Origin of the sequence: Flavobacterium foetidum, from assembly GCF_004634245.1 — a bacterium.
Taxonomy (GTDB): domain Bacteria; phylum Bacteroidota; class Bacteroidia; order Flavobacteriales; family Flavobacteriaceae; genus Flavobacterium; species Flavobacterium foetidum.
This window is the reverse complement of the sequence record NZ_SJTF01000014.1, coordinates 115,344-162,519: the sequence shown is the minus strand read 5'-3', so window position 1 is coordinate 162,519 and position 47,176 is coordinate 115,344. Positions and strand designations below refer to the sequence as shown.

At 32.7% G+C, this 47,176-nt stretch carries 48 protein-coding genes (1 of these 48 running past the window's edge); 27 read left to right on the top strand and 21 right to left on the bottom strand.

The window, feature by feature from the left end:
- Positions 1-521: 521 nt before the first annotated feature.
- From E0W73_RS17535 to rnr, 3 genes are read right to left on the bottom strand one after another with little or no spacing between them, the layout of a single operon-like run.
- Positions 522-1,199 carry a LysE family translocator gene (locus E0W73_RS17535; RefSeq protein WP_135223342.1) on the bottom strand — a complete coding sequence of 226 codons (678 nt, stop codon included), beginning with the start codon at positions 1,197-1,199 and terminating at the stop codon, positions 522-524.
- A gap of 13 nt (positions 1,200-1,212) precedes the next feature.
- Positions 1,213-1,881, bottom strand: coding sequence for a head GIN domain-containing protein (locus E0W73_RS17530; RefSeq protein ID WP_135223341.1), 669 nt, complete (start codon positions 1,879-1,881; stop codon positions 1,213-1,215).
- A gap of 24 nt (positions 1,882-1,905) precedes the next feature.
- Positions 1,906-4,089 (bottom strand): ribonuclease R, encoded by a 2,184-nt coding sequence (gene rnr / locus E0W73_RS17525; RefSeq protein WP_135223340.1) that lies wholly within the window; start codon positions 4,087-4,089, stop codon positions 1,906-1,908.
- Between the two features lie 108 nt (positions 4,090-4,197).
- Between rnr and E0W73_RS17520 the strand changes: the two genes are divergently transcribed.
- Both E0W73_RS17520 and rpiB read left to right on the top strand, forming a co-directional pair.
- On the top strand, positions 4,198-4,431 hold the full coding sequence (locus E0W73_RS17520) for a DUF2007 domain-containing protein (protein ID WP_135223339.1): 234 nt from the start codon (positions 4,198-4,200) through the stop codon (positions 4,429-4,431).
- 791 nt (positions 4,432-5,222) lie between these two features.
- On the top strand, positions 5,223-5,654 hold the full coding sequence (rpiB, locus tag E0W73_RS17515) for a ribose 5-phosphate isomerase B (RefSeq protein WP_135223338.1): 432 nt from the start codon (positions 5,223-5,225) through the stop codon (positions 5,652-5,654).
- A gap of 142 nt (positions 5,655-5,796) precedes the next feature.
- Here the strand turns inward: rpiB and E0W73_RS17510 are convergent, their stop codons facing one another.
- Complete coding sequence (locus tag E0W73_RS17510) at positions 5,797-6,066, bottom strand: DUF1294 domain-containing protein (protein WP_135223337.1); 270 nt, start codon at positions 6,064-6,066, stop codon at positions 5,797-5,799.
- A 115-nt stretch (positions 6,067-6,181) separates the two neighbouring features.
- On the opposite strand from E0W73_RS17510, the gene E0W73_RS17505 reads away from it, so the two are divergent.
- Entirely contained in the window at positions 6,182-8,305 is a 2,124-nt protein-coding gene (locus E0W73_RS17505) for a Tex family protein (RefSeq protein WP_135223336.1), read from the top strand.
- Between the two features lie 107 nt (positions 8,306-8,412).
- On the opposite strand, the gene E0W73_RS17500 is transcribed toward E0W73_RS17505, so the two are convergent.
- The 3 genes from E0W73_RS17500 to E0W73_RS17490 all read right to left on the bottom strand — a co-directional run bounded on the left by E0W73_RS17500 (position 8,413) and on the right by E0W73_RS17490 (position 12,874).
- Positions 8,413-10,971 carry a T9SS type A sorting domain-containing protein gene (locus E0W73_RS17500; protein WP_135223335.1) on the bottom strand — a complete coding sequence of 853 codons (2,559 nt, stop codon included), beginning with the start codon at positions 10,969-10,971 and terminating at the stop codon, positions 8,413-8,415.
- Between the two features lie 115 nt (positions 10,972-11,086).
- Positions 11,087-12,484: a glycosyl hydrolase family 8 gene (locus E0W73_RS17495; protein WP_135223334.1), complete on the bottom strand. Its 1,398-nt coding sequence runs from the start codon at positions 12,482-12,484 to the stop codon at positions 11,087-11,089.
- Between the two features lie 213 nt (positions 12,485-12,697).
- Positions 12,698-12,874, bottom strand: coding sequence for a Sec-independent protein translocase subunit TatA/TatB (locus E0W73_RS17490; protein ID WP_135223333.1), 177 nt, complete (start codon positions 12,872-12,874; stop codon positions 12,698-12,700).
- Between the two features lie 209 nt (positions 12,875-13,083).
- On the opposite strand from E0W73_RS17490, the gene E0W73_RS17485 reads away from it, so the two are divergent.
- From E0W73_RS17485 to E0W73_RS17460, 6 genes are all read left to right on the top strand, one after another.
- A complete protein-coding gene (locus E0W73_RS17485) occupies positions 13,084-13,593 on the top strand; it encodes a peptidase (RefSeq protein WP_135223332.1) in 510 nt (169 codons plus the stop codon).
- Positions 13,594-13,604: 11 nt separating this feature from the next.
- Positions 13,605-15,089 (top strand): GH3 auxin-responsive promoter family protein, encoded by a 1,485-nt coding sequence (locus E0W73_RS17480; RefSeq protein ID WP_135223331.1) that lies wholly within the window; start codon positions 13,605-13,607, stop codon positions 15,087-15,089.
- 75 nt (positions 15,090-15,164) lie between these two features.
- Positions 15,165-15,773 (top strand): transposase, encoded by a 609-nt coding sequence (locus E0W73_RS17475; RefSeq protein WP_135223330.1) that lies wholly within the window; start codon positions 15,165-15,167, stop codon positions 15,771-15,773.
- Positions 15,774-15,849: 76 nt separating this feature from the next.
- Positions 15,850-17,538, top strand: a complete 1,689-nt coding sequence (locus E0W73_RS17470; RefSeq protein ID WP_135223329.1) for a DUF6909 family protein — start codon at positions 15,850-15,852, stop codon at positions 17,536-17,538.
- Positions 17,539-18,519, top strand: a complete 981-nt coding sequence (locus E0W73_RS17465) for a hypothetical protein (protein WP_135223328.1) — start codon at positions 17,539-17,541, stop codon at positions 18,517-18,519.
- Between the two features lie 42 nt (positions 18,520-18,561).
- Entirely contained in the window at positions 18,562-19,740 is a 1,179-nt protein-coding gene (locus E0W73_RS17460) for a hypothetical protein (protein WP_135223327.1), read from the top strand.
- On the opposite strand, the gene E0W73_RS17455 is transcribed toward E0W73_RS17460, so the two are convergent.
- The 4 genes from E0W73_RS17455 to E0W73_RS17440 are packed head-to-tail and all read right to left on the bottom strand — an operon-like array spanning position 19,672 to position 23,324.
- A complete protein-coding gene (locus E0W73_RS17455; protein WP_135223326.1) occupies positions 19,672-20,904 on the bottom strand; it encodes an O-antigen ligase family protein in 1,233 nt (410 codons plus the stop codon). The genes E0W73_RS17460 and E0W73_RS17455 overlap by 69 nt on opposite strands.
- Positions 20,901-21,803, bottom strand: coding sequence for a hypothetical protein (locus tag E0W73_RS17450; protein ID WP_135223325.1), 903 nt, complete (start codon positions 21,801-21,803; stop codon positions 20,901-20,903). Before E0W73_RS17450 ends, E0W73_RS17455 begins: the two co-directional genes overlap by 4 nt.
- Positions 21,796-23,034, bottom strand: a complete 1,239-nt coding sequence (locus E0W73_RS17445) for an oligosaccharide flippase family protein (RefSeq protein ID WP_162847723.1) — start codon at positions 23,032-23,034, stop codon at positions 21,796-21,798. Before E0W73_RS17445 ends, E0W73_RS17450 begins: the two co-directional genes overlap by 8 nt.
- A 41-nt stretch (positions 23,035-23,075) precedes the next feature.
- Positions 23,076-23,324, bottom strand: a complete 249-nt coding sequence (locus E0W73_RS17440; protein ID WP_135223323.1) for a hypothetical protein — start codon at positions 23,322-23,324, stop codon at positions 23,076-23,078.
- 115 nt (positions 23,325-23,439) lie between these two features.
- Between E0W73_RS17440 and E0W73_RS17435 the strand changes: the two genes are divergently transcribed.
- The 4 genes from E0W73_RS17435 to E0W73_RS17420 all read left to right on the top strand — a co-directional run bounded on the left by E0W73_RS17435 (position 23,440) and on the right by E0W73_RS17420 (position 27,572).
- Entirely contained in the window at positions 23,440-24,540 is a 1,101-nt protein-coding gene (locus tag E0W73_RS17435) for a glycosyltransferase family 4 protein (protein ID WP_135223322.1), read from the top strand.
- Positions 24,541-24,606: 66 nt separating this feature from the next.
- Complete coding sequence (locus E0W73_RS17430; protein WP_135223321.1) at positions 24,607-25,731, top strand: glycosyltransferase; 1,125 nt, start codon at positions 24,607-24,609, stop codon at positions 25,729-25,731.
- 62 nt (positions 25,732-25,793) lie between these two features.
- Positions 25,794-26,777 (top strand): UDP-glucuronic acid decarboxylase family protein, encoded by a 984-nt coding sequence (locus E0W73_RS17425; protein ID WP_135223320.1) that lies wholly within the window; start codon positions 25,794-25,796, stop codon positions 26,775-26,777.
- A gap of 27 nt (positions 26,778-26,804) precedes the next feature.
- Complete coding sequence (locus E0W73_RS17420) at positions 26,805-27,572, top strand: glycosyltransferase family 2 protein (RefSeq protein WP_135223319.1); 768 nt, start codon at positions 26,805-26,807, stop codon at positions 27,570-27,572.
- A 65-nt stretch (positions 27,573-27,637) separates the two neighbouring features.
- Here E0W73_RS17420 and E0W73_RS17415 read toward each other — a convergent pair whose 3' ends face one another.
- The 5 genes from E0W73_RS17415 to E0W73_RS17395 are packed head-to-tail and all read right to left on the bottom strand — an operon-like array spanning position 27,638 to position 30,455.
- Entirely contained in the window at positions 27,638-28,165 is a 528-nt protein-coding gene (locus tag E0W73_RS17415; protein ID WP_135223318.1) for an ORF6N domain-containing protein, read from the bottom strand.
- A 41-nt stretch (positions 28,166-28,206) separates the two neighbouring features.
- A complete protein-coding gene (locus E0W73_RS17410) occupies positions 28,207-29,517 on the bottom strand; it encodes a phenylacetate--CoA ligase family protein (protein ID WP_135223317.1) in 1,311 nt (436 codons plus the stop codon).
- The gene (locus E0W73_RS17405) at positions 29,517-29,819 is read right to left on the bottom strand and encodes a HigA family addiction module antitoxin (protein ID WP_135223316.1); all 303 of its coding nucleotides are present in this window, start codon (positions 29,817-29,819) and stop codon (positions 29,517-29,519) included. The genes E0W73_RS17410 and E0W73_RS17405 overlap by 1 nt, the downstream gene beginning before the upstream one ends.
- A gap of 3 nt (positions 29,820-29,822) precedes the next feature.
- Positions 29,823-30,224 carry a putative toxin-antitoxin system toxin component, PIN family gene (locus E0W73_RS17400; RefSeq protein WP_135223315.1) on the bottom strand — a complete coding sequence of 134 codons (402 nt, stop codon included), beginning with the start codon at positions 30,222-30,224 and terminating at the stop codon, positions 29,823-29,825.
- 6 nt (positions 30,225-30,230) lie between these two features.
- Entirely contained in the window at positions 30,231-30,455 is a 225-nt protein-coding gene (locus E0W73_RS17395) for a hypothetical protein (RefSeq protein ID WP_135223314.1), read from the bottom strand.
- 123 nt (positions 30,456-30,578) lie between these two features.
- Here E0W73_RS17395 and purD point away from each other — a divergent pair, with 123 nt between their 5' ends.
- A complete protein-coding gene (gene purD / locus E0W73_RS17390) occupies positions 30,579-31,853 on the top strand; it encodes a phosphoribosylamine--glycine ligase (protein WP_135223313.1) in 1,275 nt (424 codons plus the stop codon).
- A 44-nt stretch (positions 31,854-31,897) separates the two neighbouring features.
- On the opposite strand, the gene E0W73_RS17385 is transcribed toward purD, so the two are convergent.
- Positions 31,898-32,128 (bottom strand): DUF6341 family protein, encoded by a 231-nt coding sequence (locus E0W73_RS17385; protein ID WP_025571310.1) that lies wholly within the window; start codon positions 32,126-32,128, stop codon positions 31,898-31,900.
- 142 nt (positions 32,129-32,270) lie between these two features.
- On the opposite strand from E0W73_RS17385, the gene E0W73_RS17380 reads away from it, so the two are divergent.
- Positions 32,271-33,200 carry a DUF6427 family protein gene (locus E0W73_RS17380; protein WP_135223312.1) on the top strand — a complete coding sequence of 310 codons (930 nt, stop codon included), beginning with the start codon at positions 32,271-32,273 and terminating at the stop codon, positions 33,198-33,200.
- Here the strand turns inward: E0W73_RS17380 and upp are convergent.
- Positions 33,195-33,848, bottom strand: coding sequence for a uracil phosphoribosyltransferase (gene upp / locus E0W73_RS17375; protein WP_135223311.1), 654 nt, complete (start codon positions 33,846-33,848; stop codon positions 33,195-33,197). The genes E0W73_RS17380 and upp overlap by 6 nt on opposite strands.
- Before the next feature lie 110 nt (positions 33,849-33,958).
- On the opposite strand from upp, the gene E0W73_RS17370 reads away from it, so the two are divergent.
- Positions 33,959-34,564 (top strand): DUF4254 domain-containing protein, encoded by a 606-nt coding sequence (locus E0W73_RS17370; RefSeq protein ID WP_135223310.1) that lies wholly within the window; start codon positions 33,959-33,961, stop codon positions 34,562-34,564.
- A 43-nt stretch (positions 34,565-34,607) separates the two neighbouring features.
- Entirely contained in the window at positions 34,608-35,618 is a 1,011-nt protein-coding gene (locus tag E0W73_RS17365; protein ID WP_135223309.1) for a glycosyltransferase family 9 protein, read from the top strand.
- Between the two features lie 211 nt (positions 35,619-35,829).
- On the opposite strand, the gene E0W73_RS17360 is transcribed toward E0W73_RS17365, so the two are convergent.
- From E0W73_RS17360 to E0W73_RS17350, 3 genes are all read right to left on the bottom strand, one after another.
- Positions 35,830-36,174 carry a hypothetical protein gene (locus E0W73_RS17360; RefSeq protein WP_244248502.1) on the bottom strand — a complete coding sequence of 115 codons (345 nt, stop codon included), beginning with the start codon at positions 36,172-36,174 and terminating at the stop codon, positions 35,830-35,832.
- 229 nt (positions 36,175-36,403) lie between these two features.
- Complete coding sequence (locus E0W73_RS17355) at positions 36,404-36,712, bottom strand: hypothetical protein (protein WP_135223307.1); 309 nt, start codon at positions 36,710-36,712, stop codon at positions 36,404-36,406.
- A 142-nt stretch (positions 36,713-36,854) separates the two neighbouring features.
- The gene (locus E0W73_RS17350) at positions 36,855-37,907 is read right to left on the bottom strand and encodes a ferredoxin--NADP reductase (protein WP_135223306.1); all 1,053 of its coding nucleotides are present in this window, start codon (positions 37,905-37,907) and stop codon (positions 36,855-36,857) included.
- Between the two features lie 125 nt (positions 37,908-38,032).
- On the opposite strand from E0W73_RS17350, the gene E0W73_RS17345 reads away from it, so the two are divergent.
- From E0W73_RS17345 to atpA, 10 genes are all read left to right on the top strand, one after another.
- The gene (locus E0W73_RS17345; protein ID WP_135223305.1) at positions 38,033-39,502 is read left to right on the top strand and encodes a DUF5687 family protein; all 1,470 of its coding nucleotides are present in this window, start codon (positions 38,033-38,035) and stop codon (positions 39,500-39,502) included.
- A gap of 93 nt (positions 39,503-39,595) precedes the next feature.
- Positions 39,596-40,291, top strand: a complete 696-nt coding sequence (locus E0W73_RS17340) for an ABC transporter ATP-binding protein (RefSeq protein WP_135223304.1) — start codon at positions 39,596-39,598, stop codon at positions 40,289-40,291.
- An 89-nt stretch (positions 40,292-40,380) separates the two neighbouring features.
- A complete protein-coding gene (gene porW / locus E0W73_RS17335) occupies positions 40,381-42,999 on the top strand; it encodes a type IX secretion system periplasmic lipoprotein PorW/SprE (RefSeq protein ID WP_135223303.1) in 2,619 nt (872 codons plus the stop codon).
- 6 nt (positions 43,000-43,005) lie between these two features.
- The gene (locus E0W73_RS17330; RefSeq protein WP_135223302.1) at positions 43,006-43,404 is read left to right on the top strand and encodes a bactofilin family protein; all 399 of its coding nucleotides are present in this window, start codon (positions 43,006-43,008) and stop codon (positions 43,402-43,404) included.
- Positions 43,385-43,612, top strand: coding sequence for an AtpZ/AtpI family protein (locus E0W73_RS17325; RefSeq protein WP_135223301.1), 228 nt, complete (start codon positions 43,385-43,387; stop codon positions 43,610-43,612). The genes E0W73_RS17330 and E0W73_RS17325 overlap by 20 nt, the downstream gene beginning before the upstream one ends.
- Before the next feature lie 559 nt (positions 43,613-44,171).
- Positions 44,172-45,323, top strand: coding sequence for a F0F1 ATP synthase subunit A (gene atpB, locus E0W73_RS17315; RefSeq protein WP_135223299.1), 1,152 nt, complete (start codon positions 44,172-44,174; stop codon positions 45,321-45,323).
- A 101-nt stretch (positions 45,324-45,424) separates the two neighbouring features.
- Complete coding sequence (gene atpE, locus E0W73_RS17310) at positions 45,425-45,616, top strand: ATP synthase F0 subunit C (RefSeq protein ID WP_135223298.1); 192 nt, start codon at positions 45,425-45,427, stop codon at positions 45,614-45,616.
- Between the two features lie 125 nt (positions 45,617-45,741).
- A complete protein-coding gene (locus tag E0W73_RS17305) occupies positions 45,742-46,242 on the top strand; it encodes a F0F1 ATP synthase subunit B (protein WP_135223297.1) in 501 nt (166 codons plus the stop codon).
- A gap of 4 nt (positions 46,243-46,246) precedes the next feature.
- Complete coding sequence (atpH, locus tag E0W73_RS17300; protein ID WP_135223296.1) at positions 46,247-46,780, top strand: ATP synthase F1 subunit delta; 534 nt, start codon at positions 46,247-46,249, stop codon at positions 46,778-46,780.
- Between the two features lie 37 nt (positions 46,781-46,817).
- Positions 46,818-47,176, top strand: partial view of a F0F1 ATP synthase subunit alpha gene (gene atpA, locus E0W73_RS17295; RefSeq protein ID WP_135223295.1) — the start only. Its footprint extends 1,219 nt past the window's final position; the window shows 359 of its 1,578 coding nt (coding positions 1-359); its start codon is at positions 46,818-46,820; its stop codon lies off the right edge, out of view.

Below are 47,176 nucleotides of genomic sequence, written 5' to 3'. Positions count from 1 at the left end.
ATTTTTAGTAAAAATTAATTAAAAATATATCGGTTCGAATCCAGACGATGCCTCTAAACCTCTAAAGCAATTTAGAGGTTTTTTTATGTTTAATTTTTAGTAAAAATTAATTAAAAATATATCGGTTCGAATCCAGACGATGCCTCTAAACCTCTAAAGCAATTTAGAGTTTTTTTAATGTTTAATTTTTAGTAAAAATTAATTAAAAATATATCGGTTCGAATCCAGACGATGTCTCTAAACCTCTAAAGCAATTTAGAGGTTTTTTATGCTTTTTTTGAACCATATAAGTCATATAAGAAAATATAACTTCGCGTTTAAAAATTGCACTCAATCTTGTCATTTCTCGTTCGAAAAAATCAAACATGGGATTCGACAAAGATTAGCGACATACTGTACGGAGTTTCTAGTGATTTCTCCTTGCGTCGAAATGACAACTAAACTGAAAATTTTCACCTACCAACACAAAAAAACCTCTGAAATTCAGAGGTTTGATCTTATATATTTGAGTTATCAACAACTTATTTTTCTATCTTCTCAAAAGCATTCCTAACCAATTCTTTTTCCTTTGGAAACCAGCCTTGTGTGATCAAAACTACGCCAAAAACCATCAGAACGATACTAATTCCCTTTTTGATTTTTAGGATATTAACAGGAGTCATTCGTGATTTTAACTGTTTGGCTAATAATATTTTAATGCAATCAATTAACAAATAAGTTATGATTACAGAAGTAAAAAATGTAAACATTCTTGAATTCTGCATTTCTAATTTAGGTCCGACAGAAATAATAACTGCTAGCCAGAAACCAAGAACTCCAATGTTGATGACATTGAGTAAAAAGCCTTTTATAAATAAGCTTCCGTAGTTTCTCTTAATGATATCACGATCAATTTCTTCATCATTTATTTTTTCTTCTTTTCTTAATCGCACAAAAGAAATAATTCCGTAAGCCAGCATGATTATACCTCCAAAAATAAATAATGCAGGTTTGTCTTTTAAGCTCTGAATAAGTCTGTAACTTCCTAAGTATGCGATTGCTATAAAGAAAACATCACCTAGAACTACTCCAAAATCAAAGACTATTGCAGCTCTGAATCCTTTCGTAATACTGGTCTCTAATAATATGAAAAATACCGGACCCACCATAAAACTTAAGAAAAGTCCCCATGGCAGTCCAGCCAGAATATCGTTTATCATTTAAAATTATTATTTATTTCACCTGTTCAATCTTACCGCCAAAAACCTTTTTCTCATTAATTTGTTTCGGTTTTCCGTAAATGTAAATAGAGCCTCCTGCGTTGACTTTTGCATCTACAAGGGTCGAAGCATTCACATCTGCTTTTCCGCCCGCAGAAACGCTTACTTTAGTCTGAGAAGTGGATAATTTACTTGCTAGAAGATATCCTCCTGCTCCTAAACCTGCATCTACATTGTCAGCTTTTCCAGTCAATGTAATTTCTCCTCCCGAAACAGAGCTCACGTTGAGTTTATCAACGTCCAAATCTACGTTAATTTTTCCGCCTTCTTGTGCACTAACTTTAAAAGAAGTCGCTTTTATAGTTTCTTTACTAGTAACTTCAGCGCCTTCATTAACATCTATCAGCTCAATATGTTTGTAATAAACAGTGATATCCAAATCGTTACCAGATAAAAGTTTAGGAAAAGGCATTCTTAATTTTAATAAACCTTTTTTATTAACAACTTCTACTTCGGCTTCTCTTGCTCCTTTTATTACAATCTTATTTTCAGAAGACTGAACCAGTTTTACACTTAGTTTATCGAATACCTTAACAGAATCAAAATCTCCTAAATCTTTTGTAACCTGTCCAATAGACAATTGTGCCAGCAACAAGGCTGCAACTATAATTAATTTTTTCATGTTTTTCTTTTTTAAATTTAACAATTATTCAGCTCTTCGTAAAAAATGAAAATCTAATTGCTTTTTAACTAAATCGGCATTTTTTACTTTAACGTAAATTTCATCTCCTAATTGTAAAATACTTCCTGATGTCGCACCAACCAAGGCATACTGCTTTTCATCGAAAGTATAATAATCTTCTTTTATTTCTCTGATTCTCACCATTCCTTCACATTTGTTAGAAACGATTTCGACATAAATTCCCCATTCGGTAACACCAGAAATAACGCCGAGAAACTCTTCATCTTGATGATCTTGCATGTATTTAACCTGCATGTACTTGATGCTGTCTCGCTCAGCATTTGTAGCTAAGTTTTCCATACTCGAACAATGCAGACATTTGGTTTCGTAAGCCTCTTCGTCTACAGAAGCGCCTCCATCGAGATAATATTGCAGCAAACGGTGGACCATAACGTCTGGATATCTACGAATTGGCGAAGTAAAATGGCTGTAATAATCAAAAGCCAAACCGTAATGTCCAATATTATCGGTTGAGTATTTGGCTTTACTCATACTTCTAATGGCCAAAGTATCAATAAGATTCTGCTCTTTTTTACCATTTACTTCTTCCATGAGTGAGTTCAATGATTTAGCGATATCACCTTTGCTTCTAAAATCTAATTTGTAGCCAAACTTAGAAATTACAGTCTGCATGGCGATTAATTTATCTTCATTCGGCTCATCATGAATACGATACACAAAGGTTTTCTTTTGTTTTCCGATGTACTCAGCCACCTTTCTGTTGGCTAAAAGCATAAATTCTTCGATAAGATGATTGGCATCTTTTGAAACTTTAAAATACACTCCTTCGGGTTCACCTTCGGTGTTGAGATTAAATTTAACTTCGACTTTATCAAAAGAAATAGCGCCTTGCTGCATTCTTTTCTTTCTCAGAATCTTAGCCAGTTCATCTAGTTTTAAAGTAGCTTCAACAATTTCATCTGCAACAACATACGATGATCCGGTAATAGAAATAGCATCCGGAATCGTATTATTTCCTTTTGTTTCAATGATATGCTGCGCTTCTTCGTAAGCAAAACGCTGATCAGAATAGATTACAGTTCTTCCAAACCACTGATTCATAACCTGAGCTGTCGGAGAAACTTCAAATACAGCAGAGAATGTATATTTCTCCTCGTTCGGACGAAGCGAACAAGCAAAATTCGACAACACTTCAGGAAGCATCGGCACTACTCTATCTACCAAATAAACCGAAGTCCCTCTTTGATATGCTTCATCGTCCAGAATAGTTCCTTCTTCAAGATAATACGAAACATCCGCAATATGAATTCCGATTTCGAAGTTGCCGTTTTCTAACTTTTTGAAAGACAAAGCATCATCAAAATCTTTTGCATCTTTTGGATCTATCGTAAACGTAAGTGTATCGCGCATATCACGACGTTTTGCAATCTCAGATTCCTGAATCGTAGTATCCAGCTTTTGGGCATACACCTCTACTTCTACCGGAAAATCTGCAGGCAAGCCATATTCGGCTAAGATAGCATGAATCTCTGTGTTGTGCTCTCCAGGTTTTCCGAGTACTCGAATTACAGATCCAAACGGGCTGTCGGCTCTTTTTGGCCAGTCTTCGATAGCAACCAATACGACATCTCCATTTTCTGCTTCTCCGATTTTATCTTTCGGAATAAAAATATCTGTGTACATTTTCGGATTGGCAGTAGAAACAAAAGCAAAATTTGCCTGAATATCTATTACTCCAACAAACTCTGTTTTATCTCTTTCTAGAACTTCAATTACTTCTCCTTCAGGTCTTTTTCCTTTTCTTCGGTTATAAACGTAAACTTTTACTTTATCCTTATCCAAGGCACGATTCAGATTATTGGTCGGAATAAAAACGTCTTCTTCAAATTCATCACAAATAAAATATGCCGTTTTTCTGCTCGTCATATCTATCGTTCCTTCGTAATAATCCTGGCTAACAGCTTTAATTAAGTATTTGCCAGGCTCTGTCTCAATGATTTTTTTCTGAGAAGCCAAGATTTTCAAATCTTTTATAATCTGGTTTCTGCTTTTTGTATCATCAAGTTCTAACTTAGCTGCTATCTGTTTGTAATTAAATGTTTTATTAGCACTTTGCGATAAAATTTTTAGTATTTTTCCTGAAAAATCTTTATCATTTTTTATCGGCTTTCTAATTTTCTTACCCATATATCTTTTCTTATAAAGTTTAAAATTACAAATAAGATATCAGATAATAGATTGCGAGAAATAGATTTATTCAAAATATTACTTCTTATCTTTACTAAAAGACCAAAAATGGAAAGCTTTAAAACAATCGCTATATTCAATTATCCACACGAAACTGTCGTTCTGCGCCACTTACTAGAACAGGAAGAAATTCCGCATTTTTTCGAAAACGAAATCACGCTTTCGGTTGTTCCACTCTACACAACAGCACTCGGCGGAATCAAACTCAAGGTTCATCCCAACGATTTCGAACAAGTTCAGGAAATTCTGGACAATCTCAACAGTCCGCTCAAAATAGTCTGAAGCAAAATCAAATCCAGAATAAATTCAAACTCAAAAATTTTTTTTTCAATTTCAACTTTTTTAGTTTTCAACATATATTAAATACAACAAAAAAGAATTTTTAAAATTTAAAAAAATTTGATGGTTATTATAGTGTGTTAATATGTCGAATAATTTTTTTTTTTGAGTCATTGAAATCTCGTTTTACTTATTTATTCTGAGTTATTAACATAGTTATTTTTGGTTAAATAATTAATTTATAAGACTTTTTGTATTTTAATTAACAACGGTTGACAACCAAATTTGAATTGATTTTGTAGATAAGTTGATATGTTGATTTCTGTTGAAAATGCTATTTTCGATATTGATAACTTTTCCAAAAATTCCCGAAACTTTTCTTGCATTTTTCATTTCGGTTTTGGATTAAGTATTTTTCGGAAATAACCAAAAAAAACTTCTAATTTTCTTTTCGAACTTATTAACATTTTCTGTTAATTTAAAGTTAACTGAATATCAAGCAATTACAAACTCGTGTTAACACCGCAAAATTTTAAGAAATATTTTGTTTTTTATGTATTGATTTTGAGATACTTATGAAGTTATTAAAAATGTTGATAACTGTGTAAGATTTTGAATGTAAGATAGTTGTGATTCTTATTTTTCTGGCACTAATTTCCCGAATGCAAGCAAATCTGTATTGGAATGTTTATATAGTATTTAAAAAGAAAAAAATTAGTGAAAATTAGCGCAATTCGTAGCAACCATTTATTAATTGATTAATTTTGCACAGCACAACTTAATAGTAAAGAAAAATGAAAATTTCGATAGGAAACGACCACGCTGGTCCTGAATATAAAAAAGCAATTGTTGAAATGCTTAAGGCAAAAGGTTATGAAGTAACGAATTATGGTACCGATACAGATGCTTCTGTTGATTATCCTGATTTTGGGCATCCGGTTGCCACTGATGTATCTGAAGGAAAAGCTGATTTTGGAATCGTAATCTGCGGAAGCGGTAACGGAATTGCAATGACTGTTAATAAACACCCTAAAGTGAGAGCTGGCTTGTGCTGGACAAAAGAAATCGCTTATTTAACGCGTTTACACAACGATGCTAATATCGTGAGTATTCCGGCGCGCTTCACTTCTATTCCGCAAGCTGTAGAAATTGTTGAAACATTCTTAAATACTGCTTTTGAAGGCGGAAGACACCAAAATAGAGTGAATAAAATTGCTTGTTCGTAAAAAGTCAAAAAAATCGGGTGCTTCGCACCAATAGCATAAAAACACACCGGGCGGATTTTTATATTTGTCCGGTTTTTATTTTTAAGTAATTAAAAATCAATTATTTAATTTCCAAAAATAGAGTTATTAACAATGTTGATATCTAGATATTGTTAGTCCATTTCAAATAGATCAATACTCCTTGAACTAAAATAATATAAAGGAACTTCATAATAAATGTAGTTTTACTCGTTTTATGTCTAAAGAAAAACATACCTGTCAATAACCCAATAGTACCACCAATAAAAGCGAGAATAAATAATACACTTTCGGGAATTCTTCTGTTGTGCCTACGGGCTTGAAATTTATCGTAACCCACAAGAAGAAATGTTAGGCTATTTACAAATAAAAAATAGAGTAATAAAACTTTCATGGGCTAGGAATTAAAAACAAAGATATTATTTTAGCAAAATTATTGATTTATGCACTTCAATTTTTAACAAGTAAAATATATCATTTTAAATTTAAGAATTTATTTCATTAAACGTATGACTAATATTCAATTCATTGCCAAATCTGTTCAGGCACCTGCTGTAAGCATTCAAAACACAGTTAAATTATTAGAAGAAGACTGTACAATTCCGTTTATTTCGCGATATCGAAAAGATGCTACAGGAAATTTGGATGAAACTGTAATTGAGCAGATTGCAAAATTGCAGAAAGAATACGATACGCTTATAAAACGTAAAGAAGCCGTTCTAAAATCTATTGAAGAGCAAAAGGCACTTACGCCAGAATTGAAGAAAAAAATCGAAGACAGTTTTGATTTGCAAGAGATTGAAGATTTTTACCTTCCATACAAAAAGAAGAAAAAAACAAAAGCCGATGTGGCGCGCGAATTTGGTTTAGAACCATTAGCAAAATTAATTATATCGGAAAGTGATGCTGATATCGATTTTATCTCGACGCAGTACATTAATGAAAATGTTATCAACGAAGAAGCCGCAATCCAAGGCGCAAGAGATATTGTAGCCGAATGGATTAACGAAAATATTTATGTTCGTAAACAACTTCGTAGATTGTTTCAGCGTAAAGCGACTATTGCTACAAAAGTTGTTAAAAAGAAAGCGGAAGAAGAAGGAGCGCAGAAATTCAATCAGTATTTTGATTGGGAAGAACCATTGACAAAAGCGCCGGCACACCGTTTATTAGCGATGCTTCGTGCAGAAAATGAAGGTTTTATCAAAATGAAAATCGATGTTGATATCGACGACGCTTACGATGTAATTGACGAAATTATCATTAAAAAACAAAACAATACTACAGCTCATTTGCAATTAGCAATTGAAGACAGTTATAAACGTTTGTTGAATCCAGCAATTGGAAATGAAACCTTGCAGGAAGCAAAAGCAAAAGCAGATGCTAATTCCATTCAGGTTTTTGCTAACAATTTAGGACAATTATTATTGGCTCCGCCGTTGGGAGAAAAACGAATTTTAGCAATCGATCCAGGATTCAGAAGTGGTTGTAAAGTAGTTTGTCTGGACGAAAAAGGCGATTTATTATACAACGAAACCATTTATCCGCACGCACCTCAAAATGAGGAAACAATGGCAATCAAGAAAATCCGTTCGATGGTAAATGCGTATCAAATTGATGCTATTTCTATCGGAAACGGAACGGCTTCAAGAGAAACAGAATTTTTCATTAAAAAAATTGCTTTCGATAAACCAATTCAAGTTTTTGTAGTTTCAGAAGCTGGAGCTTCGGTTTATTCAGCTTCGAAAATTGCGCGTGAAGAGTTTCCAAATTACGATGTAACGGTGCGTGGTTCGGTTTCTATTGGGCGACGACTTTCAGATCCTTTGGCCGAACTGGTTAAAATTGACCCGAAAGCTATTGGAGTAGGTCAGTATCAGCACGATGTGGATCAAACTAAGCTAAAAGAAGAGTTAGATAATACGGTAATTCGTTGCGTAAACTCAGTTGGAATAAATATCAACACAGCGAGTAAACATTTGCTGAGTTATGTGAGTGGAATAGGAGAGAAGCTGGCCGAAAACATTGTACAATACCGTTCTGAAAACGGACCTTTTGAAGATAGAAAACAGCTGAAAAAAGTGCCTCGTTTGGGCGATAAAGCCTATCAGCAAGGAGCAGCATTTATTAGAATTACTAATGCTAAGAATCCGCTGGATAATTCGGCGGTGCATCCGGAAGCTTATCCGGTTGTGGAAAAGATGGCGAAAGATTTGAATATTTCTTTGAATGAATTAATTGCAAATAAAGAAAAAACAGCGCTTATTAAGCCCGAAAAGTATGTTACACCTGAAATTGGTTTATTGACACTAAAAGATATCATAAAAGAGCTAGAAAAGCCTGGATTGGACCCAAGAAAGTCAGCTAAGGTTTTTGAGTTTGATGCGAATGTAAAATCAATCAAAGATTTGAAAACCGGAATGATATTACCTGGAATTGTGAATAACATCACCAACTTTGGCTGTTTTGTTGACATCGGAATCAAAGAAAGCGGATTAGTTCATATTTCTCAGTTAAAATCGGGCTATGTAAGCGATGTAAACGAAGTCGTTAAATTGCATCAGCATGTGGATGTGAAAGTGACTGAAGTTGATGAGGATCGAAAGAGAATTCAGCTTACTATGATTTTGTAGAAATTCCAATTTTTAAAATTCCAAATTCCAAGATTATTGGAATCATTAAATAAAAAATGCCCAAATTACAATTGTAGTTTGGGCATTTTTATGATATAATTCTAAAATTATATTTTTATAAATTTTTGAGAAGTTTCTCCGCTTTCTGCTTTTATTTTAATTAAATATAAGCCTGATGTAAAAGAACTTACGTCTATTGAAGTATTTACATTTTCTTTAGTGTAGATCAATCTTCCTAACAAGTCATAAATTTTTATGGAATAATTTGAATCTTGTAATGAGTTGATGTTTAATGTATTTTTTACAGGATTAGGCCATACAGAAAATGATTTGTTTTCTTTAATGAAATCTTCGTTTGATAAGACCACTTCAGTTCCTTTTATTCGGATTAGAAAAGCAGCAGCAATATCGGTTTTAAAACTAGAAAACGCCCCTCCTAAAACAATTTTTCCATCTTTTTGTAAGGCGATAGAATTTAATCCCACTTTATCATTTTCTGAGATATAATTATAAACAAGACTGAAACTACTTCCAGTAAATGTGGTGTCAATACTTCCATCAGGATTTAATCGCGCTATTCTATTAGCTGCGTAGTTATTATAAAGTGAAAACTGACCAGCAACTATTATTTTTCCATCTGTTTGTAGAGCTATAGAATTAACATAATAGCTAAAACCAGTATTACTTTTAAAAGTAGTGTCTATACTTCCATCAGAATTTAATCTTAAAATATAATTGTTGGTTTTGCCTTGATAGAATTCAAATCTTCCACCGATAATTATTTTGCCATCAGACTGAACTACAATTGACAATACATCTCCTAATGAATATTGACTGCCAAATCCTGTTCCGATATTAAAGGTATTATCTTTACTCCCATCAGCATTTAAACGGATTAAATAGTTTTGACTAGTTCCTTGGTAGTTTTTAAATTTTCCTCCGACGATTATTTTTCCGTCTGTCTGTAAGCATAGAGATAAAATTTCAGCATCAAAGCCAGTTCCTATATTAAATGAAACATCTTTAGTTCCATCTGAGTTTAAACGAATCAAACGATTTTGACTGACATTTTGATAAAAATTAAAAAGTCCTCCAACGAGAATTTTCCCATCAGGCTGAATTGCAGTACAGTTTACTGTACTATTGAATCCGGTTGTTCCTGTACTAAATGAGCTGTCCTTGCTTCCATCTGCATTTAAACGAATTAGGGCATAATTATTTTCATTTTTATATTTGGTAAAAGCACCTCCTACAATTACTTTTCCGTCTGTTTGTTGATTTATGGTATTTACAAACCCATTAAATCCATTCTCGATATTGAAAGAAGAATCTTTACTTCCATCAGAATTATAGCGAATTATATAATTTTGAGAAGCTTCATTATGTGTGGTAAACTTTCCGCCAGCTAAAATTTTATTATCAGATTGTATAGCAATTGTATTAACAAGATTACTTAATCCGTTGCCTTTACTAAATGAGGAATCTCTACTTCCATCAACATTTAAGCTTATAAGATAATCGTTTCTAACTCCTTGAAAAGTGTTAAAGTCACCACCCATAATAAGTTTTCCGTTACTTTGCAAAGTTATCGTATAGACTGAGTAACCATTTGCAATTCCAAAACCATCCTCAGTTTTAAAAGAATCGTCAACACTTCCATCGATATTTAGACGAATTACGTGATTCTCGTTTGGTTTGTTGTAATTAACAAAGTTTCCTCCAGCCACTATTTTTCCATCTGGTTGAAGACAAAGAGCTTCAACATTATAGTTTAGCGCAAATTTCAAATTAAAAGGGTTATCTGTACTTCCATCAGAATTTAAAGAGATTAAGCCTGTTTCTGTTTGCGTTCCGGATCGATAAAACCATCCTCCAGCAATTATTTTTCCATTGGGCAAAATAAGTAATTTTCGAACTGCGCTGTTAAATAATGTATAAGTATTGAGAGAGGAATCTCTTGTTCCATCAGCATTTAATCGAATTAAATTGTAGTTATAGGTATCTTGAAATTTAGAAAAACTACCTCCAGCTACTATTTTACCATCACTTTGCATTGCTAAGCAATAGACAATATCATTAAACCCGGTACCGATATCAAATGTTGTATCTTTCGTTCCATCAGGATTTAATCGAATCAAATAGTTTTGGGTATTGCCCTGATAGGACTTAAAACCACCTCCAACAAGTATTTTACCATCAGGTTGTATCAATATAGTATGCACTGTTCCACCACGATCGTAATTCTTAGCTTTAACAAAACCAGTACCGATATTAAATGTATTATCTTTACTTCCATCTGGATTTAGACGAATAAGATAATTTTGATCATTATCTTGAAATTTAGTAAAATTTCCGCCCACAAGAATTTTTCCATCAGTTTGAACAGCTATTGTATAAACACTTGAATTTAGTCCTTTTCCTGGGTTAAAGGATTTATCTCTACTACCATCAGGATTAAGGCGTATCAAATAATTAGCAGTTAATCCTTGATAAGCAATTAAATGACCACCTACAAGAATTTTCCCATCAGATTGTACTGCTGAGGTAAGTACAGGGTTATTGAAGCCAGGGACAGCGCCAAAATTAGTTTCAATGTCTGCAGGATTTTGAGCAAATAGTAAAAAGGTTTTTAAAAAGAAAAGTAAAAAGAGTAAAGTTTTTTTCATAGAATAATTTTTAATCAAATATATAATAATTTTCTTCCAAGATGTTTTTTAAGAAAACAGAATAAAAAAACTCCCAAATTAAGATCCTATAATTTGGGAGTTTCTATGTTTAAGATTATTTCAAAATTACTTTTTTGGTAATGCTTTTAAATTCGTCGTTGGATATTTTTACAAAATAAACGCCTGATGCTTGATTGGCCAGATTTATTTCTGTTGTTTCGGAATTTGTTTTTTGTTGATGAATAACACTTCCGGAAGGAGAAATTACTGAAATAGTTGATTGCTGAGGCGCACTAATTGTGATTCGATCAGCGCTCGGATTTGGGAAAAGCGTAACTGTAGATTTTTCAATATCAAAATTATCATTAGACAAAGTGGCATTTAATGGCAAATAGAAATTACCTGTTAACAAAAAAGTATACAAGGTTTTTAGGGTGTGGTTAAAATAGCTGTTTGGTTCGTTTAGATTTTTAAGATCAGCATAAGAAGCATCAAGATGTGCTTGATTTTCGCCTCCCATCGCAGCACAGGCAAACGCACCCACAAATGTAGCATTGTGCCATTGGCCGGTTGCAGAACCATTTTGACTGTAACCGTCTTTAATATTGGCAGAACCGCCCAGATTTACACGTACAAAGTCAGATGATTTTTTTGAATATGTTTTTGCTTCGGCTGTACCGTACCAAAGATAATCTACAGCGATTCTCCAAGGTGTTCTGGCAGCATCATACTGATAATTTCTACCACCATTTGCATATTGTCCAGCTTGAGAAGAATACGCTCCAGAAGCTTCGCACCAGTCAGAAACCAAACCCCCGGCAGCATTGTTTACTGTTAAATTGTTGTTGATAACGGTGTAAGCTTTTGCCGCAACCTGATTCCAAAATACGCTGTCGTTGGTATAAGCGCCAAAAGCTCTGTAATACGCTGGCGAAAAGTAAGAAGGATTCGTAATTGAGCTTCCGCCGAATTGATCTCCGGGTTTTAAAACATAGGTATTTGCTTCAACCTCATGATTTTTAATCGCTGCAATCAGTGTTTTAGCATCATTTTTATAATTAATAGTTCCGGCGCTAGCCCACTGGTAATCGGCAACAATGAGCGCTAGAGCGGCATCAAGTTCGGCGTCGGTTGCACCATTTTGGCCAGCAGTTCCAGAACAACCGTTTATTTTCCAGTTCATTACACCATTGCCGTTTACATTGTCTTTATAATAAAGCCAGAGACCATCAAAAAGCGTTTTGTCGCCTTTATAAGCAGAAAGCAACATTCCGTAAGCAATTCCTTCAGAGACAGTTTGGGCAGAATTATCAAATTTTACTCTGAATCGTCCGTTAGAGCAGGTTTCGACAAAATTCATTTTCCAAGTATCGTAACTTGTTTGGGCATCTTGACTGTTTCTGGCCGATGCCATAAGGCCGTTTCCGTAGATTTTATTGGCAGGAAACGGTTGTGTCTGCGCTGGACTTTCTGCAACACACAGAAAAGCCATAGCGAAAAGCAGGTTTTTCATATTTTTTAAAATTTAGGGTGCCTAAAAGTAAGATTATTTTCCTTAAATAAAAATCCGAATTGCAATTTACATTTCGGAATTGAAGAATAATTTTTAAGATTGCAATCTTATATGAATAAATTTCACTGCTTTAAATCAATATTTTGCATAAAAAAAATCCCGAATTACAAGACAATTAATCTGTAATCCGGGATTTTGATAAGTTGAAGGCTACTATTTTGTTTCTTCTTCTTGTTTTTTAGCAGCAGGTTGATCGTCTTTAGCAGCATTCTTAAATTCTTTAATACCGCTTCCTAAACCTTTCATAAGTTCTGGAATTTTTTTACCTCCAAAAAGTAAAATTACAATAGCTACTATAACAAGGATTTCTGTAAGACCTAATCTTCCCATGGTTGTATATTTTGTGCCGAAGCAAATTGTTTTTCTGTATTATTTTGCAAAGGTATATAGAAATAAACGAACTAAATGTATTTTTGGTTCAAAATATTTGTTTTTTACAGCGTTAAATATTTTATAAAATTAAAAAATTTCGTATATTCATAAAATTCTCACGCCTGCTTCGATCCGATTAATTATTATATTTGCTCGTATACTATGTTATGAAGAAGAAGAAAAAAAAGGGCACTTTCAGAAAAAAATTATTTACAAAAAACCGACTGGTAATTTTGAATGAAAACACATTTGAAGAGATTTTTTCGTTCAAACTCAATTTAATGAATGTCTTTGTGACCTTTACTCTCGGAGGAATTTTTCTGATTTCTGTTACCACTTTTATAATTGCTTTTACTCCTTTGCGTGAATTTATTCCGGGATATTCTTCGACCGAATTAAAAAGAAATGCGACAAAATTAGCCATAAAATCAGATTCGCTGGAAACAGCTTTGAGACAAAACGAAGCTTACATAAAAGGAATCCAGAAAGTTTTGAAGGGTGAACTGGATTATGCAAAATTTAATAAAGATTCTATTCTAGCAGAAAATACAGAAGTGCCCGCAGGTCTTGACATGAAAACGAGCGATGCCGAAATTAAGCTTCGTGACGAAGTAGCCAAAACCGAGAAGGAAATAAACGAAAATTCCAAAAACAAAAAGAAGACCGACCAAAAATAATACCATAAAGAATGTCAATTAAATCTGTAGCGGCCAAAATATTTGCCGGCAATATATATCGTCAGACTCAAAACTGGGCAAAAAAACCGGTAGAGACGCAGCAAAAAGTTTTTAATAATTTGATTAAAAATGCAAAGCAGACAGAGTTTGGCAAAAATCATCATTTTGAGAACATACAAAGAATTGAAGATTTTCAAAAACAGGTTCCCGTTCGAGATTACGAAGACCTGAAACCTTATATAGAAAAAGTCGTAAAAGGAGAGCAGGATATACTCTGGAAAGGAAAGCCAATTTATTTTGCAAAAACATCGGGCACGACTTCGGGAGCAAAATACATTCCGCTGACCAAAGACTCTATGCCCGCACACATAGAAGCTGCGAGAAATGCGATTCTACATTATATTCATGAAACAGGTAACAGCAAATTTGTTGACGGAAAAATGATTTTCCTACAAGGAAGTCCTATTCTAACTGAAAAGTACGGAATTAAATTCGGCAGACTGTCTGGAATTGTAGCACATTTTGTTCCGAAATATCTACAAAGAAACAGAATGCCTTCATGGGAAACGAATTGTATTGACGACTGGGAAACCAAAGTAGACGCTATTGTAGACGAAACCATTGTAGAAGATATGTCTGTTATTTCTGGAATTCCGTCTTGGGTGCAGATGTATTTTGAACGTTTGGAACAAAAAAGCGGCGGAAAAAAGATTGGAGAAATATTCAAGAACTTTAATCTGTTTATTTATGGAGGTGTAAATTACGAACCTTATCGCGCTAAATTTGAAAATATGATCGGAAGAAAAGTAGACAGTATTGAGCTGTTTCCTGCTTCTGAAGGTTTTTTTGCTTATCAGGATTCACAGAAAGAAAAGGGAATGCTTTTGCTTTTGAATTCTGGAATTTTCTACGAGTTCATCAAAGCAGATGAGTTTTTTACAGAAAACCCAAAAGCGCTTACCATTGGAGAAGTGGAGATTGGCGTAAACTATGTTCTGATTATTTCGACAAATGCTGGGCTATGGCGTTATAATATCGGCGATACGATTCAGTTTACTTCTTTATCTCCGTATCGCGTCATCGTTTCGGGCCGCATTAAACATTACATTTCTGCATTTGGCGAACATGTAATTGCCAACGAGGTCGAAAATGCTATGAAAGAAGCTACAGCAGGAACCAATATCGTAATCAATGAGTTTACAGTTGCACCACAAATTACGCCTTCTAGCGGACTTCCGTATCACGAATGGTTTGTAGAATTCGAAAACGAACCAGAAAATACCGAAGCTTTCGCGGAAGCGTTGGACAATTCGATGAGAAAACAAAATATTTACTATGATGATTTAATTACCGGAAATGTTTTAAGAAAAGTGGTTGTCACGAAAGTATCTAAAAACGGTTTTCAGGAATATATGAAATCACAGGGAAAATTGGGCGGACAGAATAAGATTCCGAGATTGTCGAATGATAGAAAGATTGCGGATAGTTTGAAGTAGCACATTCAGACAATATTTTCTAAATTAATAAGTTATTTACTACATTAAATAAAAAAAGAAGTAAATAAAAAATTAATGAATCAAGGAAAATTTCAAAATAAATACCGTGTTTCTTCAATAAGAGCTCAATGGTGGGATTATGGTTGGAACGGAGCCTATTTTATAACAATTTGTACACAAGACAGAAAACATTATTTTGGAGAAATTCAAAATAATAAAATGGTTTTGTCGGAGGTTGGTATTATTGCTGATATATTGTGGTATCAAATTCCGTCACACCATAAAAACGTTGAATTGGGTGATTTTGTGGTCATGCCAAATCATATTCACGGAATTTTGATTATCGATAAACAATTGGATAACGCAAATGACGTGGGCATGGATTTCGTACAGACAGGGCATGCCCTGTCTCAACAATCGACGGAAATATCATCGGAATCGAATCCAGGTTCACAACGTTTTCAAAACATTGGAAAAAATACCATTTCGTCAATTGTTGGATCCTATAAATCTGCGGTAACCAAACATGCCAACAGATTAGGGTATCCACATCAATGGCAGAAATTATTTTATGATAATATCATTAGAAACAATAATGATTATCAAAGAATTTCTGATTACATTGTTTCAAATCCTGAAAATTGGTCAAAGGATAAATTTAAGACAGAAGATAAATCAAAATGATTTTTTAAAAAATAACATCGTAGATACAAGGCATGCCTTGTATTTGCTTACATTTGAGTTTATAAAATAAAATAGAATGAAAGAAACCAAACATATATCAAGATCAAGAGCACAGGAATCGTCTGCGGCTATCGAAAAAATGTACATTACAATGCGTCATTTATTCAACCGTGGATTTTATAAACCAATGGGAGTTTCTGGTGACAGCCTGCGTGAATCATTATTAGCATTAAGACCAGAAATTTATGGAAATATTGCCGAAGAAAAGGTAGAACTAAACGGACTTTTGTACGTTATAGAACGTCTTCCGATCGGAATCGAGCAATGCCGTTTTATTAATCTGACTTCTGACGAGGGTTATTCTAAATCTCATTTTCAGCCGATTGTTCCTCCCAAAAGAAGAAGAAACTGCTATAGGATCGATGAAGAGCAGATGAACGTAGAAATCACTCGCGGCCGTTCTGACATTTACGATATCCTGACACATTTGACTTTTATTTTTATAGAATCGCATAAAATAAAAAACAGGGTTTTATTAGACGACGGTGGAGAAGTTTCTAGAGACTGGCAGAAATTGGAACAAGCAATCATGCAACCAAAAAAACTTTCGCAGATTGAGAAAGAAAAGGCCATTTCGCATGTTGCTAATATTTTGGCACGAACTTTTGAAGAAGTTTTGGACATCTATGATGCTTTTGGATCTGAAAATGCTCCCGATCGTTTCCTGCACGTTATTTACTGGCTCGGAAAATTAGCGATAGAAGAAGTTATCGAAAATAATAAACGCACAATTACCTTTAGTCCGGTCTTGAGAGAGAGATTAGGACATCATATTCATGGTGAAATCTGGGCAACCAACATCAAGGAAGTTTTAAAGGAAAATAATCTTTTAAAGAGACCAATTCACGTTATTAGTGCGAATATGCACAGTGTGATGAATTCGATTTTTGCAACGCCGTTGTTAAAAACAAAATTCAAAGACAAATCAGATTTCTTTATTTATGAAGAATTAAGCAAATCTAGCGCCAAAGAAACCAGAAGTATAGTAGAAGAACTGGCTATGAAAAACGGAATGATTTCGTTGCCAGATTGTTCGGGAACTAATATTGATGTTCAGATTTTTGATACAGCCAAAATTAACTGGTCAAAAACGGCATTTCCGTATGCCAATATCGATGAAGAAAAACCTGTGATCATTGTTATGGATTATGCTTTTGGAGAACAAGCATACGAAACCATCGACGAGCTTTTGAAACCTTATAAAAAAGAAACTTTGCTCAATGTAAAATCAGTTTCGATTATGGGGAAGGCCGGAATCCTAGAAGGTGGAAAAGGAGACATCATGATTCCGTCGGCACATATAAACGAAGGAACTGCGGATAATTATTTCTTCGAAAACGAATTAACAGGTGCCATGTTTGAAGGAAATGATATTGCTGTTTTTGAAGGCGCTATGGTAACAGTGTTAGGGACTTCGCTGCAAAACAGAGATTTACTGAAATTTTTCCACGAATCGACTTGGGGCGTAATTGGTCTAGAAATGGAAGGATCTTATTACCAAAAAGCAATCCAGTCGGCATCTAAAATTAGAAAAAGCGTACCGCATGATATCAAAGTTCGTTATGCCTATTATGCCTCTGATAATCCTCTTGAAACCGGAAGCACACTAGCTTCGGGCGGATTAGGAACCACCGGTGTAAAACCGACTTATTTGATTACGATTAAAATTCTGGAGCAGATTTTCAATATAAAAGCAGCTGTATAAATGAATGCAAAAACGCCTCAAAATATAGAAGACCAAGAAGTTGATTTGACTTTGATTTCAAAAAAGATTGGTGACTTTTTTGGGAGAATTAATGCGTCTATCTTTAATGGTATCCAGTTTTTTATTAAAAATTGGATTGTTGTTACAGCATTGATTGTTGTTGGTTTTGGACTTGGTATGTTTTTAGATAAAACGCAAAAAACATACGATAATCAAATTATTGTAACGCCAAATTTTGGAAGTGTCGATTATTTGTATTCTAAAATTGATTTTATTCAGTCAAAGATTATAACTGGTGATCAATCTTTTTTCAAAAAAATTGGACTATCTGAAAATACTGAAATTTCAAATATTACAATAGAACCAATAGTTGATGTTTTTAAATTTGTTAACAATAATGAACAAAATCTAGAGGTCTTAAAACTGATGACTTCCAGTGGAGATTTTAAGTCTTTTATTAAAGAAAGTACAACAAGTAAAAATTATCCTTTTTATATAATAACTTTTACAGCAAAAAATCCTTCCTTGGACGAAAATACAGCAAATTTGTTATTAAAATACTTAAATTCAAGTATTCATTATACTAAGGTTCAAAAGATATCTTTAGAAAATATTAGGAGAAAAATAAAAGCAAATGAAGAAATCCTTTTGCAGATTGACAATATCTTAAATAAGTTTTCGGTTTCAGATTCTTATGGAACAGTAAAAAATGACAAATTGGTTTATTATAATGAAAATGTTCAGCTAAATGACATTCTTAAAACCAAGGAAAACCTGATTAGAGAAAACGGTTCCTTAAAAATAGAACAGATTACGTCTGATAAGATTATAAAAGAAAGTTCTGTTGTCACCAATATCGAAAACACTAAAAAGCTAAAAGGAAAAATGAAATATATACTTCCAATTTTATTGCTATTTTCTTTTATTTTCTTGGTGTTTTTAAAAAGGTTTTATAACAAGCAAAAAGCACTACAGTCTTAAAAAAACTGTAATTCAGATGATTATTCTGAGATGAAAAATATCATGACACTTAAATTAAATAATGAAAGGCTCAGAGAAATTTTATTTTTTTTGGCTGTTTTGTTATTAGTAGTTATACCAAAAGGAGGTTTTAAAATTGCAGGCATTCCGTTTACTTGGGGCTATTTATATTTAGGCATACTGTTTTTCCTTTCGTTAATTATAATTTTAAACAAATACAAATTTCCGGTCAATAGCAAGCATTATATGTGTTTTTTAGCCACATTGCCATTTGTTGTTTACTTTTCGATTCATTTATTAATTTTTGGTTATAAGGGATCTACAGGAAATTTTATTGCATTCTATATTAGTTTTGTATTCCTTCCTTTCTTTTTTTACATCATTTTAGGATATTTTCTAAAAAGAATTGATAGTGAATACATAGAGAAATTAATTGCAAATGCCGTTTTTTTGATTTCTTTGTATGGTGTTTTTTTATTTTGTTATAAACAATTCACAGGACGCTTTTTAGAAATTCCATATATAACTGTAAATGCAGCCGATTTGGGAGAACTCTTAAAGTCTAAATTCAACCAGCGTGGTTCTGTAACTAAACTAGTATCAACCTATAACAACGGAAATATTTTTGGAGTATGCACTTTAATGTTGTTTCCAGTTTTCTATAAAAAAACAACAACTAAAATCAAGGTGTGTATTGTCATTGTAGCACTGATTTTAACTTTATCTCGGACAGTTTGGATAGGATTAATATTTTACTTTTTGATTGTATACCGAAACAAACTGCAACAATTGGCAAAGGTTTATTTAATTGGTGCATTTTTTCTCTTCGTGATCAGTTCCTTGCTAATGACACGATATTTTCAATATGGCTCCTTAGAAGGGTTTATTTTTGATTCCAATTTTGGTGGTCGCATTTTGCAGATTCGAAAGATAAACGATATAACCTTATTCGGAACCGAGCCATATACAATCATTGACGAAATTGTTTATCTTTCAATATTTAGGCAATTTGGTATTGTTGGTCTGTTTTTGTTCTGCATTTCTTTTTTTGCTCCTGTTTATATTTTTTTTCAAACCAAAAACAACTACTCAGTTTATATGCTGGGAGTTTTAACTTATTTATTTGTTTGTTTAAGTGACGGTTGTATGTTATTAATTCCCACTCTGGCTTTTTTCTATTTTATCTGTACCATGGCTTTTATAAGTAAGAATAGAACCTAAAAACAGGATATCACAAAAAATAAAAATGTAAATTCCGTATTGTCGTACAAGTACATTTTCTGTCAAAAAAGCAAAAGAAAATAACAACGTAATAGAAAAATAAAGATAGTTTTTGTCTTTTAATGCCGTTTTAAGTTTAATAAATAAAGATGCACTAAAAGCCAAAAACAGGAGAAATCCGCCTTTCATAAAATAATCAAGATATTGATTGTGAGAGTTTAAATTATCTTTAGACAAATCCTCAAATCCATACCCATTATAACAAGAATTTAGTTTTGATTGAATTGATCCATTGTTAGTTCCTAAAAAATGAGAATCTTTAATAACTTTCAACGAACAATAGCAAATGGTATAACGAGAAGAATTTGCGATAGTATTTTTGTTTAAAAACTGAATATCATCCTGATAACGCTGTGATAAAAAAATCACGCCAGAAAACAGCAAAATAAGTGGAATAATAATCAGTTTTAAGTTTACTTGTCTTTTTTTGTAGAAGTAAAAATAACTATTTAAACTAATCAAGAACAAAACCGCATAAAGTGACATTCTTGCGTTTATGATGATTAAGCTAGTTAGCAATACTAGAGATACGAAAATTAAAATTGCCTTGAATTTAAAGGTCTTTTCTTGATTTTTGGCTAGCAAATCAAAAATAAAAAGAATTGCAACTCCTGTCCACAAACTGATATAAGTTCCGTGAATATGAATTGTATTTTCTAAATTAAAACGCGCATAATACCAGTTAAATCGATGATTTGGAATATCATTAATGTAATATACTATTATGTAAATACTAATGAGACTGATACAAATACAATATATCAGAATTATTTTTTCTTTATGTTTTTTGAAAAAATCAGATTGGTATAGACAAATACTGAATAAAGGGACTATAAATAACAAAAGACTGTTAGCAATATTCTGAAGACTTTTTGAATCGAAATAAAAAAGATTGAAAAGCATTAAGACGACAAACGATAACAAAAATGGTATTGTTTTAATTGAAAACAGTTTTTTTCTGTCGTTCCTACAGTGAAGCAATAAAAATAAGCTGACCGCAATCATAATTATCGACTGAACTGCTTCAAACATGTATAAAGCTGAGGTAAATGCCAGAAGATAAAGTAGGTAAACAATTATTCTATTTAACTTTTTATCAATCATCTGGATAACTTTTTAAAAAGATTTTTAATTTTTTCCTGAATAGAAACAGGAAGTTTTTCTCGCATAAACTGAACTAGATATTTTTTGATTTTGAGCTTAAATAATTGATAATTACTGATATTAATTTTAAGAGAATCAATTTCATTTTCAGGAATAAAATCTAGAGACTTCCACTTTGTCGGGTCATTTTCATGAAAGTTGGTAAACTGTTTATAATTGTCTAGACTTATACTTTTCCAGAATTCATAGAAAGCCTCGTTATCAGAATCGTCCCGATGTGACCAATTGGTTATTTTGGTGTAGATTTCTTCATCATCTCTTGCCCAGGATTGGTGTAGCAAAATAAATTTTGTTATTATTTTTTTAGAGTGCCTTGTGGCTCTCATATATTTGTATTTTGGATAATTTGTTGCAACTTCAATTGCGTCAAGAGAATCTTTTATATACAGAAAACCCCCTTCGACTTTTTTGAACAAAGTAATCCATTGTACATGAATTTCTACGGGATTTTTTTCGGGATTATTTAGATAGTGTTTATTGTCTTTTAAAAAAGAGATAAAACCACAAAAATCATTAAAATATTCGTCGCTGTCTATCTGAATGTGCCATCCACCTGCTCCCATTGCCCTTGCGAGTAAGTTACGTTCTCTGGTATCATTTTCAGAGGGAGTATTTTCGGCAATGTAAAAAGAGTCTTCGTAGATTATGATTTTATTCAAAACATCAAACTCTCTAACCCAATCAAAAAAGGCTGGGTCAATAAATAAAGAATTGCCACTCCATGTTAGACGGTCTTTATCTACAGCAAGAACAATCAAATCTGAAGCATCATATACTAACGGAATTGATTTGTATAAATATTTAAAATCGTATGAAACCAGAAAACCAACTTTAATCATTTTTGCTAAAGAAATTTAATTTTTTATCACTCAGTACATTATAGTTCAAGAACAGCGTAATAAATAACTCAGTTATAACAAGTGCGGCAATCATTCCCTCTACCTTGAATAAAATAGACACGAGGAATGAAAGAATAATATTAATTATTAAGCCTATAAAATAGCCTGTAAAATAGATATTTTTCTTTTCATGCATAAGCAAAGACATGTATGCTGACTGATTTAAGGACGCAATTAATGGAATTGGAGAAAGCAGAATTAGATATCTAGAGGATTCTGAAACATATTCGTTGCTCAATAACGAAACAATTTGTTCTGAAAAAAGAATTAAAATAAATGTTCCTAAAGAAAAAACAAGGAAATAATATTTAAAAATCTGCCTTAGAATTTTGTTTAATTCAACCGTATAAACTGTTCCTATATTACAGATTTTAGGAAAAACTCCTTGAAACAATACACCAATGCAATGTTTTCCTAGCATTATGATTTTTTCAGCAACATTATAAATACCAACTGTTTTAGAATCGAAGAAAACGCCTAAAATAAGTGTTCCAGAATTTAAAATAGAACAAACAGTTAGGTTGGTCAGAAACATTTTGAAACCATTTCTTAATTCTTCAAAAATATCTTTAAATGAAGTTAATGAGTATACAAACTTTTCAACCGCAAATAAATAAATAAATGAAGTGACAAAAATAAGGCTGTCAAAGAAACCCAAAACAAAGAATAAAATTTGAAAAGAGCTTTTGTCCTTTATTCCAAACAAAATAGTAAAAATACAGGATATTTTAAAAATGCTGTTGATAACAAAGTATATTTTAACCTTGTCTAGACCAATAAAAACCCAGTGTGTATTTTGCGTACGCGAAAAAAGCATTAAAAATAAAGACGCAAAAAAAAGCGAATTATCACTAAGTCTATCATACAATTGAGCAAGTAGAAAAAGTAATAAAAAAGAAGGAATCGTCAAGAAAAGCTTTGTATTAATAACTGTCGAAATGTAACGGCTGACAGCTTTAAAATCAGGATTTAATTTACCAATTTTTATAGGGCCTAAAGCATTCCATGAATAATCATTAATAACCGATATATAGTTAATTAAGGACAAGGAAATAGCTATAAGACCATAATTTGTAATTCCGAAAACACTGATGTAGAAAGGAATTAAAATTAATGGAAATAAAAAATTTATAAAATTGATACCGAAACTATAAAAGATATTTTTAATCAAAGCATAATAAAATAAAGGCTCCAGATATTGGAGCCACAATATTAAAGTGATTTATCTACCGAGTCATCCGGGCTTCCTTGAGGTGCCCATGAACCAGATTTATCATTACGCATTGTAACTCTTCCAGTTTCTGTATCTAAAACAAATAGACAAACTTCTCCGGTGTCTGTTCTTTGAATAACGGTCATTTGATATTTACCAATTTGACTTTTTTCCTCTTCTTTTTTCTGAGGTTCTTGACAAGAAACAATCCACAAAGACAAACTTAATAGTAAAGCTATTTTTTTCATTTGGTTTTTTTTTCAAAAGTAAATTTTTTTTCAAAAGCTGAAGTGTTTTGAATAAAAATAAACGTCATTAAATTTTAAAACTTATTTTTGAACTAGTTTGTAAAGTTTTGATTAAATGAAATTTGTAATTGATGCTCGTCTTATAAATACTTCTGGTATTGGTACTTATTTAAAAAATGTGCTGCCAGACATCATTTCTGAATTTGAAACGGTTATAGTTTTAGGACGTAAAAATGAAATTTTGCAATTTGAATGGAGCAGAAAAGTAGAAATTATAGAATTTGATTATGAAATGTATTCTTTGAAAGCACAGTTTTTGTTTCCTTTTAAAATACCAAAATGCGATATTTTTTGGTGTCCGCATTTTAATTTTCCTCTTCTCCCCGTTCGTGCCTCAAAAAAAATTGTGACAATTCATGATGTAAACCATCTTACAGACATAAGCCCTATTTCATTTTTTAAAAGAATGTATGCTTCGCTACTCTACAAAAATGCAGTTAAAAAAGCAACCGTAATTTTTACTGTTTCAGAATTTTCAAAACAGGAAATTGTAAAATATACCGATGCTCAACCTGAAAAAATAAAAGTAGTTTATTGTGGTGTCAATGTCCCTTTTTTTGAAAACAAGAAAGAAAGCGAAATTGCTCTGCCCAAAGATTTTATTTTATACATAGGAAATGTAAAGCCACATAAAAATTTGCTGGTTTTAATTGAGGCTTATGCTTTACTGTCAGAAAATTTAAAATCTAAATATAAACTGATAATTGTCGGTAAAAAGGAAGGATTTATTACCAAAGACGATAACATAGATAAGTTTATTGATAAAAATAATTTATATGGAAATGTTATTTTCACTGGTCATATAGAAGATTGCGATTTACCAGTTTATTATCAAAAAGCTTCTGTGTTTATTTTTCCGTCATTATATGAAGGATTTGGACTTCCCATTCTCGAAGCTCTTGCAGCAGGTACAATTGTAATTTCTTCCAATGTTGCAAGTATACCAGAAGTAGGAGGGAATGCTGTTTATTACTTTAATCCAAAGAATGCTAATGAATTGAAAATTAAAATTATTGATGTTTTAGAGAATCCTGTTTTTGATGACGAAGCAATGATTTGTAGGAAAAATCAACTGGAAAAATTTACATGGGAAAAATCTATTCAAAAACATCTCGAAAGTCTAAAGACAATTTCAAATTTAATAAAAGAAAAATAATCTCTTCATTTTATTTGCAAATTTGAACGTTTTAGTATCTTTCTGAAAATTTTCGCACAATAAACAATGAAAAAAGCCCTAATTAGCGATTGGTATTACGTAAACGGCGGAGCTGAAAAAGTGATTCATTCTATAAACTCAATCTGGAACGATTTTGACCATTTCGCATTAATTGACTTTTTGAGCGACGAAGACCGAAATTTTATTCTAAACGGTAAAAAAGCTAAAACCAGTTTTATTCAGAAACTGCCAACTGTAAAAAGAAATCACCGCAAATTTTTGCAACTGTTTCCTATTGCAATCGAACAATTTGACTTGAGAGATTACGATTTAATTATCAGTTCTTCATCGGCTGTAGCCAAAGGGATCCGCACCAATAAAAACCAGCTTCATATTTGTTATTGTCATTCGCCGATGCGTTACGCTTGGGATTTAAAAGAGCAATACCTAAAAGACGCCGGATTAGATAAAGGCTTAAAAGGTCTTTATGCAAAATCGGTTTTAAATAAAATCAAAAAATGGGATTTATCGAATTCAGAAAACGTTGATTTTTTTATAGCCAACTCTAATCACATCGCCAAAAGAATAAAAAAAACATATAACAAAGAAGCAACAGTAATTTATCCTCCAGTCGATGTAGATTTCTTTAGTTTGGAAGAAATAAAAGAAGATTATTATTTTACAGCTTCACGAATGGTTACCTATAAGAAAATACAATTGATTATTGAGGCTTTTAATGAACTTCCGAATAAAAAGCTAATTGTAGCAGGAGAAGGGCCAGAATTCGAAAAACTTCAAAAAACAGCTAAAAGCAATATTGAATTTGTCGGTTTTGTAGAAAATGAAAAACTGAAGAATTTGATGCAAAAAGCCAAAGCATTTGTTTTTGCAGCAGAAGAAGATTTTGGAATTATTCCTGTTGAAGCTCAAGCCTGCGGAACACCAGTTATTGCGCTCGCTAAAGGTGGAACACTAGAAACTGTTCTAGAAAATGAAACAGGGGTTTTCTTTAAAGAACAAACAGCAAAAAAAATAGAGGAAGCAATTGTTGATTTTGAAACGAAAAAATTTGATCCAAAAGTAATCCGCAAACATGCTGTTTTATTTTCAAAGCAAAGATTTGAAAAAGAGATTAAAGAGTTTGTTGACTCAAAATTTAAAAATCATTTAAAATCTTTACACACAAGATAAATACTAGATAGTTTCAAATAATTTCCAAATCTGTTTACATTTGCGTTGAACAAATAACTACCATGAAAAGAATACTTATTACCGGAGCTGCAGGATTTTTAGGATCACATTTGTGTGACAGATTTATCAAAGAAGGATATTTTGTTATCGGGATGGATAATCTGATTACGGGAGATCTTAAAAATATCGAGCATTTATTCAAATTAGAAAACTTTGAGTTTTATCATCATGATATTACCAAGTTTGTTCATATTCCAGGTGATTTAGATTATATTTTGCATTTTGCTTCGCCGGCAAGTCCGATAGATTATTTAAAAATTCCAATTCAGACTTTGAAAGTAGGGTCTTTAGGAACCCATAATTTATTAGGATTAGCCCGAGTAAAAAAAGCCAGAATTTTGATTGCATCGACATCTGAAGTTTACGGAGATCCATTAGTGCATCCACAAACAGAAGAATATTACGGAAACGTCAATACAATTGGCCCTCGCGGGGTATATGATGAAGCAAAACGTTTTCAGGAATCCATTACAATGGCGTATCATACTTTTCATGGCGTAGAAACCAGAATTGTACGTATTTTTAATACTTATGGACCGAGAATGCGATTAAACGACGGACGTGTAATTCCTGCTTTTATTGGTCAGGCTTTGCGCGGAGAAGATTTAACCATTTTTGGAGACGGAATGCAGACACGTTCGTTCTGTTACGTAGACGATCAAGTTGAAGGGATTTTCAGATTATTGCATTCTGATTATGTTTATCCGGTAAATATTGGAAATCCAGACGAGATTACGATTAAAGATTTTGCGGAAGAAATCATAAAACTAACTGGAACAAACCAGAAAGTAGTATATCATCCATTGCCCATAAACGATCCGCTACAGCGTCAGCCAGATACAACAAAAGCGAAAGAATTGTTAGGTTGGGAAGCTAAAGTAAGTCGTGCCGAAGGAATGAAAATCACGTATGAGTATTTCAAATCATTATCTCCCGAAGAATTGGCAAAAGAAGAACATAAGGACTTTTCTAGTTATATAAAATAATCTAAATTCTGAAAGTATTAAACTCTAATGGACGATTTAGTATCTATTCTTACACCAACATACAATACTGAAAAGTTCATTAGAGCAACGATAGAATCAGTTCAAAATCAAACCTATAGAAACTGGGAAATGATTTTGGTTGATGATGCTTCTACTGACGAAACGGTTTCTGTTATTGAAGAATTTGCTCAAAAAGATTCTAGGATAAAACTATTCAAACTAGACAAAAATTCAGGGAATGGTTTTGCCAGAAACGCGGCTTTAGAAAAAGCAACAGGAAAATATATCGCTTATCTGGATTCTGATGATTTATGGTTTCCAGCTAAATTAGAAAAGCAAATCCAATTTTTGAAAGCAAATAATCTACACTTTACATTTAGTTTTTATGATTCTATTGATGAAGATGGAAATGATTTGAATAGAAGAGTAGAATCACCAAATCCGTTAACGTATAGTGAATTGTTTTTCTGCAACTATGTAGGAAATCTGACAGCCATTTATGATGCAGACTATTTTGGAAAGATAGTTTTGAATAATTCCCAAAAACGACAGGATTGGAGAATTTGGCTGACGATTTTAAAACAAATCAAAACAGCAAGACCAGTTGCAGAATCTTTGGCGCTTTACAGAATCAGAAAGAATTCTGTATCTTCTTCAAAATTCAAATTAATAAAACACAATTTTGGTGTTTACAGAGAATTTCACGGATATAATCTCATTTTTTCTGTTTTCTTGATGATGAGGTTTTTATTTACTCAACTCATAATAAAACCAAAATTTATTAAGAAGATTTAAAATTCACCTTGAAGTCGCAATTTTCGACTTCAAGTTTTAAGATCATAATTTATGACCTTAAAGAGCTATTTTTTATAGCCAATCTTCACTCTTTCAGTCTCATTTTCTTTTTTCTCAGTCAATTCATCTAAATAAGAAAATACCAACTCAATGTTTTTATCGTGATTCTCTAACTTCTTCTGAATCTGAAGAATATCGACTTTAATTTCCGTTGTATCCAAGAGCATTTGTCTCACTTTCGTGAAGATTCGCATAATTTCAATATTGGTTTGAATTGCTTTTTCGCTTTTTATAATACTAGATAACATCAAAACTCCATGTTCAGTAAAAGCCATTGGCGCATATCGTAAACCAATCTTATCAGAATTGGAGGTCACAAATTGTGACCTCCAATTTTCAAACTCTGTTTTATCTAATTCAAACATAAAATCTTCAGGAAATCTAGATAAATTTCTTTTAACAGATTGTTTAAGTACTTTTGTCTCTATTCCGTAAAGCAATGCCAAATCACGATCCAACATCACTTTTTGTCCACGTATAAAATATATTTTATTAGAAATTGTTTCTTCAGAAAGGAAAGATTGATTGTCCATAAGTTTTTAATTAAAAAACAAATGTAAGATTTTATTTATATTTATAAAAGCGATTTAAATTGTTTTAGTTTCCCTCGATTGGTTCTTTCTAAAACTATTTTTCGGGTAAAAGTAAAATTTAAATCAGGTTCAAGATATAGGGAGATTGCTTCTCCTATCTTTTGAATCTGTTCGGCAGTCAGTCCTTTTTCAGCAACATATTCAATTTCAAAAGAATCTAATTTGGTTTGTTTGATAATGAATTCTTTTACGTTTCCATCGTCTTCAATTATGCTTTTGGTTACATAATAGAAAGTCAATCCTGGAGATTTTTTCCCGCTAGGCAGTATCGCAACGTCATTCGTTCTGCCAATCAATTTTTTTAGAATTGGTTTTTGTGGAGTGCTTTTTTCATCTAGAATTCCAATGTCGCCAATCTCATATCTAATAAAAGGATTTGCTTTATTGAATAATGAAGTAATCACGATCTTGCCTTCCGTTCCATGTGGCACAGGGTTATTGTTTTCATCTAAAATTTCTACGAAAAGGGTTTCTGCATTTACCTGCCATTCTCCTTGAGGATTTTCAAAAGCAATCAAATCAAGTTCAGATGCCCCATATTCGCTTATAATCGGAATTCCGAATTGTTTCTCTAGCAATTCTTTATCCGTTTCAAAAAGCATTTCCGAAGTAACAAAACAAGCTTTTAAAGTCGGACAGATTTCTTTTAAAATAATATTTTTCTGTTCCAAATATTTAGCAAACAAAACAATAGAACTGGTGTAACCATTGATATAATCAAACTTTTTGGTTTTGAATTTCTGCAGAAATTTTTCCAGAATTTCATCAGACAAATCAAAAACCGGAAAACGAAAACGATGCGTCAGGAAATCCTTGAAACGTTCTTTTTGGTAACCAATAAAATCCATCGGAATGCCATAAAAACGTGCTTGATACGAATGATTAAAGTCAATTCCGAACCAGCCAAAACGCATAATATTCGAAGCCCAGGTTAAAGCGTGACTGTATTTGTCTTTCGCAAAAACAAAAGGTGTTCCGCTCGATCCAGAGGTTTTGTTGAGGTAAATGTTTTTTCTCGAATATCCTTCTGAAAGTCTTTCTTCAAGCGGTTTTTGGAGATTTTGTTTGTTTAAAATCGGAAGATTTTCCCAATTTTGAGATGTTGCATTTCCTGCCAATTCTTTGTAAAAAGGATTGTTTCTTAAATGAAAATCAACAATTTCTGTTTTTTTGTTTTGAAGAAATACAGCAAATTCTTCTTCAGAAAAATGAACAATTTTATCCAATTCTATATTGGCCTTCTTAATAGGAAAACCATTTAATTGAAGGGAAATATCAAAAAGACGAATCATTAAACTGCTTCTTTTAAATCGTAACGTTTAATCGAATTTAGTTCCTGACCTTTATTAAATTCTTCTTCTTCAATATCAAAATCATCTTGAAGACCAAGCCAGAATTTTGCTGAATTTCCAAAATAATGACTCAATCGCAAAGCAGTATCAGCCGTAATTCTGCGATTTCCTTTAATAATTTCAGAAATTCTTGTCTGAGGAATTTTTAAATCTTTAGACAAACGATAAGGTGTGATATTGAGTGGAATTAAAAATTCTTCTGATAAAATTTCTCCTGGATGTATGTTTTTTAATTTTTCCATTTTCTAAAAAATAGAATTAAATTCTATGGTATCAATTATGATTACTTTTGGGAAATCGATTTTTTTCAGAAGATTAAAATCAGAATCATGTGTTACAATGAAATCAGCATTGGATGAAATGGCGCAATCAACAAATTTATTATCATCTTCATCTTTCAATAAATTGAATTTAAAATAATTGGTTATATATTCAACATTTTTAAGGTTTTCTAAGACACCTAATGCATTTTCACTGGCAGTAATTCCCATTTGCTGTTCAATAATTTCGGCATATTCAGCTAGAATGTCTGTTGTTAGACATAGAATATATTTACCATCAAGTAAATTTCTAAAAATCCAATGAAGTTTTGATTTGCTAGAAATAGAAACCAGAAAAACATTTGTATCTAAGACAATTTTTTTCAAGATTTCTTATTTTGATTTTCTCATTTTTTTTGTCAACATATCATCAACAGTTTTATCATCCCATTTTTTGTCATCCCAAATTTTATCAGCTTGATTTATAAGTCTTTCAGAAAAAAACAACGCAAGTGTTTGCTTCAAATCAATTAAATCTTTTTCAGATAATTGATGAGAAAATGTTTTTAACAGTTCTAACTGAACATTGGTAAAAGGTTGTTTTAAAACAGATTGCATGACTATTACATTTTTTGAATCAACTAAAATTACAAATTAGTTAATTATCAAAAGTAACTAAAAAAATTATTATATACCGTTTAAACCCACTATTTTTGCACCACAACTAAATACAACAACACCATGACAATTTTACTATTGGGATCAGGCGGAAGAGAGCATGCTTTTGCGTGGAAAATGACTCAGAGTCCGCTTTGCGAAAAACTTTTTGTAGTACCTGGAAATGCAGGAACTGCTGCAATTGCTGAAAACGTGGCAATCTCTGCGACAGATTTCGAAGCTGTAAAAGCTTTAGTACTTAAAGAAAATATAAGTTTAGTAGTCGTAGGACCTGAAGATCCATTGGTAAAAGGTATTTACGATTATTTTAAAAACGACGAAAGTTTAAAACATATTCCGGTTATTGGACCATCAAAACTTGGGGCACAATTAGAAGGAAGTAAAGAATTTGCAAAAGAATTCTTGATGAAACACAACATTCCAACTGCTGCTTATGACAGTTTTACTGCCGAAACAGTCGAAGAAGGATGTAAATTTCTAGAAACATTACAACCTCCTTATGTTTTAAAAGCAGACGGATTGGCAGCCGGAAAAGGAGTTCTGATTATTCAGAATCTTGAAGAAGCAAAAACAGAATTACGTAATATGCTTGTTCACGCTAAATTCGGAACAGCAAGTGCAAAAGTAGTTATCGAAGAATTTTTGGACGGAATCGAATTGAGCTGTTTTGTTTTAACAGATGGAAAAAGTTATAAAATCCTTCCAACGGCAAAAGATTACAAGCGAATTGGAGAAGGAGATACAGGTTTAAACACAGGCGGAATGGGAGCGATTTCTCCAGTTCCTTATGTAGATGCTGTTTTGATGGAAAAAATTGAAATGCGTATCGTAAAACCAACAATCGACGGTTTCCAAAAAGATGGAATTGAATACAAAGGATTCGTATTTATTGGTTTAATCAATGTAAAAGGAGAACCAATTGTTATTGAATACAATGTAAGAATGGGAGATCCTGAAACTGAAGTTGTAGTTCCGAGATTAAAATCTGATTTGGTTGAATTGTTCTTGTCTGTTGCAGATCAGAAATTAGGCGATTTTAACTTAGAAGTTGATCCAAGAAGCGCAACAACCGTAATGGTAGTTTCTGGCGGATATCCTGAAGATTTCGAAAAAGGAAAAGTAATTTCTGGTTTAGAAAATATTGAAGATTCTATAGTTTTTCACGCAGGAACAAAATTAGATGGCGAAAATGTCGTTACTAATGGAGGACGTGTAATTGCTATAACTTCTTACGGAGATAATTTCCAAGAGGCCGTAAAAAAATCTTATCAAAACATAGATAAACTAAGTTTTGATAAGATGTATTTTAGAAAAGATATAGGTTTTGATCTTATTTAAAAAATAATTGACCAGCCCTTAATAAAATATTAAGGGTTTGGTTTTTATTTTAAAAATGAGTGAGCTGTTGTATCTTGGTTTTCTGTTCCAGCATCATCAAAAATGCGCAATTGTTTGATCCAATATACGATTGCTGCAGAGCAGATGATCATGAAAATCCAGTTAATAGTGTTTGCACCAAACCATGTAATTAATTCCAAACGACGTAAAAAGTCAAGAGGAGCAAACAAGATGTTAACGAATAAGTATTGAATTCCTTCGAAAAAAGCTGTCATAATTCTTTAAAATTATATGTTATTTATTGTTGTATAATGCTTTGAAGATAAAATTCGATTAATAGAATCTTTTTTCGACTTGTTCGGTTTTTCATTTTAAACAAGTAGTATCTTTACAATCACAAAAGTATAAAATATCCTTATGATAACAAGTGTTTTTAAAAAATCTACACCATTAAATTATTCATTGGTTGTAATTTTAATACTGGTTTTCTTTTTTATGTTCCAAATTAAAGACCCGTCCTGGGTTTCTTCTTATTTTTTGGCTTTCCAAAAAGTGAGTTTGCTGTGCTTTATTTTGGCATCATTTTTTATGATTAATTTCATCGTAAAAAAGAATGGTCTTAGTAAAGACAATGGTTACGCGATATTTTTTTACTTATTGTTTCTTTTGTTTTTCCCAACCCTATTCAATAATTCAAATGTTATCTATGCAAACTTTTTTGTTTTGTTGGCGCTTCGAAGACTAATTTCGCTTCAATCGCTAAAAGCTTCAAAAGAAAAAATATTTGATGCCTCCTTTTGGATTTTTGTAGCTTCTTTATTTCAATTTTGGAGCATTCTCTTCTTGGTGTTGGTTTATATTTCTATTATTTTTCACGTTTCCAGAGATTATAGAAATTGGGTTCTGCCTTTTATAGCATTGTTGGCTGTAGCAATATTATTTTACATGACCTCTTTAATTTTTAATATTGATGCTGTAGCATTTTTTCAAGAAAGAGCGCAAATAGACTTTAGAATTGATTATTTCAAAAACAATTACGAAAACGGAGCACTTTCAATTTATACGGCTGTGGCTTTGTTTTTTGTGACGTCAATGTTGATGACATTAACAAATAGACCACAAATTGTACATTCTTCATACAAGAAGGTCGTGGCATATTTTTTTATAGCAACTTTCGTATATATTATTTCACCAAACAAAAGCAATGATTTATTATTGTTTAGTATTGCGCCTTTAACGATTATGGCAACAAGCCACGTAGAATACATGCAACAAAAACTCAATAACGAAATTGCATTTTATGTGCTGATTGCCTGCAGTTTATTTACATTTTTCTCGCAATTATAATTTGCTTCCGTAAGCAAGATCGCCTGCATCTCCAAGACCAGGAACAATGTAGTTTTTCTCATTCAGTTTTTCGTCTAAAGAGGCAACCCAAAGATGACAGTTTTCAGGAAGGTTGTTTTCTAAATGAGCAATTCCCTCTGGCGCTGCAATAACCACCACGATATGAAATTCTGTAGGATTCGCATTTTCAATTAATTTTTGATGGACCGCCACTATAGACTGACCAGTTGCCAACATAGGATCAAGAAGAAGAACTGTTTTATTGTTTAGATTTGAAATAGCCTGATATTCAACCAGAATTTCAAAATCATCATCACCTTTTGGATGATGTCTGCAAGCCGAAACAAAACTGTTTTCGGCATGATCAAAGTAATTTAAAAATCCATTATGAAGTGGCAGTCCTGCTCTCAGAATCGGACATAGAACCAAATCTGTATCTATTTCGGTTGTTTTTTTGATTCCCAGAGGAGTCTCGATTTCAACATTTTTGTAAGGCAATATTTTGCTTAATTCATAAGCCATAATTTCGCCAATACGTTCAATATTTCTACGAAAACGCATGCTGTCGTTCTGTACGTTTACATTTCTAATTTGTCCTAAGAAATGATTTAAAACGCTATTGTTTTCAGATATATAATGAATTTTCATGATGAAATTTTAATTTATTTACGAATATAATTATGAAACGAAAAATTATTTCTTTTCTTCGCAGCATAAAAGTATAAAAAGTATCTTTGTATATCTAAAAAAATAAAAACATGTTTTCAAAATTAGCATATTCTGTTTTCGAACAAAGTATTAAAGATTATCATCAGTTTGATAATGTTGACCAGCCTATCAATAATCCATATCCAAAAGATAAATTTGAGCATTTATTATATCTAAAAAATTGGATTGATACGGTGCAATGGCATTTTGAAGATATCATCCGTGATCCGCAGATTGATCCAGTTGCAGCACTTACTTTAAAAAGAAGAATTGATGCTTCAAATCAGGAACGTACAGACATGGTGGAATATATTGACAGTTATTTTTTGCAGAAATACAGTGATGTAAAAGCAAAAGACGGGGCAAAAATCAATTCTGAAAGTCCAGCTTGGGCATTTGACAGATTGTCTATTTTGGCTTTAAAAATTTATCATATGCATGAAGAAGCTAATCGTGCAGAAGCTTCTCAAGAACACAGAGATAAATGTCAAGAAAAATTAAATGTACTTTTAGAACAAAGAACAGATTTATCTACAGCAATTGAAGAATTATTGACAGATATAGAAAATGGCGATAAATTCATGAAAGTGTACAAGCAAATGAAAATGTACAACGACGATGAATTGAACCCAGTGTTATATCAAAATAAGAAATAATTTGGCAGAGTTGTCCAACAACAAAATCAAACATATAGCCGTCATGAGACTATCCGCAATGGGAGATGTCGCCATGACGGTTCCTGTTTTGCGCACTTTTGTAAAACAGTATCCAACGGTAAAAATGACCGTTATTTCCCGTCCTTTTTTCAAACCATTTTTTGACGGAATTCCGAATCTCGAGTTTTTCGCTTTTGATGAAAAGGAAAGACACAAAGGTTTTATCGGACTTTTACGATTATACAGCGATTTGAAAAAACTGAAAATCGATGCTTTTGCAGATCTTCATAACGTTTTAAGATCTAAGGTTGTGAGTTTACTTTTCGCTTTAAGCGGCAAAAAAAGAGCAACTGTTGACAAAGGACGCGAAGGAAAAAAAGAATTGACCAGACCAGAAAATAAGATTTTCAAGCAATTGCCAACGATGTTCGAAAGACACGTGAATGTATTTTCTGAACTTGGTTTTCCGCTGGAATTATCGAATCCGGAGTTTCCTGAAAAGGCAGTTTTAGGTTCTGATATTCTGGAGATTATCGGAAATCAAAACACAAAACTAATCGGAATTGCACCTTTTGCGCAATACAACTCTAAAGTTTATCCTTTGGATTTAATGCAAGAAGTGATTGCAAAATTGGCTGAAAATCCGATGTATAAAATTCTACTTTTTGGAGGAGGAAAAAAAGAAATTGAAATTTTGGATTCACTTGCACAGCCTTTTGAAAATGTAATCAATATGGCAGGCAAAATCAAGTTTCAACAGGAATTGCAATTGATCAGCAATCTAGATGTCATGCTTTCTATGGATTCTGGAAACGCTCATATCGCCGCGATGCTTGGCGTAAAAGTGGTAACGCTCTGGGGCGCAACACATCCTTATGCTGGATTTTTGCCTTTCAACCAAAGCTTAGAAAACGCTTTAACTTCTAATCGAAATCAATATCCAAAACTGCCAACTTCTGTTTACGGAAATAAAATTGTTGAAGGTTATGAGGATGCAATGAGGACAATTTTGCCACAGCAGGTTGTTGACAAGGTTGTAGAGCATCTTTCATAAAAGATTAAAAAAATATAAGCTAAAAGCACAGTTTTTTTTCAAGCTTTGGAGAAGCGAAATATTTATAGCAAAGGATAAATGGTTACAATTTAAAGCTCCAGCGGAGCGACATATTAACAAACATGTCGCTCCGCTGGAGCTTTTTTCATTTGTCTTATTGAAATTCTATAAATATTTTACCCCGTTGGGGTCTTTGCCGATAAAATAAGTTTTAAGCAATATTTTTATTTAAATCGTATTGTTCATTAGAATCTAAGAAAGAATATCCTATTGTTTTTTTTCTTTTTTTGTTTACTATAATAGAGACAAAATTATTTTTGTCTTCGGTCGACAATAGAATATGCTCGAACTTTTCAGACGGATCTCTGTAAACTTTATAAATTAAGTCGTGATCTTTAATTTTTTTAGATAAAACTTTAGCCGATTTTAGTCTGCTTACATAAGGCCAGATATTAAAAATATTCGAATCGGTCTTTTTTACTTCTACCATTTTTTCGGTCAAAGTTGAATTGTATTTTTCTTTTTCAAGCAACTTGGGACCTTTTCTGTTTTTCATTTTTAGAATAACTGCCAGAACGCATAGCGAAGCAGTTACAACCAGCATAATAAATAGGTATAGATGAAAGTGTTGTATGTGAGCTGTCATGATATTTAATATTTAAATGTTTGACAAATTTATTTAGCTCTAGAGATTCTCAAACTACTGATATTGAGATTACCATAATTACACCTCTAATTTAATGAAAAATCGGCAATATTTAATCTTAAATATGTTTTTATTGCAATTAGAGCCAGATTTTCTCATCACGACAACGGCGGTAAATATAACTTTTTAAGTTTGCAATTGTTTCTTTATAATCGGGCGCATCATAACCATATCTTTCGTGCTCCATTTGTTCCTTTTCCAAAGCGTCGCAACCCTTAAGTACTTCTTTAATCATGTCAATCAAGGCAAGTTCTTTATTATCAGTTTTTTGAAATTTGAGTTCTACAATTTCATCTTCTAATTCTGAACAATAATCTACAAGCTTAACAACTTCTGGTTCATCCAAAAGCGATTGATTATTTCTAAATATTTCTCGAATTGATTTCATTTATAAATTCCAATATTAAAATTCCAAATACCAATTTTACCAAGTTTTAAATATAAAACTAATCAAATAAAAAATTCCAAATTCCGATTGTTAAAGTTGGAATTTGGAATTTGGAATTCAGTTTTATTGGAATTTTAGTAGACTATACATCATCATAATCTACATAAATCGTATCTGATGTTGGATGTGCTTGACAAGTTAAAATTAAACCTTCGGCAATTTCTTTATCTGTCAAAATAGAATTTTTGGTCATTTCTGCGCTTCCAGTGGTTACACGACCTAAACAGCTGCTGCAGATTCCGCCTTGACAAGAGTATGGAGCATCAACGCCTTGTTTTAGAGCCGCGTCAAGAATGGTTTGTTTTTTAGACATTTCAAACGTAGTTTCTTCGTCGTCAACTAAAACCGTAATTTTTGTGTGTCCTTCCTGTGAACCTTTAATTTCATTTTCCTGAGAAGAAGATGTAAAAAGTTCAAACTTGATAGCAGATTCTTTTACGTTTTTCTCTTTTAGAACATTCGAAACCGTATTGATCATTTCTTCTGGTCCGCACAAGTAGAACTTATCAAATTCAAGTTCTTTATATTTGTTGTTCAAAACGAAATTAACCGTAGATTTTTCGATTCTTCCAAACAATGCATTTTCCACTTTTGCTTGGCTGTAGATGTAATGTACAAAAAGCCTTCCTACATATTGCAATTGCAGGTCATGCAGTTCCTGATGAAAAATAGTTTGTTCTGGAGTTCTGTTTCCGTAAACCAATACAAACGAGCTTTTTGGCTCATTTTTTAGAACAGATTTTAAAATAGAAAGAACGGGAGTAATACCACTTCCTGCAACAAAAGCAGCATAGTTTTTTTGTCTTTCGGCATCTGGTTCAAAAGTAAACTTTCCTTCTGGCTGGCCAACTTCCAAGACATCTCCTGCTTTTAGTTTTGTATTGGCAAACTGCGAAAACAAACCATCTTTTATCGCTTTTACCGCAATTCTCAATTCGCCGCTGTCTGGTGCAGAACAAATAGAGTATGCACGACGAAGTTCTTGATTATCAAGTGTTAATTTTAAATTTATGTATTGTCCTGCTACAAATTTATAGTCGGGTTTTAGTTCTTCGGGAACATTAAAAAGAACCGAAACAGCATCGGCGGTTTCGCGTTTAACCTCTTTAATTATAAGTTTTAAGAATGAAGGCATGATCTAATTTTTCTGCAAAAGTAGCAAACCACTATTAAACGACAGGCACGAAATTATTTTTTTTAACTTTTTTTGTAACGTTTTCTTACATTTGGTCTCTTACTGAAAAACAAAATCAAATAACCATGATTTCAAAATTTATTTATCTCGAATGGAAAGCCTTTATCCGATCTGCATCATTTGGTACCAATGTCGCAATGAAGATTTTAATTGGGTTTTTAATGATTTATTTTTCATTGCTTTTTATCGGTATGGGAGTAGGAGCATTTTATGTGCTTAAAAAAATGCACTTAGAACCGCTCCAGACCATCAACAGATTTTTAATTTATTATTTACTGTTTGATTTGGTCATCCGTTTGTTAGTGCAGGCAATTCCGGTTTTAAATATCAAACCTTTGCTAGTATTGCCTTTTCAGAAAAATACTATTGTTCATTTTTCTTTAGGAAAAACAGTTTTATCTTTTTTTAATTGGGTTCATGCGCTGTTTTTTGTTCCTTTTTCTGTCGTACTGATTTTAAACGGCTATGATGTTATTGAGATTATTTTCTGGCATCTAGGCGTAATGGCTTTTATTTACATCAATAATTTTTTGAATATTATTTTAAGTAACATAGATAAATTATTTGCTGTATTCATAGTGCTAACTCTTACGCTTGCTGGAGCACAATATTATAAGCTTTTTGATGTTACAACCATCACTAGTCCTTTTTTTCAAAGCCTTTACGATATAGACGGATTATTTTTGGTACCGATTCTGGTATTAGCAGGTTTATATTTTTTCACCTTTAAATATTTCAAGAATAATTTATATCTCGATGCAGGTCTTGCTGTAAAAGAAGATGTTGCTTCGACAGAAAATCTCTCTTGGCTCAACCAGTTTGGTACTGTTGGTACATTTCTTAAAAACGACATCAGATTGATCAAAAGAAATAAAAGATCTAAAACCACACTTTTCTTGAGTTTTATCTTTTTGTTTTACGGTTTGCTTTTTTTCTCCGGAGGAATAGAAGCTTATGATAAGCCGGTGATGCATATTTTTGCTGGAATATTCGTTTCGGGAGGATTTTTGTTTGTCTTCGGCCAATTTGTACCGAGCTGGGATAGTTCATATTATCAGCTTATGATGACACAAAATATTCCATACCGTGGTTACATCACATCAAAATGGTGGCTTATTGTAATTGCGACTTTTGTTTCGACAATTCTGGCCTCATTTTACCTTTTTTTCGGCTGGGAAGTATATCTGACAATCGTCGTTGGTGCGATTTATAATATCGGCGTTAATTCGCACATGGTTCTTTTGGGTGGTGCTTTTACCAAAACGCCAATCGATTTAAGTTCAGCTGGGGGTGCTTTTGGCGACAAAAAAGCTTTTAATGTGAGTGCGATGTTGCTGACACTGCCAAAAATCCTACTTCCCTTAGGACTTTACGCTCTCGGATTTTATTACGGAAACAAGATGATAGCCCTAGGACTTGTAGCCGGAGCCGGAGTTTTGGGTTTCATTTTTAAAGACAAGGTGTTTTCATTAATCGAAAAAAGATACAAAATAGAAAAGTACAGTACGATAAGTGCTTACAAACAAAAGAGTTAATTTAATGAATTAGGCAATGTAGCAGTTTGATAATGAGATAATCTTATCAAATAGAAATCTAAAATCTAAAGTCAATAATCTAAAATTAAACCCATGATACAAGTTAATCAACTTTCAAAAAAATATAACGAAACTACAGTTTTAAACATTCAAAATCTAGAAATTCCAAAAGGCCAGAGTTTTGGTTTGGTTGGAAACAACGGTGCAGGCAAAACAACTTTTTTCAGTTTATTGCTAGATTTGATTCAGCCGTCAAGCGGAAGCATTCTTAACCAAAACATTCAGGTGAATACGAGTGAAAAATGGAAATCTTTTACGGGTTCATTTTTAGATGAAAGTTTCTTAATCAGTTATTTAACTCCTGAAGAATATTTCTATTTTATCGGTGACCTTCGAAATCAGAACAAAGCAGATATCGATGCGTTGCTGGCTAAACACGAAGAATTTTTTAACGGAGAAATATTAAAAAATAAAAAATATCTCAGGGATTTATCTAAAGGAAACCAGAAAAAAGTTGGCATAATTGCGACACTTATCGGAAATCCTGAAGTAGTAATTTTAGACGAGCCATTTGCCAATCTGGATCCGACAACCGTAAGCCGTCTAAAAAAAATTATTAAAGAATTGGCAGACGATCCAAATGTTACCGTTTTGGTTTCAAGTCACGATTTACAGCACACGGTTGAGGTTTGTGACAGAATAGTGGCACTCAACAAAGGAGAAGTCGTAAAAGACATTCAGACCTCTGCAGAAACCTTGCAGGAACTCGAATCGTTTTTTGCAGTTTAACATTCTATGTTTCAAAAAAAGTTTATTTTTACCAGTCAATATACTAAAAGTACTTTTTAGAAGTTAATGGTTTTAAAATTCGTTCTCTATTGAAAAAGAATACTCTTAAATATAGTTTTGTTTTTGCTTTTTTATTCTTTTTGATAGCGTGTTCTACCAAGAATAATACTTTTGTGAACAGGAATTCGCATGCCTTAAGCACAAAATACAACATCTTATATAATGGCGGTATTGGTCTTGAAAAAGGATTGAAATCGATTCAGGCCGATGATCACGATAATTTTTGGAAAGTACTGCCGATTGAGAAAATGCAATTTGATGAAAATTTTTCGGGAGAAGAAAAAGCTAAAAATCCTGATTTTGAATTAGCAGAAACCAAAGCAACAAAAGCCATTCAGAAACACTCCATGAATATTGGAGGAAGAGAGCGAAACTATCAGATAGACGAAGCTTACCTAATGCTGGGCCAGGCAAGATATTACGATCAGCGTTTTATTCCTGCTATCGAAGCATTCAATTATATTCTTTATAAATATCCGAACAGCAGTAATATTTATACCGCAAAAATCTGGCGCGAAAAAACCAATATGCGTTTAGGAAACGATGCGCTTGTGGTAAAAAACATCAATCTCTTATTAAAAAAAGCCGATTTAAATAAACAGACTTTTGCCGATGCAAATGCATTGCTGGCAGAAGCTTTTTTAAATCTTGAAGAAAAAGACAGCGCCGTTGCCAGACTGCGCGTTGCAGAACAGTTTACAAGAAAAAATGAAGAGCGAGCCCGATACCGATTTATTCTCGGACAGATGTATCAGGAACAGGAAAAACGTGACAGTGCCCTATATTTTTATGATGGTGTTATCGACCTGAACCGAAAAGCAGACCGCAAATACATGATGCATACTTATGCCAAAAAAGCGCAATTGTATGATTATGAAAACGGGAACGATACTATTTTCTTAAAAATGTACAATAAGCTGACGGCAGATCGCGAAAATCGTCCTTATTATGATGTGCTTTTTTATGAAATGGGAGTTTTTTATGATAAAAGAAAAAATAAGGAAAGCGCACTGGAATTCTACAATAAGTCATTAAGAAGAAAATCCAAAGATCCTTATTTGACCGCTTCTGCTTATCGAAATATCGGAAATATGTATTTTAAAAACACCGATTACACGATGGCTGCAAAATACTATGACAGCACGCTTGTAAAGCTTGACCCGAAAACAAGGGAATATGCTTTTATAGAAAAAAACAGAAAAAATCTGGATAATGTAATCAAGTACGAAGCCATTGCCAAACGTAATGACAGTATTATCAAAGTCTACAATCTGCCACCAGCAGAACGAAAAACATATTTTGAAAATTATATTGCAGAGCTGAAAAAGAAAGACGAAGCCAAACGTCTTCTAGAAGAAAAAGAAAAAGAGAAACTGGCAAACATTGATCGAAATTCACAAGCAGAAATTCCAGGGAATGCAGCAGTCAATCCGCAGTCTTTAGGAAAAGCTCCCGATATGGGTGGACCAAACATTCTGCCACCAAGCGGAAATGATGCCGTAAGTACGTTTTATTTCTATAATCCAACTACGGTTGCTTACGGAAAACTTCAGTTTAAAAAAATGTGGGGAAACAGAACTATAGGAGGCAACTGGCGATTAGCAGCTTTAAGATCAGTAAATGATGCCGCAATGAATGACACGATTAGTAATGCAGATATTTTAAATGCAGTAAAAGATACTATTGTGCCAGAAAAATATACGACCGTATTTTATGAAAGTCAGCTGCCGACTTCTGTGCAAGTTATGGACAGTATCGGAAAAGAACGCAACTTTGCCTATTATCAGTTAGGACTTATATATAAGGAGAAGTTTAAAGAATATAAGCTAGCTAGCGATAAGCTGGAACAATTGCTGCAAAATAATCCAGAAGAAAAATTGGTGCTTCCGGCGATGTACAATTTGTATAAGATTTATGAAATCACAGATCCATCAAAAGCTTCTGAAATCAAATCGAGGATTACGACGACATATCCAAATTCGCGATATGCGCAAATTTTAAATAAAACAGGAATAGACGACTCTAATTCAAGTCTGGATCATGAGTATAAAAAATGGTACAAACTTTTTGAAGAAGAACATTTTGATGAAGTCTTGGCAAATATCGACAATCTCATCAACCAATATTCAGGAGATGATATTGTATCGAAGTATGAGCTCCTTAAAGCCAATACGTTAGGAAAAGTTTACGGTTTAGAAGCGTATAAAAAAGGACTTGAGAATGTGGCAGATAATTATCCGAATAGTGAAGAAGGAAAAAGTGCAAGAGAAATTCTCGAAAAACAAGTTCCGGTTTTAGAGAAACTCGCTTTTACAACAACCGACGCAAGAAACTGGAAAATTGTTTATGCCATACCAAACAACGATACCAAGACACTTAAAAAAATAGAGGAAGCGATTAAGGTATTCTTGTTAGTCGAAAATTTTGAAAGATTGACGACTTCCTTTGATAAATATACAAAAACAGAAAGTTTTGTCGCTATTCACGGTCTAAAATCCGAGGCTTATGCTCGAGATGTTGCCGGAGTTTTAAGAGACGATGATAAATATAAAATTGCACACCCGGCAATTATTATATCTAGCGAGAATTACAAAATAGTTCAGATCAAGAAAAATTTAGATGCATATTTGACGCCGAAAACCCCATAATTAGCCATGTTTGAAAAAGTGAAAAAAAACGGAACTGAACAATTAGGAAAAACGAACAGAATTGTAGAAGGAACATCAATCATTGGAGACATAGTCTCAAAAGCCGACTTTAGACTAGACGGCGAATTAATAGGAAACTTTAGCTCGCAAGGAAAACTTGTGATTGGAGTAATGGGATCTGTAAAAGGAGAAATAATCTGTAACAATGCAGATATAGAAGGAGAATTTCACGGAAAAATAAAAGTCTTAGAAATCCTAAACATAAAAGCGACAGCAAAAATTCACGGAGAGGTTTTAGTCGGAAAACTTTCGATAGAACCTGGGGCAGATTTTACAGCGACCTGTACAATGCTGGAACATGCTAATCAGGTAATAATGTTAGAAGATGGAAAAGGAACCGAATAAAAATCAAAGAAATAAATGGATAGCACTCATTAATATTCCGATACAAATGGGTGTTATTATTTTTCTGTTTTCATATCTAGGAACTTGGCTGGACGAAAATCATCCGAGCAAAAAGTTTTACTATAATAAGGTGTTGGTTATGGTTGGTGTCTTTCTCGCATTGTATAATGTAATTCGTCAGGTCAACGAAATCAATAAGACAAAATAATCTAATTAAAATCAGCTCGAATAAATATTGCATCTTTGCAAAAAAATCGAGATGTTTTTAAAATACAAACTTATTCTTCACCTATATATTATTGCGATTTCTTCTTATATAGTACATAAGGCAGTTTTTTTTGTCTTTAATATTAATGACAAAATTTTTCATTATAGCATCGAGCAACTTTACATGATGTTTTTACTATATGCTACCTTATTATTAATAGTTGTACTGAAATTTAAAAAAGACAAATTTGATAGCATTGGGATGTTTTTTATGCTAGGCACTTTTATACAAATGTTTCTGGCATATTTTGTTCTCCGACCGATTTTATCAGACAAGATTCACAACATTACTGTTGAAAAATTCAATTTTTTTATAACATTTCTCTTGTTTTTGTTATTTGAGACGCTTTTAACTATCCGATTATTAAATGAAAAGCGTTAAAATTGCGATTCTTTAAAACAAGGTTCAAAAATAATTTTTCATATCCTTTTGAATATTAATAAAAAATGTACCTTTGCACCAAATTTTAGAAACGTAAAAAATAAGATTTTCCACAGATATGGTGATTTCAAACAAACCACTCAGATTTATTCTAGCAGCTTTAGTAGCTTGTCTTCCATTAATGGGCTTTTCAAATTCAGAAAAAGATGCGCCACATGTTCAAACTGAAGCGTCGCATGAATCAGCTTCTGAAGGTCATCATGCTGAACCGACAGATGTTAAATCTAAGATTAAAGCATTTATTGGTCACCACGTTTTAGACTCTCACGATTTTACTTTATTTCAAGATGATGAAACTGGTAAGCATTATGGATTTCCATTACCAGTAATTCTTTGGGATAATGGATTGCATATTTTTTCTTCTTCAAAATTTCACCACGGTCACCAAGCAGCTGAATCAAATGGAAACTATTATGTGATTAACCACCATGATGGAAAAATCTACAGAACAGAAACAGCAGAAGGTAAAATTATTGAAAACGAAAAGACTGGTCATCCAGACAATGTTCGCCCTATAGATTTTTCAATTACAAAAACGGTATTATCTATTATGGTTGCCGCTTTATTAATGTTCTGGTTATTTACAAGTTTAGCAAAATCGTATGCTAAAAATGGTGGAATAGCTTCTGGAGTTGGAAGATTTTTTGAGCCACTTGTTGTTTTCATACGTGACGAGGTTGCTATACCTAATATTGGTGAGAAACACTATAAAAGATATATGAGTTATTTGTTGACGATTTTCTTCTTTGTGTTGTTCTTAAATATTTTTGGTTTAACACCGCTTGGAATTAATGCGACAGGAAACTTTACAGTTACGTTTTCTTTAGCAATCCTTACCTTCTTAATAACAAACTTATCAGCAAATAAAAATTATTGGGGTCATATTTTCTGGATGCCAGGAGTTCCAAAACCAATGAGAATTATTTTGGCGCCAATAGAGTTATTAGGAGTTTTTATTAAACCATTCTCATTAATGATTCGTTTGTATGCAAATATTTTTGCTGGTCACATCGTATTAATGAGCATCATTGGATTAATGTTTATTTTTAAAAGCTGGATCGGAAGTACATTATCATTCGGATTATCATTTGTGCTTTCTATACTAGAAATTTTAGTTGCATTTTTACAGGCCTATATTTTTACAATGCTTTCTGCACTTTATTTTGGTTCAGCAGTAGAAGAGCACCATCACGAAGAAGGTCATCATTAAAATTAGATTTCAGAATCTAGATTTGAGATTTGCAAGAATCTAAAATCTAAAGTCTCAATCTAAAGTCAAAATCGAATGTTTAATTTTTAATATATATTTATATGAACGGTTTAAATTTCATAGGAGCAGGATTAATCGTAATCGGAGCAGCATTAGGAATTGGTAGAATCGGTGGTTCAGCAATGGACGCTATCGCTCGTCAGCCAGACGCTTCAGGAAAAATCCAAACAGCTATGCTTATCGCAGCTGCACTTATTGAAGGTATTGGTTTCGCAGCGTTATTCGCAGCTTAATTAAAACACAAAAAGGCAATAGTTGCAACGGTTGGTTGTAACTATTGTTTTAAAATTAAAACATTAAAAATTGTTTAGTCAGCAATTGAGTTAGATAAAAAAAATAAAATTTATAATCATATATAATGGATAAGTTAATAAATCAGTTTGAGTTCGGTTTGTTCTTTTGGCAAGTATTAATATTTGTTGGATTAATATTTTTGTTGAAGAAGTTTGCTTGGAAACCTATTCTTGATGCAGTAAATACAAGAGAACAAGGTATTAAAGATGCATTACTTTCTGCTGAAAATGCAAGAAAAGAAATGGAAAATCTTCAGGCTGATAATCAGAGAATTTTGAACGAAGCACGTGCTGAGCGCGATGCTATGCTGAAAGAAGCTCGAGAGATGAGAGAGAAAATGATTGCAGATTCTAAAATCGAAGCTCAGGCTCAAGGTCAAAAAATGATTGAACAAGCTAAAGCTGCTATTGAAAACGAAAAAAATGCTGCAATGGCAGAATTGAAGTCTCAGGTTTCGACTTTATCATTAAGCATCGCTGAAAAATTATTGAAAGAAGAATTATCTAACAAAGAATCTCAAACTAAATTGGTAGAGAAAATGTTAGGCGACGTAAAGCTAAACTAAGATTATGGCAAGTACAAGAGCAGCAATTCGTTATGCAAAAGCAATTCTAGACTTAGCAAACTCTAAAGGTGTTGCCGAAGCTGTAAATAACGATATGAAATCAATTGCAAATGCAATTGAGACAAATGAAGAATTGAGTACATTTATTGAAAACCCAACAACAACCGTTGAAGTTAAGCAAAGTGCTCTTTTAGAAGTTTTCGCAAATGTAAATGGTGTAACTAAAGGGTTATTTCAATTATTATTCGAAAACAAAAGATTTGAAATTTTAAATGCTATTGCTGTAGAATATAGTAAAGTATATGATCAAAGCAATGGCGTTGAAGTTGCAAAAGTAACTACTGCAACTCCTATGGATGCAGCTTTAGAAGCTAAAGTTTTGGCAAAAATCGCGACTTTATCTGATAAAAAAATTACAATAGAAAATATAGTAGATCCTTCAATCATTGGTGGATTTATTTTAAGAATAGGTGACAAGCAATACAATGCTTCTGTTGCAAACAGATTACAAGTATTAAAAAGAGAGTTAAGTAATTAGTTTTTATAACACAAAAGTGTCTAAATTATAAATTAAGATGGCGGAAATCAAACCTGCTGAAATTTCAGCAATATTAAGAAAGCAAGTAGAAGGTTTTGAATCTGGTGCTACGCTAGAGGAAGTAGGAACAGTACTTCAAGTTGGAGACGGTATTGCTCGTGTTTACGGGCTGTCTAATGTACAATATGGAGAGTTAGTAGAATTTGATAACGGTATGGAAGGTATCGTATTGAATCTTGAAGAGGATAATGTGGGAGTTGTACTTTTAGGACCTTCGACTGGAATTAAAGAAGGATCTACAGCAAAAAGAACTCAGCGTATTGCTTCTCTTAAAGTAGGTGAGCAAATGGTAGGTCGTGTAGTAAACACTCTTGGTTTTCCAATTGACGGAAAAGG

Excerpts from the sequence above, each read along its gene's own strand:
- E0W73_RS17535 (WP_135223342.1), bottom strand. The coding sequence starts at position 1,199 with ATGATAAACGATATTCTGGCTGGACTGCCATGGGGACTTTTCTTAAGT.
- E0W73_RS17530 (WP_135223341.1), bottom strand. The coding sequence starts at position 1,881 with ATGAAAAAATTAATTATAGTTGCAGCCTTGTTGCTGGCACAATTGTCT.
- rnr (WP_135223340.1), bottom strand. The coding sequence starts at position 4,089 with ATGGGTAAGAAAATTAGAAAGCCGATAAAAAATGATAAAGATTTTTCA.
- E0W73_RS17520 (WP_135223339.1), top strand. The coding sequence starts at position 4,198 with ATGGAAAGCTTTAAAACAATCGCTATATTCAATTATCCACACGAAACT.
- rpiB (WP_135223338.1), top strand. The coding sequence starts at position 5,223 with ATGAAAATTTCGATAGGAAACGACCACGCTGGTCCTGAATATAAAAAA.
- E0W73_RS17510 (WP_135223337.1), bottom strand. The coding sequence starts at position 6,066 with ATGAAAGTTTTATTACTCTATTTTTTATTTGTAAATAGCCTAACATTT.
- E0W73_RS17505 (WP_135223336.1), top strand. The coding sequence starts at position 6,182 with ATGACTAATATTCAATTCATTGCCAAATCTGTTCAGGCACCTGCTGTA.
- E0W73_RS17500 (WP_135223335.1), bottom strand. The coding sequence starts at position 10,971 with ATGAAAAAAACTTTACTCTTTTTACTTTTCTTTTTAAAAACCTTTTTA.
- E0W73_RS17495 (WP_135223334.1), bottom strand. The coding sequence starts at position 12,484 with ATGAAAAACCTGCTTTTCGCTATGGCTTTTCTGTGTGTTGCAGAAAGT.
- E0W73_RS17490 (WP_135223333.1), bottom strand. The coding sequence starts at position 12,874 with ATGGGAAGATTAGGTCTTACAGAAATCCTTGTTATAGTAGCTATTGTA.
- E0W73_RS17485 (WP_135223332.1), top strand. The coding sequence starts at position 13,084 with ATGAAGAAGAAGAAAAAAAAGGGCACTTTCAGAAAAAAATTATTTACA.
- E0W73_RS17480 (WP_135223331.1), top strand. The coding sequence starts at position 13,605 with ATGTCAATTAAATCTGTAGCGGCCAAAATATTTGCCGGCAATATATAT.
- E0W73_RS17475 (WP_135223330.1), top strand. The coding sequence starts at position 15,165 with ATGAATCAAGGAAAATTTCAAAATAAATACCGTGTTTCTTCAATAAGA.
- E0W73_RS17470 (WP_135223329.1), top strand. The coding sequence starts at position 15,850 with ATGAAAGAAACCAAACATATATCAAGATCAAGAGCACAGGAATCGTCT.
- E0W73_RS17465 (WP_135223328.1), top strand. The coding sequence starts at position 17,539 with ATGAATGCAAAAACGCCTCAAAATATAGAAGACCAAGAAGTTGATTTG.
- E0W73_RS17460 (WP_135223327.1), top strand. The coding sequence starts at position 18,562 with ATGACACTTAAATTAAATAATGAAAGGCTCAGAGAAATTTTATTTTTT.
- E0W73_RS17455 (WP_135223326.1), bottom strand. The coding sequence starts at position 20,904 with ATGATTGATAAAAAGTTAAATAGAATAATTGTTTACCTACTTTATCTT.
- E0W73_RS17450 (WP_135223325.1), bottom strand. The coding sequence starts at position 21,803 with ATGATTAAAGTTGGTTTTCTGGTTTCATACGATTTTAAATATTTATAC.
- E0W73_RS17440 (WP_135223323.1), bottom strand. The coding sequence starts at position 23,324 with ATGAAAAAAATAGCTTTACTATTAAGTTTGTCTTTGTGGATTGTTTCT.
- E0W73_RS17435 (WP_135223322.1), top strand. The coding sequence starts at position 23,440 with ATGAAATTTGTAATTGATGCTCGTCTTATAAATACTTCTGGTATTGGT.
- E0W73_RS17430 (WP_135223321.1), top strand. The coding sequence starts at position 24,607 with ATGAAAAAAGCCCTAATTAGCGATTGGTATTACGTAAACGGCGGAGCT.
- E0W73_RS17425 (WP_135223320.1), top strand. The coding sequence starts at position 25,794 with ATGAAAAGAATACTTATTACCGGAGCTGCAGGATTTTTAGGATCACAT.
- E0W73_RS17420 (WP_135223319.1), top strand. The coding sequence starts at position 26,805 with ATGGACGATTTAGTATCTATTCTTACACCAACATACAATACTGAAAAG.
- E0W73_RS17415 (WP_135223318.1), bottom strand. The coding sequence starts at position 28,165 with ATGGACAATCAATCTTTCCTTTCTGAAGAAACAATTTCTAATAAAATA.
- E0W73_RS17410 (WP_135223317.1), bottom strand. The coding sequence starts at position 29,517 with ATGATTCGTCTTTTTGATATTTCCCTTCAATTAAATGGTTTTCCTATT.
- E0W73_RS17405 (WP_135223316.1), bottom strand. The coding sequence starts at position 29,819 with ATGGAAAAATTAAAAAACATACATCCAGGAGAAATTTTATCAGAAGAA.
- E0W73_RS17395 (WP_135223314.1), bottom strand. The coding sequence starts at position 30,455 with ATGCAATCTGTTTTAAAACAACCTTTTACCAATGTTCAGTTAGAACTG.
- purD (WP_135223313.1), top strand. The coding sequence starts at position 30,579 with ATGACAATTTTACTATTGGGATCAGGCGGAAGAGAGCATGCTTTTGCG.
- E0W73_RS17385 (WP_025571310.1), bottom strand. The coding sequence starts at position 32,128 with ATGACAGCTTTTTTCGAAGGAATTCAATACTTATTCGTTAACATCTTG.
- E0W73_RS17380 (WP_135223312.1), top strand. The coding sequence starts at position 32,271 with ATGATAACAAGTGTTTTTAAAAAATCTACACCATTAAATTATTCATTG.
- upp (WP_135223311.1), bottom strand. The coding sequence starts at position 33,848 with ATGAAAATTCATTATATATCTGAAAACAATAGCGTTTTAAATCATTTC.
- E0W73_RS17370 (WP_135223310.1), top strand. The coding sequence starts at position 33,959 with ATGTTTTCAAAATTAGCATATTCTGTTTTCGAACAAAGTATTAAAGAT.
- E0W73_RS17365 (WP_135223309.1), top strand. The coding sequence starts at position 34,608 with ATGAGACTATCCGCAATGGGAGATGTCGCCATGACGGTTCCTGTTTTG.
- E0W73_RS17360 (WP_244248502.1), bottom strand. The coding sequence starts at position 36,174 with ATGAAAAACAGAAAAGGTCCCAAGTTGCTTGAAAAAGAAAAATACAAT.
- E0W73_RS17355 (WP_135223307.1), bottom strand. The coding sequence starts at position 36,712 with ATGAAATCAATTCGAGAAATATTTAGAAATAATCAATCGCTTTTGGAT.
- E0W73_RS17350 (WP_135223306.1), bottom strand. The coding sequence starts at position 37,907 with ATGCCTTCATTCTTAAAACTTATAATTAAAGAGGTTAAACGCGAAACC.
- E0W73_RS17345 (WP_135223305.1), top strand. The coding sequence starts at position 38,033 with ATGATTTCAAAATTTATTTATCTCGAATGGAAAGCCTTTATCCGATCT.
- E0W73_RS17340 (WP_135223304.1), top strand. The coding sequence starts at position 39,596 with ATGATACAAGTTAATCAACTTTCAAAAAAATATAACGAAACTACAGTT.
- E0W73_RS17330 (WP_135223302.1), top strand. The coding sequence starts at position 43,006 with ATGTTTGAAAAAGTGAAAAAAAACGGAACTGAACAATTAGGAAAAACG.
- E0W73_RS17325 (WP_135223301.1), top strand. The coding sequence starts at position 43,385 with ATGGAAAAGGAACCGAATAAAAATCAAAGAAATAAATGGATAGCACTC.
- atpB (WP_135223299.1), top strand. The coding sequence starts at position 44,172 with ATGGTGATTTCAAACAAACCACTCAGATTTATTCTAGCAGCTTTAGTA.
- atpE (WP_135223298.1), top strand. The coding sequence starts at position 45,425 with ATGAACGGTTTAAATTTCATAGGAGCAGGATTAATCGTAATCGGAGCA.
- E0W73_RS17305 (WP_135223297.1), top strand. The coding sequence starts at position 45,742 with ATGGATAAGTTAATAAATCAGTTTGAGTTCGGTTTGTTCTTTTGGCAA.
- atpH (WP_135223296.1), top strand. The coding sequence starts at position 46,247 with ATGGCAAGTACAAGAGCAGCAATTCGTTATGCAAAAGCAATTCTAGAC.